The 57,671-nt window shown below is 31.9% G+C and carries 47 protein-coding genes, 4 tRNA genes and 1 pseudogene (2 of these 52 cut by a window edge); 25 read left to right on the top strand and 27 right to left on the bottom strand.

What is annotated here, in order from left to right; genetic code table 11:
• The 5 genes from Q361_RS08910 to groL all read left to right on the top strand — a co-directional run.
• Window positions 1-224: the 3' portion of an LptE family protein gene (locus tag Q361_RS08910; RefSeq protein WP_103726370.1), read on the top strand. The gene continues 289 nt to the left of window position 1, outside the view; 224 of the gene's 513 nt are visible here — the last part of the coding sequence; its start codon lies off the left edge, out of view; its stop codon occupies window positions 222-224.
• A gap of 15 nt (window positions 225-239) precedes the next feature.
• Window positions 240-1,121: a hypothetical protein gene (locus tag Q361_RS08905; RefSeq protein ID WP_103726369.1), complete on the top strand. Its 882-nt coding sequence runs from the start codon at window positions 240-242 to the stop codon at window positions 1,119-1,121.
• 3 nt (window positions 1,122-1,124) lie between these two features.
• The gene (gene secG, locus Q361_RS08900; protein ID WP_103726368.1) at window positions 1,125-1,457 is read left to right on the top strand and encodes a preprotein translocase subunit SecG; all 333 of its coding nucleotides are present in this window, start codon (window positions 1,125-1,127) and stop codon (window positions 1,455-1,457) included.
• Between the two features lie 156 nt (window positions 1,458-1,613).
• Complete coding sequence (locus Q361_RS08895; protein ID WP_103726367.1) at window positions 1,614-1,889, top strand: co-chaperone GroES; 276 nt, start codon at window positions 1,614-1,616, stop codon at window positions 1,887-1,889.
• 82 nt (window positions 1,890-1,971) lie between these two features.
• On the top strand, window positions 1,972-3,603 hold the full coding sequence (gene groL, locus Q361_RS08890; RefSeq protein WP_103726366.1) for a chaperonin GroEL: 1,632 nt from the start codon (window positions 1,972-1,974) through the stop codon (window positions 3,601-3,603).
• A 150-nt stretch (window positions 3,604-3,753) separates the two neighbouring features.
• Here the strand turns inward: groL and Q361_RS08885 are convergent.
• The 15 genes from Q361_RS08885 to mraZ all read right to left on the bottom strand — a co-directional run bounded on the left by Q361_RS08885 (window position 3,754) and on the right by mraZ (window position 20,249).
• A tRNA-Arg gene (locus Q361_RS08885) sits at window positions 3,754-3,827 on the bottom strand.
• 52 nt (window positions 3,828-3,879) lie between these two features.
• Complete coding sequence (locus tag Q361_RS08880) at window positions 3,880-4,329, bottom strand: GatB/YqeY domain-containing protein (protein ID WP_103726365.1); 450 nt, start codon at window positions 4,327-4,329, stop codon at window positions 3,880-3,882.
• A gap of 104 nt (window positions 4,330-4,433) precedes the next feature.
• A complete protein-coding gene (gene ftsZ / locus Q361_RS08875; protein ID WP_103726364.1) occupies window positions 4,434-6,419 on the bottom strand; it encodes a cell division protein FtsZ in 1,986 nt (661 codons plus the stop codon).
• A gap of 27 nt (window positions 6,420-6,446) precedes the next feature.
• Complete coding sequence (gene ftsA, locus Q361_RS08870; RefSeq protein WP_103726363.1) at window positions 6,447-7,850, bottom strand: cell division protein FtsA; 1,404 nt, start codon at window positions 7,848-7,850, stop codon at window positions 6,447-6,449.
• Window positions 7,851-7,892: 42 nt separating this feature from the next.
• Window positions 7,893-8,615 carry a cell division protein FtsQ/DivIB gene (locus Q361_RS08865; RefSeq protein ID WP_103726362.1) on the bottom strand — a complete coding sequence of 241 codons (723 nt, stop codon included), beginning with the start codon at window positions 8,613-8,615 and terminating at the stop codon, window positions 7,893-7,895.
• Between the two features lie 4 nt (window positions 8,616-8,619).
• On the bottom strand, window positions 8,620-9,963 hold the full coding sequence (murC, locus tag Q361_RS08860) for a UDP-N-acetylmuramate--L-alanine ligase (protein ID WP_103726397.1): 1,344 nt from the start codon (window positions 9,961-9,963) through the stop codon (window positions 8,620-8,622).
• Between the two features lie 60 nt (window positions 9,964-10,023).
• Window positions 10,024-11,109: an undecaprenyldiphospho-muramoylpentapeptide beta-N-acetylglucosaminyltransferase gene (murG, locus tag Q361_RS08855; RefSeq protein WP_103726361.1), complete on the bottom strand. Its 1,086-nt coding sequence runs from the start codon at window positions 11,107-11,109 to the stop codon at window positions 10,024-10,026.
• Window position 11,110: 1 nt separating this feature from the next.
• On the bottom strand, window positions 11,111-12,457 hold the full coding sequence (locus tag Q361_RS08850; RefSeq protein ID WP_103726360.1) for an FtsW/RodA/SpoVE family cell cycle protein: 1,347 nt from the start codon (window positions 12,455-12,457) through the stop codon (window positions 11,111-11,113).
• Between the two features lie 38 nt (window positions 12,458-12,495).
• Window positions 12,496-13,830, bottom strand: coding sequence for a UDP-N-acetylmuramoyl-L-alanine--D-glutamate ligase (gene murD, locus Q361_RS08845; protein WP_103726359.1), 1,335 nt, complete (start codon window positions 13,828-13,830; stop codon window positions 12,496-12,498).
• A 1-nt stretch (window position 13,831) separates the two neighbouring features.
• Window positions 13,832-15,058 carry a phospho-N-acetylmuramoyl-pentapeptide-transferase gene (gene mraY, locus Q361_RS08840; protein WP_103726358.1) on the bottom strand — a complete coding sequence of 409 codons (1,227 nt, stop codon included), beginning with the start codon at window positions 15,056-15,058 and terminating at the stop codon, window positions 13,832-13,834.
• Between the two features lie 18 nt (window positions 15,059-15,076).
• On the bottom strand, window positions 15,077-16,540 hold the full coding sequence (locus Q361_RS08835; RefSeq protein WP_169929287.1) for a UDP-N-acetylmuramoyl-L-alanyl-D-glutamate--2,6-diaminopimelate ligase: 1,464 nt from the start codon (window positions 16,538-16,540) through the stop codon (window positions 15,077-15,079).
• Entirely contained in the window at window positions 16,537-18,543 is a 2,007-nt protein-coding gene (locus Q361_RS08830; RefSeq protein WP_103726357.1) for a penicillin-binding transpeptidase domain-containing protein, read from the bottom strand. The genes Q361_RS08835 and Q361_RS08830 overlap by 4 nt, the downstream gene beginning before the upstream one ends.
• Window positions 18,534-18,887, bottom strand: a complete 354-nt coding sequence (locus Q361_RS08825; RefSeq protein ID WP_103726356.1) for an FtsL-like putative cell division protein — start codon at window positions 18,885-18,887, stop codon at window positions 18,534-18,536. Before Q361_RS08825 ends, Q361_RS08830 begins: the two co-directional genes overlap by 10 nt.
• Before the next feature lie 5 nt (window positions 18,888-18,892).
• Window positions 18,893-19,798, bottom strand: a complete 906-nt coding sequence (gene rsmH / locus Q361_RS08820; RefSeq protein ID WP_103726355.1) for a 16S rRNA (cytosine(1402)-N(4))-methyltransferase RsmH — start codon at window positions 19,796-19,798, stop codon at window positions 18,893-18,895.
• On the bottom strand, window positions 19,791-20,249 hold the full coding sequence (gene mraZ, locus Q361_RS08815) for a division/cell wall cluster transcriptional repressor MraZ (protein ID WP_103726395.1): 459 nt from the start codon (window positions 20,247-20,249) through the stop codon (window positions 19,791-19,793). Before mraZ ends, rsmH begins: the two co-directional genes overlap by 8 nt.
• A gap of 294 nt (window positions 20,250-20,543) precedes the next feature.
• Here mraZ and Q361_RS08810 point away from each other — a divergent pair, with 294 nt between their 5' ends.
• Together Q361_RS08810 and yihA are read left to right on the top strand one after the other, a co-directional pair.
• Window positions 20,544-21,308: an alpha/beta fold hydrolase gene (locus tag Q361_RS08810; protein ID WP_103726354.1), complete on the top strand. Its 765-nt coding sequence runs from the start codon at window positions 20,544-20,546 to the stop codon at window positions 21,306-21,308.
• 1 nt (window position 21,309) lies between these two features.
• Window positions 21,310-21,930 (top strand): ribosome biogenesis GTP-binding protein YihA/YsxC, encoded by a 621-nt coding sequence (yihA, locus tag Q361_RS08805; protein WP_103726353.1) that lies wholly within the window; start codon window positions 21,310-21,312, stop codon window positions 21,928-21,930.
• 77 nt (window positions 21,931-22,007) lie between these two features.
• Here the strand turns inward: yihA and Q361_RS08800 are convergent.
• A pseudogene (locus tag Q361_RS08800) lies at window positions 22,008-22,262 on the bottom strand (helix-turn-helix domain-containing protein); the annotation flags it as partial.
• Window positions 22,263-22,740: 478 nt separating this feature from the next.
• Here Q361_RS08800 and Q361_RS08795 point away from each other — a divergent pair.
• Window positions 22,741-23,556 carry a GLPGLI family protein gene (locus tag Q361_RS08795; RefSeq protein ID WP_103726351.1) on the top strand — a complete coding sequence of 272 codons (816 nt, stop codon included), beginning with the start codon at window positions 22,741-22,743 and terminating at the stop codon, window positions 23,554-23,556.
• A gap of 38 nt (window positions 23,557-23,594) precedes the next feature.
• Entirely contained in the window at window positions 23,595-26,228 is a 2,634-nt protein-coding gene (locus tag Q361_RS08790; RefSeq protein WP_103726350.1) for a peptidase associated/transthyretin-like domain-containing protein, read from the top strand.
• A gap of 179 nt (window positions 26,229-26,407) precedes the next feature.
• On the opposite strand, the gene Q361_RS08785 is transcribed toward Q361_RS08790, so the two are convergent.
• Window positions 26,408-26,483: transfer RNA gene (locus Q361_RS08785), tRNA-Gly, on the bottom strand.
• A gap of 152 nt (window positions 26,484-26,635) precedes the next feature.
• Between Q361_RS08785 and Q361_RS08780 the strand changes: the two genes are divergently transcribed.
• The 9 genes from Q361_RS08780 (at window position 26,636) to Q361_RS08740 (ending at window position 38,883) form a co-directional block, all read left to right on the top strand.
• Window positions 26,636-27,070: a GNAT family N-acetyltransferase gene (locus Q361_RS08780; protein ID WP_103726394.1), complete on the top strand. Its 435-nt coding sequence runs from the start codon at window positions 26,636-26,638 to the stop codon at window positions 27,068-27,070.
• Between the two features lie 4 nt (window positions 27,071-27,074).
• The gene (locus tag Q361_RS08775) at window positions 27,075-28,778 is read left to right on the top strand and encodes a L,D-transpeptidase family protein (protein WP_103726349.1); all 1,704 of its coding nucleotides are present in this window, start codon (window positions 27,075-27,077) and stop codon (window positions 28,776-28,778) included.
• A gap of 120 nt (window positions 28,779-28,898) precedes the next feature.
• On the top strand, window positions 28,899-31,310 hold the full coding sequence (locus Q361_RS08770; protein WP_103726348.1) for a DUF5916 domain-containing protein: 2,412 nt from the start codon (window positions 28,899-28,901) through the stop codon (window positions 31,308-31,310).
• Window positions 31,311-31,401: 91 nt separating this feature from the next.
• Complete coding sequence (gene gpmI, locus Q361_RS08765; protein ID WP_103726347.1) at window positions 31,402-32,919, top strand: 2,3-bisphosphoglycerate-independent phosphoglycerate mutase; 1,518 nt, start codon at window positions 31,402-31,404, stop codon at window positions 32,917-32,919.
• Between the two features lie 178 nt (window positions 32,920-33,097).
• Entirely contained in the window at window positions 33,098-33,784 is a 687-nt protein-coding gene (locus Q361_RS08760) for a TerC family protein (RefSeq protein WP_103726346.1), read from the top strand.
• A gap of 18 nt (window positions 33,785-33,802) precedes the next feature.
• Complete coding sequence (locus Q361_RS08755) at window positions 33,803-34,477, top strand: TetR/AcrR family transcriptional regulator (RefSeq protein ID WP_103726345.1); 675 nt, start codon at window positions 33,803-33,805, stop codon at window positions 34,475-34,477.
• Window positions 34,474-36,126: a peptidase domain-containing ABC transporter gene (locus Q361_RS08750; RefSeq protein WP_103726344.1), complete on the top strand. Its 1,653-nt coding sequence runs from the start codon at window positions 34,474-34,476 to the stop codon at window positions 36,124-36,126. Before Q361_RS08755 ends, Q361_RS08750 begins: the two co-directional genes overlap by 4 nt.
• A 4-nt stretch (window positions 36,127-36,130) precedes the next feature.
• Window positions 36,131-37,486: an HlyD family secretion protein gene (locus tag Q361_RS08745; protein WP_103726343.1), complete on the top strand. Its 1,356-nt coding sequence runs from the start codon at window positions 36,131-36,133 to the stop codon at window positions 37,484-37,486.
• Window positions 37,487-37,497: 11 nt separating this feature from the next.
• The gene (locus Q361_RS08740) at window positions 37,498-38,883 is read left to right on the top strand and encodes a TolC family protein (RefSeq protein ID WP_103726342.1); all 1,386 of its coding nucleotides are present in this window, start codon (window positions 37,498-37,500) and stop codon (window positions 38,881-38,883) included.
• Window positions 38,884-38,941: 58 nt separating this feature from the next.
• Here the strand turns inward: Q361_RS08740 and Q361_RS08735 are convergent, their stop codons facing one another.
• Window positions 38,942-40,216 (bottom strand): acetyl-CoA hydrolase/transferase family protein, encoded by a 1,275-nt coding sequence (locus Q361_RS08735; RefSeq protein WP_103726341.1) that lies wholly within the window; start codon window positions 40,214-40,216, stop codon window positions 38,942-38,944.
• Window positions 40,217-40,408: 192 nt separating this feature from the next.
• Here Q361_RS08735 and map point away from each other — a divergent pair, with 192 nt between their 5' ends.
• Both map and Q361_RS08725 read left to right on the top strand, forming a co-directional pair.
• Window positions 40,409-41,227 (top strand): type I methionyl aminopeptidase, encoded by an 819-nt coding sequence (gene map / locus Q361_RS08730; protein WP_103726340.1) that lies wholly within the window; start codon window positions 40,409-40,411, stop codon window positions 41,225-41,227.
• Window positions 41,227-41,997 carry a class I SAM-dependent methyltransferase gene (locus tag Q361_RS08725; RefSeq protein WP_103726339.1) on the top strand — a complete coding sequence of 257 codons (771 nt, stop codon included), beginning with the start codon at window positions 41,227-41,229 and terminating at the stop codon, window positions 41,995-41,997. Before map ends, Q361_RS08725 begins: the two co-directional genes overlap by 1 nt.
• A gap of 295 nt (window positions 41,998-42,292) precedes the next feature.
• On the opposite strand, the gene Q361_RS08720 is transcribed toward Q361_RS08725, so the two are convergent.
• The 3 genes from Q361_RS08720 to sppA all read right to left on the bottom strand — a co-directional run bounded on the left by Q361_RS08720 (window position 42,293) and on the right by sppA (window position 47,633).
• A complete protein-coding gene (locus Q361_RS08720) occupies window positions 42,293-42,976 on the bottom strand; it encodes a porin family protein (RefSeq protein WP_103726338.1) in 684 nt (227 codons plus the stop codon).
• 114 nt (window positions 42,977-43,090) lie between these two features.
• Complete coding sequence (locus tag Q361_RS08715; RefSeq protein WP_103726337.1) at window positions 43,091-45,694, bottom strand: AsmA-like C-terminal region-containing protein; 2,604 nt, start codon at window positions 45,692-45,694, stop codon at window positions 43,091-43,093.
• 184 nt (window positions 45,695-45,878) lie between these two features.
• Window positions 45,879-47,633, bottom strand: a complete 1,755-nt coding sequence (gene sppA / locus Q361_RS08710; protein ID WP_103726336.1) for a signal peptide peptidase SppA — start codon at window positions 47,631-47,633, stop codon at window positions 45,879-45,881.
• A gap of 143 nt (window positions 47,634-47,776) precedes the next feature.
• On the opposite strand from sppA, the gene folK reads away from it, so the two are divergent.
• Entirely contained in the window at window positions 47,777-48,907 is a 1,131-nt protein-coding gene (folK, locus tag Q361_RS08705; protein WP_103726335.1) for a 2-amino-4-hydroxy-6-hydroxymethyldihydropteridine diphosphokinase, read from the top strand.
• A 3-nt stretch (window positions 48,908-48,910) separates the two neighbouring features.
• Here folK and Q361_RS08700 read toward each other — a convergent pair whose 3' ends face one another.
• On the bottom strand, window positions 48,911-49,447 hold the full coding sequence (locus tag Q361_RS08700; RefSeq protein ID WP_103726334.1) for an RNA methyltransferase: 537 nt from the start codon (window positions 49,445-49,447) through the stop codon (window positions 48,911-48,913).
• Window positions 49,448-49,509: 62 nt separating this feature from the next.
• Window positions 49,510-50,010, bottom strand: a complete 501-nt coding sequence (locus Q361_RS08695) for a DUF1573 domain-containing protein (protein WP_103726333.1) — start codon at window positions 50,008-50,010, stop codon at window positions 49,510-49,512.
• A gap of 156 nt (window positions 50,011-50,166) precedes the next feature.
• Here Q361_RS08695 and mutS point away from each other — a divergent pair, with 156 nt between their 5' ends.
• The 4 genes from mutS (at window position 50,167) to Q361_RS08675 (ending at window position 53,504) form a co-directional block, all read left to right on the top strand.
• Entirely contained in the window at window positions 50,167-52,773 is a 2,607-nt protein-coding gene (mutS, locus tag Q361_RS08690) for a DNA mismatch repair protein MutS (protein ID WP_169929286.1), read from the top strand.
• Window positions 52,774-52,897: 124 nt separating this feature from the next.
• Window positions 52,898-52,970: transfer RNA gene (locus Q361_RS08685), tRNA-Gly, on the top strand.
• 27 nt (window positions 52,971-52,997) lie between these two features.
• Window positions 52,998-53,083, top strand: a tRNA-Leu gene (locus tag Q361_RS08680).
• A 67-nt stretch (window positions 53,084-53,150) separates the two neighbouring features.
• Entirely contained in the window at window positions 53,151-53,504 is a 354-nt protein-coding gene (locus Q361_RS08675; protein ID WP_103726332.1) for a DUF1508 domain-containing protein, read from the top strand.
• Between the two features lie 74 nt (window positions 53,505-53,578).
• Here Q361_RS08675 and Q361_RS08670 read toward each other — a convergent pair whose 3' ends face one another.
• The 4 genes from Q361_RS08670 to Q361_RS08655 all read right to left on the bottom strand — a co-directional run.
• On the bottom strand, window positions 53,579-53,851 hold the full coding sequence (locus Q361_RS08670) for a PG1828 family lipoprotein (RefSeq protein WP_103726331.1): 273 nt from the start codon (window positions 53,849-53,851) through the stop codon (window positions 53,579-53,581).
• Between the two features lie 156 nt (window positions 53,852-54,007).
• Window positions 54,008-56,158 (bottom strand): S46 family peptidase, encoded by a 2,151-nt coding sequence (locus tag Q361_RS08665; RefSeq protein WP_103726330.1) that lies wholly within the window; start codon window positions 56,156-56,158, stop codon window positions 54,008-54,010.
• Window positions 56,159-56,160: 2 nt separating this feature from the next.
• A complete protein-coding gene (locus Q361_RS08660) occupies window positions 56,161-56,607 on the bottom strand; it encodes a GNAT family N-acetyltransferase (protein WP_103726329.1) in 447 nt (148 codons plus the stop codon).
• Window positions 56,594-57,671 carry the 3' portion of a 3-deoxy-D-manno-octulosonic acid transferase gene (locus Q361_RS08655; RefSeq protein WP_103726328.1) on the bottom strand. Its footprint extends 164 nt past the window's final position, so 1,078 of the gene's 1,242 nt are visible here — the last part of the coding sequence; the start codon falls outside the window, past its right edge — the gene reads right to left on this strand; the stop codon is at window positions 56,594-56,596. Before Q361_RS08655 ends, Q361_RS08660 begins: the two co-directional genes overlap by 14 nt.

Raw genomic sequence — 57,671 nt, 5'->3', positions numbered from 1 at the left:
CTACTGCTGACCAAAAAGCAGCCCAAACAAGGCTTAGTATTACAGTAAATGTGCGGTTTATAAACCGAAAAAAAGAAAGCGACAATTTTGAAAAAAAATTCAGTTTTTTTTATGATTTTGAAGGAAATCAAATGCCTACAGGCAGTACTTTAAACAATTATATTGACATTATATTTACCAGAATTACGCAAGACATTTTTAATGAATCTTTAGCAAAATGGTAATATAAAACACAAAAAGTGAACGTAACCGATTATACATATATAGTAAATAAGCCCAATGCGGTAAATGAATACAAAGGAATGGCTTTGGATAAAGTTATTGCTAATTTCCCTTATTTTCAATCGGCTCGTGTGTTACGACTTAAACATTTGTATAATCAAGATAGCTTTAAATACAATGATGCCCTTAAAGTAACTGCTGCATATACAACCGATAGAAGTGTTCTTTTTGATTTTATTACTTCCGAAAAATTTGTAAGCGTACAAAATGGGTTATACGAACAAAAGCTTCAAGAATTACTCAATATTTCTGTAACAGATGTAGAAGTAATAAGAGTAACACAACCATTGCCTTCTGCACAAGAAGTAATGACAAGTTCTGTACTAGAAACCATTCAAAACGCCGAAGAAAAAGCAGAACCCAAACACGAAACACCTGAAGTTGAAGAAGCCAAAGAAAAATTGGCGCTAGGAAAACCATTAACATTTACCAAAGATGAAAAACATTCATTTCAAGAATGGTTACAACTTTCACGTTTTAAACCCATTGTAAGAGAGCCAGACGAACAAACAAACTCTGAAACAAAAAAAACACCTGAAATTTCTGAAGAAGAATTAGAAAAACAAAAAAAAGCAGCACTTATAGACCGTTTTATAGAAAATAATCCTCGTATTTCTCCTGTTTCAAAAGATGCTCCAATAGTGGGTTTTGAACCAAAAATAGAAGACAAAACCTACTTAATGACAGAAACTTTGGCAAAAGTTTATCTAGAACAAAGGAAATTTTCAAAGGCAATTCAAGCATATCAAATATTAATTTTGAAATATCCAGAAAAAAGTAGTTTATTTGCATCCCGAATTGAAGAGATAAAAAAATTACAACAAAATAATAACAATTAACAAATGAGTACATTTTCAATCTTTGTAGTATTAATAACAATAGTTTGTTTTTTACTAATTATAGCCGTAATGGTACAAAACCCTAAAGGAGGAGGTTTATCATCTTCTTTTGGAGGTTCACAAATGTTAGGTGGCGTACAAAAAACTACCGACTTTTTAGACAAAAGTACATGGACATTAGCCTTTGTACTAATAGCTTTAATTTTATTATCAAGTCTAAGCTTTACTGGAGTTATGTCCGATAGTACTTCTAAAATAATAGATAAAGAAGCTATTCAAAACGCAAAACCTGCGACTCCAGCAGAAACACCTGCAACAACTCCAGAGAAAAAATAAGCATCAAATAAAACAAAATTAAATCCCGGCACTGTGTCGGGATTTTTTTTATCTCTGTTATTCTAATTCTGAAAAATTGTCAGTTTATATCACTTGGCATAATTTTAGAAAGAAGAGCATTGTAAAATTTATACTTAACTTAAAAAATATTAATCTATGTCATTACACATTAAACCACTTTCAGACCGTGTTATTGTGGAACCTGCACAAGCAGAAACCACAACAGCTTCAGGAATTATTATACCTGATACAGCAAAAGAAAAACCACAAAGAGGCACTATTGTTGCCGTAGGCAATGGTAAAAAAGACCAACCTCTTACTGTAAAAGTTGGCGATTCTGTTTTGTATGGTAAATATGCAGGGACAGAATTAAAATTTGAAGGTAAAGATTATCTCATCATGAGAGAAGACGACATTTTGGCAATAATCTAAATTTTATTTCGGATTTCAAAGTAGAATCTTGAAAAAATAATTTTTAATAAAAACAATTTTAAACATTAAATAAAAATTTAAAATGGCAAAAGATATAAAATTTGATATTGAAGCACGCGACGGATTAAAACGTGGTGTAGACGCATTGGCAAATGCAGTAAAAGTAACCCTTGGACCAAAAGGACGAAATGTAATTATTTCGAAATCATTTGGCGGACCAACTGTAACAAAAGACGGAGTATCGGTAGCAAAAGAAATAGAATTGCAAGATACGCTTGAAAACATGGGAGCTCAAATGGTAAAAGAAGTCGCTTCAAAAACCAACGACTTAGCTGGTGATGGAACTACAACTGCAACGGTTTTAGCACAAGCTATTGTAAAAGAAGGCTTAAAAAATGTGGCTGCAGGAGCAAACCCAATGGATTTAAAAAGAGGTATAGACAAAGCTGTAGAAGCTATTGTTGCCGATTTGGGAAAACAATCTCAAGAAGTAGGAAGTTCTTCAGAAAAAATAAAACAAGTCGCTTCAATTTCTGCTAATAATGACGAGGTAATTGGCGATTTAATAGCGCAAGCTTTTTCAAAAGTAGGAAAAGAAGGAGTAATCACTGTAGAAGAAGCCAAAGGTACTGATACTTATGTAGATGTTGTAGAAGGTATGCAATTTGACAGAGGATATCTTTCGCCGTATTTTGTTACCAATGCAGAGAAAATGAATGTGGAATTAGACAATCCATATATTTTATTATACGACAAAAAAGTATCGTCTTTAAAAGAGTTATTACCTGTTTTAGAACCAGTAGCTCAATCTGGCAAACCTTTATTAATTATTGCTGAAGATGTAGATGGAGAAGCCCTTTCTACCTTGGTAGTAAACAAAATAAGAGGCGCTCTAAAAATTGCTGCGGTAAAAGCACCTGGTTTTGGCGACAGAAGAAAAGCTATGTTGGAAGATATCGCTATTTTAACGGGTGGTACGGTAATATCTGAAGAAAGCGGACATACATTGGAAAATGCTTCGTTAGAAATGCTAGGAACAGCCGAAAAAGTTGCTATTGATAAAGACAATACTACAATTGTAAACGGGGCTGGTAATGCCGATATGATAAAAAATAGAGTAAATCAAATAAAAGCGCAAATGGAATCTACTACGTCTGACTATGACAGAGAGAAATTACAAGAGCGTTTGGCAAAATTAGCAGGTGGTGTTGCAGTATTGTATGTAGGTGCTGCTTCTGAAGTTGAAATGAAAGAGAAAAAAGATCGTGTAGACGATGCGTTACACGCTACTAGAGCCGCTGTAGAAGAAGGTATTGTTGCTGGTGGAGGTGTTGCCTTACTTAGAGCTAAAGCTACTTTATCGAGTATTAAAGCAGACAATGCAGATGAGGCTACAGGTATACAAATAGTATCGCGTGCTGTTGAATCTCCGTTAAGAACGATAGTAGAAAATGCAGGATTGGAAGGTTCTGTAATTGTAGCAAAAGTTGCCGAAGGGAAAGATACTTTTGGTTACAATGCTAAAACTGATGAGTATGTAGATATGCTCGCTGCAGGTATTATAGATCCTAAAAAAGTAACGCGTGTAGCATTAGAAAACGCAGCATCTGTATCGGGAATGATTCTTACTACCGAATGTGCTTTGGTAGATATTAAAGAAGAAGCTCCTGCAGGCGGCGGACATATGCACGGAGGCATGCCTGGCATGATGTAATAGATTAAAATTCTTACTTTTATATAAAACACCACTATAACAATTGTATAGTGGTGTTTTTTTTTATTAATCTAATTCTCAGAATTTTATTAGAATTTTTAGAAAAAAAAGCGTAACTATTGGATATAAAAATAGTTACGCTTTTTTATGTGACCACGGAGGGATTCGAACCCCCAACCCTCAGAGCCGAAATCTGATATTCTATCCAGTTGAACTACGCAGCCAATTTGAACTAAGACAAATAGTGTAAGCCTTAGATTGTTTTTTCTTATAAAATTAACTTAAAAGCTTTTTTACAAGTGTAGAAATGGTTTTGCCGTCTGTTTGTCCAGCCAATTCTTTAGAAGCTATTCCCATAACTTGCCCCATAGAAGCCATACCCGAAAAACCATTTTCTGAAATAATTTTTGCTACAACTGCTTCTACTTCTTCTTCTGTCATTTGAGCAGGCAAAAATTGTTCGATTACGGCTAGTTGAGCCAATTCGGGTTCTGCCAAATCTGTTCTACCTTGCTCTGTATAAATTGCAGCGCTATCTTTGCGTTGTTTTACTAACTTTTGTAATAGTTTTATTTCATCGTCGGCGGTCAAATCTTCTTTGGCACCACTTTCTGTTTGTGCCAACAATATTGCAGATTTTATAGCTCTAAGTGCTTCTAGTGCTACGGTGTCTTTGGCTTTCATGGCTTCTTTTATTTTGTCCATGATTTGTGTTGCTAAACTCATATTTTATGTTTTATTTTTGATCTAAATTGGTTTGCAAAGTTAAAAAAATAACCCAAAAGACAGAGTACTTTTGGGTTAAGAATTTATAGGGATAAACAAATCGTTTAATCTACATTATCATGTAAAAATGAATTATTAGAACGCAATTGTATATCATCATTACTGTCTGTTCCAAGAGATATTCTTGAATTGGAACTAGATGTTTGATTTTCGGTAATATCTACTCCTAATCTTTTATAGGCTGGTTCTTTTTCTAAGTCTTCAATTCTAGAAGAGTTGTTGTGAAATTTATGATTAAATTCTTTTAACTTTCTTCTTCTTTCATCTGCTCTAAGTTTTAACATATCTTCTATAGACATATCTACCGGAGTACTATTTTCAAAAGATTGAATAGGATAACTTGGTGTATGGGTAGAAACTGCAGGACTATCATCAACCTTTAGTGTAAAATTGTACTCTTCTGCAATTGGCTCATCTAGTTTTTCTTCTTGTTTAGAATTTATCAGACTATTTTCAAGCTCCATGTACTCTTCTAACGAATACTTTATTATTCCGTTGTCAGAAACTTCTGTAACAGGCATAAACTCTATAGGCTCATTAACTTTTATATTTTTTGTTTCTGGAGTTAAATCAAACACTATTGTTTCTTCGTCTTTGTGCGATGCTGGAGCATCAAATGAAAAAGAAATTTGTTCTTGTGGCTTTACTTCCTGCGCATCTACTACAAAAATATCATTAATGGTTTCTAATGTAGTTTTTGCACTTGTAACTTCAAATGGTATATTTTGAATAGGTGATACTATTTCAAAAGCCACATCGATATTTCGAATAAAATCGTTCATTGCCACTAACTCATTTTCAGACAAAAAAGTAGCAACAGGTTCTTCCTCTTTTGGTTGTTCTTCTAGTAAATCAAAAACTATTTTTTCATCTGCTTCTGCTACAACAGAAGCCATTTGATTTTGTGGAGTATCGATAGCTACATTGGTAGTTACGGGCTGAAATGTATGTACTGTTTTTTGAGTTAAATCTTGTACAAGTTTTTGCTCATCTTCTAGAGAATGAATTATTTTTTGAGGCTCCGTATTTACAATTTCGCTTTGTTGTTCTGCATTAAAACCAGTAGCAATAATGGTTACAGCAACCGCTTCGCCTAATGTTTCATCTTCGCCAACACCCATAATAATATTAGCATTGTATCCTGCTTCAGCTTGAATATGGTCATTGATTTCTCCTATTTCATCTATAGTAATCTCATGAGTTCCAGAAACGATAAGCAACAATACGTTTTTGGCTCCAGAAATTTTATTATCGTTTAATAATGGTGAGTCTAATGCTGATATAATGGCATCTTTAGCTCTGTTTTCTCCTGTTGCCGTTGCAGACCCCATAATGGCAGTACCGCTGTTTGACAACACAGTTTTGGCATCTTTTAAGTCGATATTTTGAGTGTAATGGTGTGTAATTACCTCTGCTATACCTCTAGATGCGGTAGACAATACTTCATCTGCTTTTGAGAAACCTGCTTTAAAACCAAGATTTCCATAGACTTCTCTTAGCTTATTGTTGTTTATTACGATTAAAGAGTCTACTTGTTTTCTAAGTTTTTCTACTCCTTGCATCGCTTGGTCTGTACGCACCTTACCTTCAAATTGAAAAGGAATGGTAACAATACCTACCGTAAGTATGTCTCGCTCTTTTGCCAATTGCGCAATTACGGGCGCTGCACCTGTACCTGTACCGCCTCCCATACCTGCGGTAATAAATACCATTTTGGTATTGGCATCAAGCATTTTTTCTATAATTTCTATACTTTCTAAAGCAGCTTGCTGACCTATTTCTGGGTTTGCTCCTGCTCCTAATCCTTCTGTTAGATCTACTCCCAATTGAATTTTGTTGGGCACAGGACTATTTTGAAGTGCTTGTGAATCTGTATTACAAACTACAAAATCTACTCCTTTTATACCTTGCTGAAACATGTGATTGATAGCGTTGCTACCGCCACCACCTACACCGACTACTTTTATTACATTTGATTGATTTTTTGGTAAATCAAATGAAATGTTTCCAAATTCTGAGTTGCTCATCATACTATTTTGGTTTTCATTATCACTACTTTATTCTGCATTATCTAAAAAATCTTTGATTTTATCTACATACTTATCAAAGAATGATTTTTTGATTTTGCTTTCGGTAGTTTCTACTTCTTTTTCTTCTTGTTTTCTTGTATATTTTACTTCTTCAATTTGGGGCTCTTCTGTTTGTTTTGGCTCTTCAACCGAAACGTTTTGGGCAGGAATATGATTGTGTTGTGGCTTATAGTTTTGTTTCATTTCAATTTTATAAGCGCTTTGGGTTTTGTTTTCCAAGCTATTCATAACCAATCCAACTGCTGTTGCAAATAATGGGCTTGATATTTCTTCTGCCGAATTACCTGCTAAATGCTCATTAGGATAACCTATACGAGTATCCATACCTGTAATATACTCTACCAATTGTTTAATATGGTTAAGCTGTGCTCCACCTCCTGTAAGTACAATGCCGGCAATGAGTTTTTTTCTCGGTTCTTCGTGACCGTAATTTTTTATTTCTGTAAAAACTTGTTCGATAATTTCTACTACTCGCGCATGAATTATTTTAGACAAATTTTTTAAGGATATTTCTTTTGGTTCTCTACCTCTTAATCCTGGTATAGAAACAATTTCATTGTCTTTATTTTCGCCAGGCCATGCTGACCCAAATTTAACTTTCAACAATTCGGCTTGCTTTTCTATAATAGAACAACCTTCTTTTATATCTTCTGTAATTACATTACCTCCAAAAGGTATTACGGCAGTATGTCTAATTATTCCATCTTTAAAAATAGCCAAATCGGTAGTTCCGCCTCCTATATCTATCAAAGCAACTCCCGCTTCTTTTTCTTCTTGACTTAATACTGCATCTGATGAAGCTAAGGGTTCTAGTGTTAAACCAGAAAGTTCAATACCAGAACTTTGCACACATCTGCCAACATTTCTTATTGATGCTGCCTGCCCTACAACCACATGAAAACTAGCTTCCAGCCTGCCTCCATACATACCAATAGGTTCTTTTATACCTGCTTGCCCGTCTATTTTAAATTCTTGTGGCAACACATGTATTATTTCTTCGCCTGGCAACATTGCCAAACGGTTTACTTGATCTATAAGTGTTTGTATGTCATTACCGCTAATTACTTCTTCTGGATTACTTCTAATGATATAGTCTGTACTTTGAATACTGCGAATATGCTGACCTGCAATACCTACTACTACATCATTTATTTTGTATCCTGAATTTTCTTCTGCTTCCAATATAGCTTGTTGGATAGATTGAATAGTTTGCGTAATATTGTTTACTACGCCTCGAGAAACTCCCAAACTTTTTGCTTTACCTAAACCAAGTATTTGTAATTTACCGTACTCGTTTTTCTTACCAATCATGGCAACAATCTTGGTGGTACCTATATCCAGCCCTACTCCTATGTTCTCTCTATATTCCATACTATCAACTTATTTTGATACTATATCTTTTTTTAATCTTTTTTATTTTGTGCAGACTACTTGTTTTAAAAATCGCAAATCGACTTTTTTATAGTGGTAAAGCACACTGTCTTCTACTGCTTTTTGAAAAAAAGCTTTATAGTTTTTAAATTTTTTTTCTATATAAATTGGCCCCCCAAAAACAATTTCATAATCAAAATTTCTATTTTTAAGAATTAAACTCTGATTTGGGTTTACAACAACTCCTATAATATTTTGCTTAAGAAATTGATCTTTTTCTATACAATTTAGCACTTTGGTTATAGGTTTTGCATACTCTTTTTTAATTTTTCCATACAAAAGAGGAACTCTTGCTGTATAGTTTTGCGAAAGAGGCATTTTGCTACCTGTGCTATCTATGTAAAAAGAACTTTCTTCTGAAAAAACTCTAGCAACAGGTGTTTTTTGATAAACGTTTGCACGCAATACACCATCTACCGTAACATAAACATCTGACTTTGCAATCATTGGGTGTTTGGCTACAGTTTCTTCCAATTTATTCAAATCTAACGCATCTTTTGTAATACTTTTCATAGTATTTAAATTTTCTATCAACAACTTATTAACCGTTTCTGTTTTTATAAAATTGTGGGTAGCTCCCATAAAATCTATTTCTACAGCTTTTATGTTTCTATTGTTGTTTTTTTGATAGGCAAACAAATACAACCCGATAATAATCAAGAACATAACTATAATACGAATAGTATTCCAATTGATTTTTTTCATGTAATTATTTGTTTTCTAATTCCTTTTTTATGCTTGGAACCATTTCACCAATATCTCCTGCTCCTATGGTAACGATAACTTGTGCATCTGTATTCTTTAAATACTCAATTAGATTTTCTTTTTGAATTAGTTTTTTATTCTTATTTTGTATTTTTTCTAACAACCAACTTGAAGTTACTCCTTCTATAGGCAATTCGCGAGCCGGATAAATATCGAGCAAAACAATCTCATCAAAATTACTAAGGCTTTGGGCAAAATCTTGGGCAAAATCTTGAGTTCTACTAAACAAATGCGGCTGAAAAATAGCTAGTACTTTTTTATCGGCATACAATTCTCTAACGGCCTGATGTACTGCATTTATTTCGGTAGGATGATGCGCATAATCGTCTATGTAAACCAATTTTTCAGATTGTAGTTGGTATGAAAATCTTCGTTGAACTCCTTTAAAACTCTCTAATGCTTTGATTATCTTATCGTTTGCTACACCATAAGTTTTAGCCATTGCGAGTGCTGTAAGCGCATTCATTAAATTATGATGCCCTGGCAAAGCAAATTTTACATTGTTTATTATTTCGTGCGGAGTAGTTACATCAAACACATAGGTACTGTTTTCAATTCTGATATTGGAAACTGAAAATGAAGCTGGACTATTTATACTCAAAGTCGTACCTTCTAGCGGTAAACCTTTTGGAACAAACAGTTTTGTTTTATCGTTTACTTTATTTGCAAACTCTTTAAACGAGTTTTGTATAGCATGTGTGTCTCCATAAATATCCAAATGATCGGCATCCATAGAAGTAACACAAGCAATATCTGGATGTAAGTGTAAAAATGATCTATCAAACTCATCGGCTTCAACAACCGAAATGGTTTTTCCTTTTCCTATTAAATTAGAATGATAATTCTCTACAATGCCTCCCAAAAAGGCAGTTACATCCAAACCTGATTCGTATAAAATATGTCCTAAAATACTCGAAGTTGTAGTTTTTCCATGAGTGCCTGCTACCGCAAAACAAAAAGTATCTTTGGTAATAATACCTAATACTTCGGCACGTTTTTTTATGGTAAACTGATGTTCTTTAAAATATTCCCATTCGCCCAATTGCTTAATAGCAGGAGTATATACAACTAAGGTATTCTCTTGGATATATGAACTTGGAATTTGAGTTACATCATCGGTAAAATGAATAGCAATACCCTCTTGCTCCAATTCTTTGGTAAGCATGGTTGGGGTTTTGTCGTAACCCGACACGTTTTTGCCTATGTATTTAAAATAACGAGCTAACGCACTCATACCGATACCTCCAATACCGATAAAATAAACGTTATGTATTTGATTTAGATTCATTTTTATTTGTTTCAAGTTTGATGTTTTATGTTTCAAGTTACGAACCTGAAAAATAAAACTTTAAACTAATTTTAAAATTTCTTCAACAATATCTTTTGTTGCATTGGGCTTGGCTAATGTTTTTATATTTTGGCTTAGTTGGTTTTGCAAATTTTCATGGGTTACTAAGTCTTTGAACGTATTTTGAAATTGTGTATCTAACTCTGATTCTTTCAGCATTAATGCCCCATTTTTATCAACAATTGCTTTGGCATTTTTAGTTTGATGATCTTCGGCTACGTTTGGTGAAGGAATAAATAATGTTGGTTTTGCTACCAAACACAGTTCTGATACAGAAGAAGCTCCAGCTCTAGAAATCACAAAATCGGCAGCCGCGTATATTAAATCCATTCTATCTATAAAAGCTACTACTTGAACGCATTCTTTGTTGTATTTTTTATACTCGTCGTAATACAATTTTCCGCATTGCCAAAAAACTTGAATATTTTGAGATAGAATAAATTCTAATTCTTTCTCTATTAATTGATTGATTCTTCTTGCACCGAGGCTTCCCCCTATAACTAAAAGTGTTTTTTTGTTTGAATTTAATGCAAAATAATGAATCCCCTCTTGTTTTTTTCCATGTATATCAAGTAAATCTTGACGAACAGGATTGCCCGTAAACACTATTTTATCTTTTGGAAAAAAACGCTCCAATTTATCGTAAGCTACACAAATTTTATTGGCTTTTTTACTTAGTATTTTATTGGTAATACCCGGATACGAATTTTGCTCTTGTACCACCGTTGGTATACCTTTACTATTGGCTACTTGTAATAATGGCCCGCTAGCAAAACCACCTGTACCAATAACAACATTTGGTTTAAATTTATTAATGATTTTTCGGGATTTCCAAAGACTGCTTATGAGTTTTAAAGGAAACATCATGTTTTGCAAAGTAAGTTTTCTTTGAATACCTGCTATCCATAAACCTTCAATTTGATAACCCGCCTGAGGCACTTTTTGCATCTCCATTTTATCTTGCGCACCTACAAACAAAATTTCTGCATTAGGAAAACGCTGTTTTATTTCGTTGGCAATGGCTATAGCAGGATAAATATGCCCGCCTGTACCGCCTCCAGATAGTATTACTTTGAGTTTTTCCATTTTATTTTCCTTTTACTGCCTGCATTGGATTATCTTCTTCTTCAATTTTATTTTTTATTGAAGCTTTCATTTGGTTTATTTTATCTTGATTTTCATCCCATTGGTCATCATCATCGGCTTGAAGCTCTCTATCAATGATTCTTTGCAATGCTTCTTCGCGTTTTTGCTTTTCATCAAGTTCTTGGGCTATTTCATCTTCTTTTTTAGTTACACTAAGTATGATACCTACAGCAACGCAAGTCATCCATATAGAACTTCCCCCCGAACTAATAAGTGGTAAAGTTTGCCCAGTAGTTGGCAGTAACTCTACAGCAACACCCATATTGATAAACGCCTGAAAAATAATAGGAAAACCTAGAGCAATAATGAGCAATTTGCCAAAATATGATTTTGCTTTATGCGAATCGACCACAAAACGAAAAAGTAAAAACAAATAAATGCTAATAATAGCCAAAGCTCCTACTAAACCTGTTTCTTCTACAATTATGGCAAATATAAAATCTGAGGAAGATTGCGGTAAAAAGTTTTTTTGCACACTTTTTCCAAAGCCTAAACCGTATATTCCGCCTGTTGCTATGGCTGTTTTTGCTCTTTCTATTTGATAAATATCATCTTCATCTACATTAGTACTACCATAACTTTTTATTCGATTTTCCCAAGTTGTTACCCTTTTGAATACTGCAGGTATGTGTTCTGGATTTATTTTTTCGTATGCTTTTGCTGTACCGTAATACATGAGTCCTAAAACAAATCCTATTCCTAAAACGTACAAGATGTATTTTGAAGAATATTTGCCGATTACAACAAGCATGAGTACCATTAAGAATATTAAAGCACTTGTAGAAAAGTTGTTGGGCAATATAAGTCCGACAGTAATACCAACTGGAACCCAAAGTTGTAAAAATGATTTCTTAAAATTGTGAGTATCGACATCTTTTTTGGCTAAATAGCCCGAAACGTAAATCATTAAAGCTATGAATGCAAATGATGATGGTTGAAATGTTATACCTACAAATGGTATTTTTATCCAGCGGGTTGCAGAGCCACTTTCTACACCAAAAAAATAGGTAAATAGTAGCATAAGCCAAGACACGGGTAAAAAAATGAGTTTATTTATTCCTCTAAAATAATGGTATGGCACTTTGTGGGTTCTATAAATAATAAAAAAGCCCAATAGCATGTGCCCTGCGTGTTTTAAAAGATAGGTTAATGGATTACCAGAACCATGACGCATGTATGCCAAATTGCTACTTGCACTAAACACCGGAAGGAACGAAAATAATGCCAATAGCACTACTGCCGCCCAAACAGCTTTGTCTCCGTGTAATTTGCCAAGTAGTTGTTTCATTTTTTTGTATTAAATACTAGAAAATAGTTTTGTTTGATTTATAAATTTTTAACGGCTTGTTTAAACTGTGTTCCTCTATCTTCGTAATTTTGAAACAAATCAAAGCTTGCACAAGCAGGCGCTAATAGTACTGTATCTCCTTTTTCTGCCAAATGTTTTGCAGTGTGTACAGCATCTTTCATATTGTCTACTTCAACCATAATATCTACTACGTTTCCAAAAGTATCAATGATTTTTTTGTTATCTATTCCCAAACAAATAATCGCTTTTACTTTTTCGTGTACAAGTTCCATTAACTCTGTATAATCATTCCCTTTGTCTACACCGCCAACAATCCATATGGTTGGAGTAGTCATACTATCGAGTGCAAAAAAAGCTGCATTTACATTGGTAGCTTTGCTATCGTTTATATACTGAACGCCTTGTATTTTTAACACTTTTTCCAAACGGTGTTCTGCTCCTTGAAAATTAGACATACTCTCGCGAATGGTTTGTTTGCGCACTTTTAATAAATCGGCAACAGAAACTGCTGCCATAGCGTTTTTATAATTATGCTTTCCTTCGAGTGCTATTTCGGCTGCGTCTAGTACAAATTCTTCGTTGTTGATCTTGAACTCCATAGTATTATTGTTTAAAAATGCTCCGTTTTTAATAGTTTTAGTTATTGAAAAAGATAATTGATTGGCTTTGATTTTATTTTTACTAAACCAATTTTGACTCGCCTGATCATCGGCATCAAAAATGAAATAATCTTCTTCTGTTTGATTCATTGTTATTCTAAATTTTGAATCGATATAATTATCATAATTATAATTGTACCGATCTAAATGGTCTGGACTAATATTGGTAAGTACTGCAATATGTGGTTTATAGTTTACAATTCCGTCGAGCTGAAAACTACTTAACTCTAGTACATAATAGTCAAAATTTTCTTCGGCAACTTGCCATGCAAAACTTTTACCTATATTTCCCGCTAGACCAACATTAAGTCCTGCTTGTTTGAGCAAATGATATGTAAGAAGCGTTGTTGTGGTTTTTCCGTTACTCCCTGTTATACCAATAGTTGTAGCGTTTGTAAAAGGATAAGCAAATTCGATTTCAGAAATAACTTGAACTTCTTTTTCTAGTAATTTTTTAACGATAGGCGCTTTATCTGGTATTCCTGGGCTTTTCATGACTACATCGGCATTCAAAATCAATGCTTCTGTATGCTGTTCGTCTTCCCAAGAAATAGCATAACTGTTAAGAACTTCTTTATATCTATCGGTTATTTTACCATAATCTGACACAAAAACATCATATCCTTGTTTTTGTGCTAGTATGGCTGTACCAACACCGCTTTCGCCTCCACCAAGTACAACTAATCTTTTCATATCATCTCAATTTAAGCGTAACTATAGCTACTATAGACAATAAAATAGTAACAATCCAAAATCGGGTTACAATTTTACTTTCGTGGTATCCTTTCTTTTGATAATGATGATGTAATGGCGACATTAAAAATACTCTTCTGCCTTCGCCAAAACGTTTTTTAGTATATTTGAAATAAGTTACTTGAATAATTACCGAAGCGCTTTCGGCAAAAAATATGGCACAAAACACAGGCAATAAGAGTTCTTTGCGTACACATATAGCAAGTACTGCTATAACTCCACCTATCGTTAAACTTCCTGTATCGCCCATAAACACAGATGCTGGGTAAGAATTATACCAAAGAAAACCTACCAATGCCCCTACAAATGAGGCTATAAAAATCGTAAGCTCACCTGTATGAGGTATATACATCACATTTAAATAACTTGATAAAATAATATTACCCGAAACAAATGCAAAAATACCCAAGGCCAAAACCGAAATTGCCGAAGTACCTGCCGCAAGACCGTCTATTCCATCGGTAAGATTGGCTCCGTTTGAAACCCCAGTAATGATAAAAATTACAATAGGAATAAATACCAACCAAGCCCATTTTTGATAATCGTCTGTAAATGGTTTTAATATTTGTGCGTATTCTAATTCATTATTTTTTACAAAAGGAATCGTGGTAGTTGTAGATTTATACTCTTTGGCTGCAGATGAAACTACACTTTCGGTACGATTGAATGTAATAGGTGCTGTCGATTTTTCTCGAACTGTTACATGCGGATGAAAATACAATACAGAACCTACAATAAGCCCAATGCCTACTTGCCCAAACACTTTAAATTTACCTTTTAATCCTTCTTTATCTTTCTTTTTTATCTTTAAATAATCGTCTATAAAACCAATAGCTCCCATCCAAATTGTAGTAGCTATAAGTAATACTATATAAACATTGTTAAGTTTTGCAAATAACAACACAGGAATAAGCGTTGCCATAATAATGATAATACCACCCATAGTTGGTGTACCCGCTTTTTGTTGTTGTCCTTCTAAACCCAACTCACGAACCGTTTCACCCATTTGTTTGTTTCTCAAAATACCAATTACCTTTTTACCATATATGGTTGATAATAGCAATGATAAAATAAGAGCCATTGCAGAACGAAAGGTTATGTACTGAAACACTCCTGCTCCAGGTATATTGAACGTTTTATCTAAATAATCAAAAATGTAGTATAGCATTGTTGTTGGTTTTTGTTTCTATTTATTCAATAATTGTAAAAACTCCTTTACAATTTTCATGTCATCAAAATCGTGTTTTATTCCGTTTATTTCTTGATACGTTTCATGCCCTTTGCCCGCAATAAGTACAATATCTTTTGCAGAAGCCAATTGACAAGCTACTTTTATGGCTTGCTTTCTATCTTCTATAGATAGTACTTTTTTGAAATTTTGAGGTTCTACACCTGCTTCCATCTCGGCAATAATATCTAGTGGGTTTTCTGTTCTTGGGTTATCTGAAGTAATAATCAATTGATTACTCATTTCAGAAGCTATTTTCGCCATAATAGGTCGCTTGGTCTTATCTCTATCGCCTCCGCAGCCTACTACCGTTATTAATTTTTCATTATTGGTTCTAATATCGTTTATCGTTTTTAAAACATTTTCAAGCGCATCGGGCGTATGCGCATAATCTACAATTGCTGTTATGCCACCTTCGGATATAATGTATTGAAAACGCCCCGAAACACTTTCTAATTCTGATACTAATCGTAATACTTCTAGATTATCCAATCCAAGCTCGGTAGCTATACCGTATATAGCCAACAAATTGTAAGCGTTAAAAGTTCCTATAAGTTTTACCCAAACTTCATTATCATTTATTTTTAACAACAATCCAGATAATTGGCTTTCGAGAATTTGAGCTCTAAAATCGGCATAACTCTTTAAAGCATAGGTTTTTTTTCTCGCTTTTGTATTTTGAAGCATTACTGCTCCGTTTTTATCGTCTACATTGGTAATGGCAAAAGCCGTTTTTGGTAAAAAATCAAAAAAAGATTTTTTAACATCTCTATATTCTGCAAATGTGGCGTGATAGTCTAAATGATCATGAGATAAGTTTGTAAATACACCGCCTGCAAATGTTAAAGCCTCTGTGCGCTTTTGGTGAATTCCGTGCGAACTTACCTCCATAAAACAGTATTCACAACCCATTTCTACCATTTCATTTAAGTAGTAATTTATGGTTAAAGAATCGGGGGTTGTGTGTGTAGCTGGGTAGATTGCAGTATCGACTATGATTTTTACAGTAGACAACAACCCTACTTTGTAACCTGCTTTTTTAAACAATTGATATGATAATGATGCTACTGTGGTTTTACCATTTGTGCCTGTTATACCTATCAACTTTAATTTACTTGAAGGGTTATTGTAAAAATTGGAAGCAATATGCGCTAATGCTTCGTTGGTATCTAGCACTTTTATATAAGTAATTCCTGCTACAAATTCATCTGGAAAAACATCACAAACTATAGCTTTTGCACCCTGACTTATGGCTGTTTGTATAAAATCATGACCGTTTGAAATTGTACCTCGAATAGCTACAAACAAATCATTTTGTTTGATTTTTCTAGAATCAAAAGCTATGGCATTTATTTCCTGCTCGGTAGAACCATGAATGGCTTCCAATGCAACTTTATATAATATGTTTTTTAATGCTATCACGATAGTTCTAATATTATAGTTGTATTTTTTCTAAGTGGTTCACCCGGTTGAATAGACTGTGTTTTTACTTTGCCTACTCCCTTCACTTTTACTTTAATTCCTAAATTGCCTAAAAGTGCTACTGCATCCATACCTGGCATGCCTTTTAAATTGGGCACTGTGTTATTAACCTGCTGCGCTTTGGTATAATATTGATAATACTTTGTTTCTTGTTTTGGTATTTTTTTATCCAGATTTTTTACTTCGTTGGTAGAAGGTGCATCGGTAAATATTTTTTGAGCAATTCTTTTAAAAACAGGGCCCGCAACAGAAGCTCCGTAATAATCGTTGTTGATAACCTTAGGCTTATGTACTACTACAATGCAAGAATACTTGGGTTTTTCGGCAGGAAAATACCCTACAAATGAAGATATATAGTGTTTATCTTGCCCGCCATTTGTACCATAGTTGGCTTGTGCAGTACCTGTTTTGCCTGCCATAGAAAAATCTTTGGAATACATTTTCTTACCTGTTCCATATTTTACTACATTTTGAAGCAAAACTTTGAGTTTTTTTAAGGTATTATCGCTGCATATTTTAGGATTTATAATTTGGGTGTCGTATTTCTTAATGGTTTTATCCCACTCTTTTATTTCCGAAACAAACATAGGTTTTACCATAACACCATTATTGGCTACTGCGTTGTATAGTGTAAGTGTTTGTAAAGGCGTAATAGAAATTCCATAGCCAAACGCCATCCATGGTAAAGACAATCCGTTCCATGTTTTATCAGAAGGATGTTGTACATAAGGTATGCCTTCTCCTCGAAATGGCAAATGCAATCTAGTATTTAATCCTAAATTGTCTATTCTATCTGTAAACTGCTTTGGATTGTTTTTATAATTTTCGTAAACTGCTTGTACTAAAATTGTGTTGGAAGAAACTGCAAAACCTTTCCCTAGCGAAATTTTACCGTAGCCTCCCTCATGAGAATCTCTTACTGATTTTCCGTAATATTTTATTTCTCCTCCATGAGAGTCATACACTTTACTTGTATCTACTTTATTATCATCGAGCAAAGCAATCATATCTACAAGTTTAAACGTAGAACCTGGTTCGTGCGATTCGGCTACTGCATAATTTATCGTTTCATAATAATTACCAGATTCGTCATCTCTACCTAAATTGGAAATTGCTTTTATATGTCCTGTATTTGTTTCCATTACTACAACACAACCATGTTCTGCATCATTATTAATAAGTGCTTCTAGCAATGCGTGGTGTGCTATATCTTGTATATACACATCTATTGTTGAAATTACATCAAAGCCATCTTGAGGATCTACTTCATTTTGGTCACTTATGGGTTTCCACTGTCCTTTGGCAATTTTTTGCTTTAATACACGACCATCTTTTCCGTTTAAATATTTACCATAAGCACCCTCAATACCTACTCGTAGTAATTCTCCTGTTGGGTCTATTCTTTCATAGCCTATAGTTCGTTCTGCTATTTTACCTATAGGATGTTCGCGAACTGTTTTTTGTTCTACAATTATTCCGCCTTTGTAAGCACCTTTATTAAAAAGAGGCATTTTTTTTATGGCTTGATATTGTGTGTAAGACAAGTCGTCTGCAACCAAAAGATAGCGGTTTTTACTATGACGCGCTCTTAGAAACATACTTTGGTAATGTGAACTAGGCTTTCCTAAAAGTTTTGACAAAGAATAAGATAATGAGTCTATTGTTTTATCAAAATCAGACTGTTTAGGTGCCATAGCATCAAAGCGAATAATATATTTTGGGATTGAAGTAGCAAGTAAACTACCATCGGCCGAATAGATGTTTCCTTTATTTGCTGGTAAAACAAAGTCTTTTATGGTTCGTTCTTTGGCAAGTTTTCTATAATAGTCGCCCTCTACCCACTGTATATTAGTGAGTTTTACGGTAACTGCCAATGCCATAAGAAATATTAAAAAGGCAATTAAATAAATACGGTATGCAATATTTTTTGGTTCTACTGCCATATTTTCTTTATCAAACTACTTTCTTCTGGTTTTACTACTTTAATTTTTTTTGGCGGAACTTTTGAAGGAAATATTTCTCTACTTTTCATTTTTTCTGAAATAGAAGATTCCATTTTTAACTTCATCAATTCTGAACGCCGATCTACAAACTCCGATCGAAGCTCTTTTACTTCATTGGTTAAATCGGCTATTTTAAAAACTTTTTGTTCAAATCTATGTGTATTGGCAATCATTAGAATCGCTAAAAAAATTAGAAAAATGATAAATTTCCAATTTTTTACTGCATCTTCATTTACCAAAAAATGAGCTTTTAGCAAATCATATATACCTCCTTTTGCACTCATACCAACTATAGTTTTTCTGCAATTCTCAATTTAGCACTTCTAGCTCTATTATTTATTGCTATTTCTGCATCTGTAGGCACTATCAATTTTCCAATAGGTTTCATCGGTACCGTAAAATTGCCAAACACATCGCGCTCTGGCTCTCCTTCAAACATGCCGTTTTTGATAAATCTTTTTACCAAACGATCTTCAAGAGAGTGGTACGAAATCAAACTCAATCTTCCTTGTGGCTTTAAGACTTCTAATGTTTGAACCAAAAATTCTTTTAGCACTTCTATTTCTTGATTAACCTCTATTCGTATGGCTTGGTATATTTGAGCTAAAACTTTGTTTTTTACTTTTTCGGGCAAAAAACGTTGTAATACCAATTTTAACTCTTCTGATGTTTTTATGTTTTTAGTAGTTCTAGCCTCAACTATTGTTCGCGCTAAAGCTGCCGCATTTTTTAATTCGCCATATTCTAAAAAAACACGTTTTAAATTCGCTTCATCATACTGGTTTACAACCGTATAAGCATCTATGTCGTTTTTTTTACTCATTCGCATATCTAGATCTGCATCAAAACGAGTAGAAAAACCTCTTTGTGGCACATCAAACTGGTGAGAAGAAACTCCAAAATCACCCAAAATACCATCTACTTGCTTTATGCCATGAAAGCGTAAAAAGCGTTTTATATATCTAAAATTTTCCGGAATAAGTGTAAACCTATCGTCTCTTAACTCGTTATTCCAAGCGTCTTCATCTTGATCAAAAGCAAACAATTTTCCTTCTGCACCCAACCTACTCAATATCTCTTTAGAATGTCCACCTCCTCCAAAAGTAACATCTACATAAACCCCATTTGGTTTAATGTTTAAACCATCTACGGTTTCTTTTAGCAAAACCGGATTATGATATTCTAAATTACTCATCGTTACCTCCTCCCATTACTTCTTCGGCTAAATCTGAAAAATCCAATACAGAATCGTCTATTGCTTTTTCGTAGAGCTCTTTATCCCAAATTTCAATGATATTTACCGCAGACGACAACACAACATCTTTATCAATACTCGCAAAAATTGTTAAGTCTTTTGGTACTAAAAGTCTACCCAAATTATCTATCTCAACCACTTTTACTCCTGCGGTAAAACGTCTTATAAAATCATTGTTTTTTTTAACAAACCTATTTAAACCATTAATTTTTTGCATCATCATTTGCCATTCACTCATAGGATACAACTCTAAGCATTGCTGAAATACCGAACGTTTTAAAACAAAGCCTTCTTGCAATGAAGAAGCCAATTGCTTTTTTAACGGAGCTGGTATAAGCAATCTGCCCTTGGCGTCTATTTTACACTCGTATGTACCTATTAATGAGTTCAAAAACAACTTGTTTTATAGTTTACAGAGCAAAAATATAAAATATTTTACCACCTTTTACCACAATATACCACTTTGTTAATAAGTTTTACCACATCAGCCCAATTTTTATTTCAAAATAGATGTTTTTGTTCAAAAAATCCCAAGGCGCACAAGGCTTTGAAAAACAATTCTTTATCTTTTTTTAGCACTACTACACCTTTGATGCTTTTTTAACAAAACAATCGTGTTTTAAATACTTTAGGGTAATTAAATATTATGATTTATATTTGTAACCAGAGTTTGATTGAAATTATGATGGATAAAAACTATATAACAGACGGAAAATACAGCTATTACGAAAAAGGAGAAGGAACACCCATAGTAATATTACATGGGCTTATGGGTGGTTTAAGTAATTTTGATGGTGTTGCACAACATTTTTCTGAAAAAGGATACAAAATTGTAATTCCTGAGTTGCCTATTTACACACAAAGTTTGCTTAAAACTAATGTAAAAGCCTTTGCAAAATTTGTAAAAGACTTTATTACTTACAAAGGTTTTGACAGGGTTATATTACTAGGAAACTCGCTAGGCGGGCATATTGCATTATATCACACTAAAATGTATCCTGAAAAAGTAGCAGGACTTGTCATTACAGGAAGCTCTGGACTTTATGAAAGCGCCATGGGAGATAGTTACCCAAAAAGAGGCGACTATGAATACATAAAAAAGAAAGCCCAAGATGTTTTTTATAACCCAGATGTAGCAACCAAAGAAATTGTAGATGAAGTTTTTGCTGTTGTAAACGATCGTATAAAAGTTATTAAAACCATAACAATTGCCAAGAGTGCTATACGTCACAATATGGCAAAAGATTTACCCAAAATGCACGTAAAAACATGTATTATTTGGGGTAAAAATGACAATGTTACTCCACCAGATGTAGCAGAAGAATTTCATAAATTGATGCCAAACTCTAGTTTATATTGGATAGAAAAATGCGGCCATGCTGCCATGATGGAACACCCAGAAGAGTTTAACCGACTACTTGAAAGTTGGCTCAAAAAAGAAAACCTATAATATGAAAATCAATTCGGCCGAATTTATAATTAGTAATTCTGATGTGCAAAAATGCCCAAAAGAAATACTACCCGAGTATGCCTTTATAGGAAGATCCAATGTAGGCAAATCTTCTTTGATAAATATGCTTACAAACCATAAAAGTTTGGCAAAAACCTCTGCTAAACCAGGTAAAACACAACTTATTAATCATTTTAAAATAAACAACAATTGGTTTTTGGTAGATTTACCAGGGTATGGTTATGCTCGTGTTTCAAAAAGTGCAAAACAAACCTTTCAAAAATTCATTACCGATTACTTTGAAAAAAGGGAACAGCTTGTATGCGCATTTGTTTTAATAGATATTAGACTCGAAGCTCAAAAAATAGATTTAGAATTTATTAATTATCTTGGCGAATATCAAATTCCGTTTTGTATTGTTTTTACAAAAGCCGACAAAATTGGAAAAACAAAAATAGACTCTCATGTAGCAGCCTATCGCAAAAAAGTACTCGCAAGCAATTGGGAAGAAATGCCACCTTATTTTATTACTTCTTCTCTAGAAGCTACTGGTCGCGAACAATTATTAGAATACATAAACCAAGTAAACGAAGAAATGTTTAAAAACAATTTGTTATTATAAATATTTCTTACTCTTCAATATGTTATTTTCATCTTTCAATTCTTTGATAAGAATATCCTTTTGCTTACTCTCATCTATTATATTTTTATTTCATTAATAATATTTTCTGGGAAAAGATTTATAGTTCCGTGATTATAACCTATTACCCCAACATTGCCATCGTTTTTATCAACATTATTGACTTGCTTACTACTTTTTAAAAAATATTCAAAATCTTTATCAAAAACTTTACAAATTGCATCCATAAGTACAAAATCAATTGTCTTTGTATTACCGTTTTCTATATTAGATAACTTAGCCTGAGAAATTTTTAAAATTTCAGCTAATTCTGGCTGAGATAAGTTTTACCCTTCTCTTAATTTTTTTATTTTAAATCCTATTGTCGACATATTATTAGCTTTAAAAATTATTCATTTTTTAATATAAAATATTTAGTTTGTGATAGATAACAAATATACTTTTTTTTAATATTTGTATAACAAAAATATTTATTAACAAATTAAATTATTATTTTTATAATAAAATTAGATTTAATATCGTTCTTATTAGCAGGAACATTTAGTTTTGCAAGTACAGGAAAAGTAGTTAAACCATTAAAAATTAAAAAAAAACAAAGCGGTTGCTTGTTGTTCAGTTGGCGAGTTTACAGTTTGTGGTTTTGCTAATGAACCATTGTGTGACAGAGCAAGAGCAATGTATTGTGCAAAACACAAATGTACAACTCAAGTAGCTTCAATACAATAATACTTACAAGTGTAATTTACAAAGAAGTAATATTAATTTATTACTTCTTTTTTTAATAATTTTATTATGAAGAAAACCATTTATTTTTTGTTATTTATTTTTACTAGTTTTTTATATGCACAAGAATTATATAAAATTGACTACAAATTTACTGATAATACAGGCGGAATAATTAATAGCACATTGCTTACCGATAATAACGAAGCAACTTTTAAAGTTTATGACGAAAGAGATAGAGGAATTGTAGACCATTCAAATGGAGATGTAAGTTTTGTCGAAAATGATAGTCTATCAAAATTTTTTTACTCTAATAAAGAAAAAAGCTATTACAGATTTCCATTGCGATTTGAAGAAATAATTTACTCTGACGAATTGAAAGATAAATTGAAATGGAAAATAAATCCTGATAGCAAGAAAAAAATTGGCAAATACAATTGCACTGAAGCAAAATTATTTTTAAACGGAAGATATTACACAGCATGGTTTACATTTGATGTACCCATTAAGTTTGGTCCATTAAAACTACATGGATTACCTGGACTGGTAGTAGAAGCCTCAGACGAGAAAGGTATTTTTAAAGCACAATTAGTTACTATTTCTAAGCAGAAAAACAGAAAAGAATTTAATAAGTATAAAAATTATTTTCTCAAGAAGAAAGACATTATGAATTATTCTGATTTTGAAAAGAAAATTGTTGAAATTGAAGTTAATAATAAAATAAGATGGATTGCAGAATTTAAAAAAATGGATTTAGAAGATAAAGCAAAGGGTTACGATATAGACCATTCTGTAAATGAAGATATGAGTGACCAAGAAATAATTGATAATCTAATAGAATATCCATCAAATTTAAAAATTGAATTAAAAAAATATCGCTATTAAGTTCAAATTATATAAAAACAAAAACTCTTATTATTTAAATGCAATATTTTTTTAAAAAAAGTAAATTATTATTTTTATTACTATTTATTTATAATTTACATATTGCTCAAAACATTAATGGAACAATAAAAAATACTGATGGAATTGGAATAGAAAACGCAAGTGTTTCTATTTGGAATTCAGAAAAAAAAGAATCTCTTTTTGGCTATACATATTCCGACCAAAAAGGGGTTTTTAGTTTTAAAACAAATCAAGACTTCGTAAAAGTTTTTATTGAGATTAGTTGTATTAATTATGAAACAAAATCACAATTAGTTGCATTATCGAACAACAATGTTGATTTTGTTTTACAAAGAAAAGAATTTATACTCGATGAGGTTAAAATAATCAACGAAAATGCGGTAAAAGTAAAAAACGATTCTGTTTTTTACGACCCCAAAAAATTTCTAAATGGTTCTGAAAGAAAGGTAGAAGATTTGTTAAAAAAATTACCCGGGATAAAAGTAGATGAAATTACAGGACAAATAAAATATAAAGGCAAGAATGTTGAAACAGTAAAACTAGAAGGAGATGATTTGTTTGGTTCTAATTATACTATTGGCACTAAAAACATTTCCGTTGACATGGTTGAGCAAGTTCAAGCCATTGAAAATTATTCACCAAACGAGCTTTTAAAAGGAATAGAAGATTCTGATAGGGTTGTATTAAATTTAAAACTAAAAAAAAATAAAACTGATTTTTCAGGAAGTTCTTCTATTAATAATGGCTATGGCAAAAAATTAATGTTAGCTGATGACGCTACAGTTTTGGGTATTTCAAAAAAAATTAAATCTTTTGGAGTTATTTCATATTATAATTTTGGAATTAATCCCTTTAATAACCAACCAAATTACGATGAAACTTTAAATACACGATTTGGCAACGAAGAAAGCACTACTAAAACTAATATTATTGAAGGAAATATCGACAATAGATTACCAAGTAAAAGAACAACTTACAATAATAATTTCAACATTAACTATAACATAATTACCAAAATAAGTTCAAAAATAAGTCTTAAAAACAATTTGTTTTTTTTTAAAGATGATGTTGAAAGACAAGAAAAAATAGTAACTAATTATTTTACAAATAATAATGCGATTATTGAAAATAGTAGTGAAAACAATATATATAAATCACCTAAATATTATAGATTTGATACTAAAGTAATTTACAATATTTCCAATAATTCATTATTGCAATCTGAAATTAGTTTTAAAAATCAAATTACAAACAGCAATGAAACTACAATTCAGAACAATCTAAATCAATTCAACTCAAATCTAAAAACAATAGATTTTTTTGTAAAAGCCAAATTAGAATACACCATTAGATTAAACAATAAAAACGCATTACAATTTAGCTCAAATTTTTCAAGAAATAAAATTCCGCAAGAGTTACAAATTGTATCCAATAATATTATTTTTGAAGGAATAAACACAAATAATTGCCTTCAAAATAGTAGTTTTAACAAACAAATTTTATCAACTAAACTTTCTTACTTGAATAATAATGGTAAAATTAAAAAATCTGTAACAATAGGAAACACAAACACATACCTCCCATTTCAGTCAAGTTTAATTGCTGACGGAAATAACATAAATTCTTTTTATGAAAATTCAACTTATAGAAAATCGACTTTTTTCTCTGAATATTCTACAATGTTTAATTATAAAAAAATTAAAATTCAACCTTTTTTTAATGTAGCATATATAAATCAACAACTTAAAAATGATGCCTTTAATAAACTCGCACTCAATCAATCAATCTTGATAACGTATCGTATTAATAAAAGATTGTCATTATTTGGGCTAGAAGAATCAGAAGAAAAAACACCAACCGAAGAATATTTATTTACAAATTCGATAGTAATTAACAATCAAACTTTAAAAAACAATATTTCCAATTTAAATTTAATAAAATCAGAAAATTTGACTTTTGGAATTAAGTATGAAAATTTAACAAAGCAATTTTTAACTAAATTAAGCTTTCAATATTTAGGATCTTATAATAATTATATTGCAAACATTAATATTAATCAAAATTTCGTTTCTTATACATATTTTCAAAACCCGAATAATCTTAAGTCAAGACAAATTATTTTTGACGGAGAGAAACAAATTAAGGCTTTAAGACTTTCTTTTAAACACTCTTCAACCTTTTCATTTAATAATTATTATAACTCTATTGATAATTTTCAAATTAGAAATAACTCATCCTTTAATTACAATGGAAATTTATTCATTCTATCATATTTTAACATCCCTATCAATTTTGAAAACTTGGTTAATTACTCCATTAATAAATACAAAACAAATGAAGTAAAATCAGAACGTAGGTTAATTAGCAACAACTTTAAACTTATAATAAAGCCATTTAAACAATGGAATTTAGCAATAAGTCAAGATTATTACATTATTGATTTAAAGTCTAAACAAAATTTTTCATTCATCGATTTCAATTTGCAATACAAATCTCAAAAAGTAAAAGGACTGTTTTTTAGCATATATGGTAGAAATTTAAAAAACACAAGTGTTTATAGTCAAACAAACAATTCAGATTATGCTTTTACGTATTATCAATCTCAATTATTACCTAGATATTTTATGCTTTCTATGGAATTAGAATTCTGATTTTAAGATAAAGATTATTACATAAAATAATTAATAGCTATCTTTAACAATCACATTTAAATCTATAAATGATTGAATAAGTACAATTATTAGAATATAAACCAAGTAAACGAAGAAATGTTTAAAAACAATTTGTTATAGAAACAAAAAAAGCTGTCAAAATTGACAGCTTTTTTATTTGGAGCGGAAGACGAGGCTCGAACTCGCGACAACCAGCTTGGAAGGCTGGAGCTCTACCAACTGAGCTACTTCCGCTTTTGTGAGTGCAAATATAATACAGAAAAAACCAATTACACAAATTTTTTTTGAAAAAAAATCATGTAAAAATCATTCTACAAAAAAAGTTGTTTGTAAATACTTACTATTTAGAAAGATATAATTTTCTTTGTGCCAAATTTTTTAAAACTTTGATTAAAAAAATTACCCATCTACAAACCTATATTGTTCGTCACCCTATATTAAGAGCGGGAAAACCAATAAACACATGTGCTTTTCATGGTGATGAATTAAATACAACTGTGCACTTTGGTTATTATATACAAGAAAATCTTGTAGGAGTAATCTCTGTTTTTAAAAATAGTAGTATCTTTCCTCTCGAAAATCAATATCAAATTCGAGGTATGGCTGTTTTAACTGCGTTGCAAAATCAAGGTATCGGACAAAAACTTGTGAATTTTGCCGAACAGCACATTGCTCAACACAATAGCAAACCTTATATAATTTGGCTTAATGCACGACAAAATGCGGTTTCGTTTTACAAAAAACTAGGATATTATATTCATGGTGATGAATTTGAAATAGAGTCTATAGGAATTCACTCATTAATGTATAAACAAAAATAGTTGTATGAAAAAAATTGTTCTTTTTATTGCACTCTTATTTTTGTTCTCTTGCAGTTCCGGTTCTAAAACCGAGACTTTTTCTATGGCATCTGTTTTAGACTTCAGTGTTTTTGAAGGAAAAATAGCTATTGATTCAAACAAAATAAACCAACTTAAAAACGAAGACTTAAAACTTTTCTACAAAAAGTACGAATACGCCACCGTTTGGCATAATGAAGATTTTAGAGCAAGTGTATTGGCAGAGATTAAAAAAGCCGAAGAAGAGGGGTTAGAATCTACAGACTACAATTACAAATTTCTTTATGAAACCCATCAAAAATATGATGCGCTACCCGACTCTACTCTAATAAATTATGATATAAATTTTACTGAAAATTTTCAAAAATATATTACTCATTTATCAAAAGGAAAAATAAATCCGAATACTTTTTACAAAGATTGTGATCTTGGCAAAAAAGAAATCGATGTAAACAAAATCGCTTTTGAAAGTATTGACAAAAACAATTTTTCTGAAGTTTTGGAAAATTGTAAACCTCAGCACATTATTTATAAAAAATTAAAATGGTGTCTTAAAAAATTAAAAAATATGCCAAACGATAACTTTGGTGTAATTGACCTTTCTGAAAAAATTGTCTTTAATAAAAAAAATAGAAATGTTCCTCTACTAAAGAAAAAACTAATGTATTGGGGCGATATGACAAAAAAAGACACTATTTTATCAACTCTATACGACAAAGACACTCAAGAAGCTGTAAAGAAATTTCAAGAACGCCATGGGCTTAAACCAGATGGTGTAGTGGGCAGAAGTACGCTAGATGCTTTAAATTATTCTAGAGACCAACGCATCGAACAAATTGTAGCAAATTTAGAGCGTTGGCGCTGGTTTCAGCATGATTTTGGAAACAGTTATTTACTTATTAATATTCCAGATTATACCATAGTTGCTGTAAAAGACAACGACACACTTATTGCTCAAAAAGTAGTGGTTGGAAAAGATACTAGAAGAACGCCCATGCTAGAATCTAAAATCACAAATATTAATTTAAATCCAAATTGGACTGTTCCTCCAACTATTTTAAAGGAAGATATTTTCCCTGAAGCAGAAAAAGATCGTGGAGAATTTAAAAAGAGAGGTTTAGTAATACTTGATAAAAAGAACAACGAAGTAAACCCTTGGACTTGGAAAAAAGAAGATGCTAACAAATACAAATACGTTCAAAACCCTGGAGAAAACAATTCTTTAGGATTAATGAAAATAAACTTTTTAAACAAATTTGCTGTTTATCTTCACGATACCAACCACCGCGATTATTTTAAATATACCTATAGAGCATTAAGTTCGGGCTGTGTACGCTTGGAAAAACCACTAGAAATGGCAACTTACTTATTAAACGACAATGAGAAATGGCCTATCGAAAAAATACAAGACACAACCAACATAAAACACTACATAAAACTCCAAAAAGAGAAAGAAAAAGAATACAATAAAAAAGTAGCGAAACTATTAGCAAAAAATCCAACATTGGAAATTCCTGAAAAAAAATGGCCTAAACCCGAACTGAAAACAATTGTTATTAAAATAGATGACGACATTAAAATTCACCAACTCTATTGGACAGCTTGGGAAAAAGATGAAATCTTACAATTTAGAGAAGATATCTATTGTTTAGACCATGACATATTCGCAAAATTGCGGTATAAAAAGTAGGTTTTATTTAATTATCCTTAAAAATCAACAACACGAACTCTTTTTTTTAACCAAAACATTAGATAACCTAAAATTATTTTATATTTTGGCAAAGAATATAGCTCTATATGCCTATTTAAAATGAAACTAAAGACTTATTTACTCTATATATTAGTGCTTTCACAAGGGTATGTGTTTGCTCAAAAAAAAGCATTAAAAACCATAATTTCCAATGAAAAAATCACGATAGATGGTGAGTTTTCTGAACAAATTTGGAAACAAACAGACGTTGCCAAAGACTTCGTGATGCTTGAACCAGACAATGGCAAAGCAGAAGAACCCAATCAAAAAACAGAAGTGCGCATTGTATACAACAACGACGGTATATATATTGCAACTAAACTGTTCGATACTAAACCCAACACCATATTACGCGAAATAACCAATAGAGATGAATTTGGAACTTCAGATCATTTTGGAATTTTTATTAATGGTTATAATGACGGCCAACAAGATTTTCGCTTTTTTGTAAGTGCTGCAGGTGTACAAATGGATTGTATTTATACCGAATCGAACGGAGAAGACTATTCTTGGAATGCCATTTGGGATTCTAAAACCAAATTTACAAACGAAGGTTGGCAAGTAGAAATAAAAATACCTTATGCTGCCATTAGGTTTCCAAAAACAAATCAACAAAAATGGGGTATTAATTTTTATAGAGAAATAATGTCTTTACGCCGCCAATATACTTGGAATCGAATTGACAACAATATATCAAACACCGCTATTCAGGCTGGAACTCTAGAAGGTATAGAAAACATATCCACTCCTACCCGATTATTTCTTATCCCTTATTCATCATTCTATTTAAAAGGAAACAATTCTGCAAAAACTTATGGAGAAACTTTAGGCGGAATGGATGTAAAATATGGTATTAATGATGCCTTTACACTAGACGCTATTCTTATACCCGATTTTGGGCAAACAAAATTTGACAACGTTGTTTTGAATTTGGGCCCATTTGAACAACAGTTTAATGAAAACAGACCTTTTTTTACCGAAGGAACAGAGCTTTTTTCAAAAGGCGACCTTCTCTACAGCCGAAGAATAGGCGGTATGCCCAATTACAAATTGAGTAGTACTGAAGTTTTTCAAGGAACAAATAAAATCAACTTGATTAATGCACTTAAAATTTCTGGACGCACTAAAAACGGATTAGGTATTGGGGTACTTAACGCCGTTTCTGAAAAAACAAATTTAGAAATTTACGACTACAATACAGATACCGTTCGTAACGAAGAAGAGCCTTTGTCAAACTACAGCATTGTTACATTAGACCAAAGATTTAGACAAAATTGTTCTGTTTCTGTAGTTAATTCAAATGTTACTAGAAATGGTAGTTATAGAGATGCAAATGTTTCGGCTTTTTTGTTTGATTTAAACACTAAAAAGAATACCTACAATTTAAGCGGAAACTACAAATACAGTATTATTAAAGATGGTTTTCACCCCGAAAATAACACACTAGGATACAACACTGCTTTACGGTTTGCAGAAACAAGTGGCAAAGTGCGTTTTGCCGCAAGAGGAGAATACGTTTCTACAAATTTTGATCCAAACGACTTGGGTATAAACTTTCAAACGCATTACCATTCATTGGCTACAAATATTTCGTATAGAATATTAAATCCAACAAAAAAAATGAATGGTTTTAATACCAATTTGTACAATTACATAGAGTTTGACAATAGAACAGGAAGGTTACAAAACAATTATCAAAACCTCAACTTTAACATTACCAACAAAAAAAATGATTACTACGGTTTTGGCTTAATGGCTTCATTATTTGATTATTCAGATTTTTACGAACCTCGTTCTGTAGATGACTCAAAGTTTTTATTAACCCCTAGAAGTGTTGGAGCATGGTTTTTTCTTTCAACAAATTATAATAGAAAATTTGCACTCGATTTTAATCCAAGTTTTTCAAAATACAACCAACAAGGCAGGTACGATTTTGATATAAACATATCGCCTCGTTTTAGATTTTCAAATAAATTACTTGTTGTATTATCTTCTCAGTTTTCACACAAAAAAAACAATATTGGCTGGGTAGACTTTGACAATAACAATACTATTATTGCTCGTAGAAACAGAGATACTTTTAACAACTCTATTACAACCAAATATGCTATAAACCCTATAATGTCTGTTAATTTGGCTGTTAGGCACTATTATAGCTATGCTGTAAACAATGAGTACAACAACTTGTTACCCGATGGAAATTTGGAAGTAAACAACCAATACAACTACAACAGTAACTCTAGCTTTAATTCTTGGAATATGGACTTGTCATACAGTTGGTGGTTTGCTCCAGGTAGTCAATTAAGTATACTGTATAGAAACAATGCTACGCTTTACAACCGTGAATTTACCAGAAATTATTCTCTAAACACCAAAGATATTCTTAACAATGAATACCTTAATCACATGCTATCTATTAGTATTCGTTATTTTATAGACTACAATCAAGCCAAGAATTGGTTTTCAAAATAGAAAACGTTTTCGTAGAATTTACTATAAATCTTGCCCTATTTTTACAATTAGGGCATTTCTATTTTTTACCTTTGCTAAAATATTGTTTACAATGAATAAAAAAGTTATCCTCATGATATTAGACGGTTGGGGAAAATCGCCCGACCCAAAAGTTTCTGCTATAGATAATGCAAACACACCCTTTATAGATAGCTTATATACACAATACCCTAATGCTCAATTAAGAACCGATGGTTTAAACGTAGGGCTTCCCGAAGGTCAGATGGGTAATAGCGAAGTAGGCCACATGAACCTAGGCGCTGGTAGAATTGTTTACCAAGACTTGGTGAAAATAAATTTGGCTGTTGAAAACAAAACCATAAATACCGAAAAAACATTACTTGATGCTTTTCAATATGCAAAAGAAAAAAATGTAAATGTTCATTTTCTTGGTCTCTTGTCCGACGGAGGTGTACACTCGCACACGGCTCACTTGCGAGGCTTGCTTGATGCTGCCACTGAGTTTGGTTTACAAAAACTCTTTATTCATGCTTTTACAGACGGACGCGATGTTGATCCAAAATCTGGAATTATGTACATTGAAGACCTTCAAAATTATATTTATAACACACCTGCAAAATTAGCTTCGGTAATTGGACGCTATTATGCTATGGATAGAGATAAGCGTTGGGAACGTGTAAAAAAAGCTTATGATTTGGTCACAAAAGGTATTGGCAAAAAAACTCATGATGCTGCATTGGCCGTATTAGAAAGCTATAAAAATGATGTTACAGACGAGTTTATAGAACCTATTGTCATTACAGACGAAAATCAAAATCCTTTAACTACAATTCAAAATGAAGATGTAGTACTCTTTTTCAACTTTAGAACCGATAGAGGTCGAGAATTAACCGAAGTACTATCGCAAAAAGATTTTTCTGAATTTGGTATGGAAAAACTTAATCTATACTATGTTACCATGACAAATTATGATGATACTTTTACAAATGTTCATGTTGTTTATGACAAAGATAACCTTAATGAAACCTTAGGAGAAGTATTAGAAAAAGCAGGCAAAAAACAAATTCGAATTGCAGAAACAGAAAAATATCCGCATGTAACCTTTTTCTTTTCGGGCGGTAGAGAAATTCCTTTTGAAGGCGAAACACGCATATTAAGAAACTCTCCAAAGGTAGCTACCTACGACTTAAAACCCGAAATGAGTGCCTATGAACTACGCGATGCTTTGGTACCCGAATTGGAAAAAGAAACAGCCGACTTTGTTTGTTTAAATTTTGCCAATGGCGATATGGTAGGCCATACCGGAGTAATGGAGGCTGCTATTAAAGCCTGCGAAGCAGTAGACATTTGTGTAAAAGATGTTGTTACAACTGCTTTACAGCACGGATATACCACTCTTATTATTGCCGATCACGGAAATTGTGAAACCATGATTAATCCAGATGGCACACCAAATACAGCACACACGACCAATCCGGTGCCTTTTATTGTAGTAGATAAAGAAAATATTCCCGTGAAAAATGGTGTACTTGGCGATATTGCTCCTACAATTTTAAAGCTAATGGGTATTCAAAAACCTACGGTAATGACTGGCAATGAATTGATTTAAAAGATATTCACAACTTAACAAGCCTCTTTTTTGAGGCTTTTTTTATAAACATTTCCTAAATAATAGTTAAACTTTTTATAATAATAGTATTGCTATCGAATAAATATTATTTTTACATTAAATTAAAAGTAAGACAATTATATATATTTTTATTACATTATTAAAAAAATTATAAGTTATGGAATTTTTACTACCGCTTACATCACTTATTGTTCTCGAAATAATTCTTGGAATCGACAACATTATTTTTATTTCTATACTTGCAGATAAACTGCCCGAAAACCAACAAAACAAATTACGGTATTGGGGAATTGGTTTGGCTATGATTATGCGATTAGCACTACTCTCTTTATTGTCTTGGATATTAAAACTAGATGAGACTTTATTTACAATTTTTGACACAAATTTTTCAGGGAAATCAATTATTTTAATAGCCGGAGGATTATTCTTATTGTACAAAAGCACTAAAGAAATTTACCACAAAAGTGAACTTGCAGAAGAGCAACCTTTACACACCTCAAAAAAACCAAGTTTTAGAAAACTTTTAATGGAAATTATAATATTAGACTTAGTTTTTTCTATAGACTCTATTATTACTGCTGTAGGTATGGTAAACGAACTATGGATTATGTATACCGCTGTTATTGTTACTGTTGGTATAATGATATTTGCTTCAAAACCTATAAGTAATTTTATATCAAAACATCCATCGTTTAAAATATTAGCCTTGTGCTTTTTAATGATGATAGGTGTTTCGTTAATCGCTGAAGGATTTAGATTTGAAATTCCAAAAGGCTATATTTATTTTTCTATGGCATTTGCCTTTTTTGTAGATGTAGTACAAATAAAAACAGTACCAAAATAAACTTAAAATTACCGCAACATGAATAATGTATTATCCAACATAACGATAAATATAAACGATAAACTCTATTTAAAAAACCCAGAAACGACTCAGCTTGGTAAAAAAATTATCCAACAAAGTATTATTTTAATAGATGAAATAGGATTTGAAGCTTTTACGTTTAAAAAACTTGGAGAAAAAATAGGCTCTAATGAGAGTTCCATTTACCGCTATTTTGACAATAAACATAAGCTATTAATTTATTTATCAGATTATTACTGGGGATGGATAGAATACAAAATGGCTTTTGCTACTCAAAATATAGACAACCCTTTTGAAAAATTAAAAAGAGTAGTAAAAGTTATTACAGAAAGTACGAAAGACGATTTAACTACACATCATATAAATGAAGAACTTTTACACAAAATAATTGTTTCCGAATTTGTAAAAACTATCTTAACAAAAGAAGTCGATGAAGAAAACAAAGAAGGTTATTTTTTGGTGTACAAAAGAATTATTAGCAAAATAATTACATTAATAGAAGAAATCAAACCCGATTATAATTTTGCCAAGAGCTTGGCCTCGTCAATGGTAGAAGGAGCCTTACATCAACACTATTTAAGCCAACATTTAAAAACCATTACAAATTGTAACCAAACAAACTCTGTTTCTGATTTTTATATTGATTTAATATCTAAAATTTTTCAAGAATGACACCTTTAAAAAGATTTATAAACCTATTAAAACTTGATCGTAGAGATATTTCTCAAATTATTTTATATGCTATTTTTTCTGGTATATTAGCATTATCATTACCCCTAGGCATACAGGCCATTATCAATTTTATACAAGCTGGAAACATTAGTGTATCATGGGTTGTGCTGGTTTTTCTAGTTATTTTAGGTGTAGCGTTAGTAGGTATTCTATCTCTTATGCAAATGCGTATTACCGAAAACTTACAACAAAAACTTTTTGTTCGTTCTGCGTTTGAATTTTCTTATAGATTACCTAGCATAAAATTTGAGGAATTGTATAAAAATCATCCTCCCGAAATAGCCAACAAATTTTTTGATACACTAACCATTCAAAAAGGTACTTCAAAGCTTCTTGTAGACTTTTCAGCTTCTCTTTTACAGGTTCTATTTGCATTAGTACTACTTTCATTATATCACCCATTTTTTATCATATTTGGTTTATTATTACTAGGGTTGTTGTATGCAATTTTTGCTTATGCTTACAAACCTGGTCTAGAAACTAGCCTAAAAGAATCAAAATACAAGTACAAAGTAGTAAGTTGGTTGCAAGAAATAGCCAAAAATTACTGGGTTTTTAAAAACCAAAATCACTTTATGTTTGCGCTATCCAAAAACGATGCGCTAGTTTCAGAATATTTGAATTATAGAGAAAAACATTTTAAAATTATCAAATCGCAATATATAAAACTCATCATCTTTAAAATCATAATAACGGCTAGTTTACTCATTATAGGCGGATTATTAGTAATAAACCAGCAAATGAATATAGGACAATTTGTGGCCGCAGAAATTGTGATTTTGATGGTAATTGCGTCTGTAGAAAAAATCATACTGGGGCTCGAAACTTTTTATGATGTATTAACATCTGTAGAAAAAATAGGGCAAGTGACTGATTTGCCTGTAGAAACTGTAACTCCTTCAAATGAAAACTTTTGTTATTCAAACATCAATTTATCTATAGAAAATATATCTTATAAATTCCCCGATTCGGCAAAAAATGCCTTAAAAAACATATCTTTTGCCATAAATCAGGGTGAAAAAATTATTTTGAATGGCGAAAACGGCTCAGGAAAATCAACTTTAATTCGGCTTTTGGCAGGCATCATTTCGCCAAACATTGGTGCTTTTTATATTAATGATGATACTTTTAAAAAAATAGATCTCAATTTATATCGAAAACACATAGGCATTGTACTGCAAAACGAAACTCCTTTTGAAGGAACAATTTTAGAAAACATAACATTTGGAAAACCCTATAGTGACGAAGATTTAAAATGGGTTTTAGACACAGTACAACTTACCGATTTTATAAAAACTTTACCTGAAAATCTCAATACACAAATCATGTCTACCGGATTGCTACTTTCGGCTTCCAATATGCAAAAAATTGTATTGGCAAAAAGCCTAATTAGTAAACCAAAAATATTGTTTTTGGAAGACCCTACAGACAAGTTAGATTCCATTTCGGCACAAAAAATTATCACTACTATTATGAACAATAAAAATCAAACTGTAGTGGTAAGTTCGAAAAATGATTTTTGGAAAAAATATGCACAAAGACAAATTACACTAAATAGCGGTAAAATTAGTAACGATATAAAACTGTAACCCTATGCTTAATGTATCTAACGACAATAAAGTTTCAATTCCAGAAAACAATACATTTAAAAGTATTGCAAAGATAAACACCGAAAAGCACTATAAATATTTTAATAGGATACTAGGTATTACTCTACTATTAGTCGTACTTTTTATGTTTTTACCTTGGACACAAAACATAAAAGGAGCTGGAAACGTAACAGCTCTTAAACCAAACCAACGGCCGCAAACTATACAAACTCTTATATCGGGGCGTATTCAAAAATGGTATGTAAACGAGGGGGATTTTGTAAAACAAGGCGACACAATACTTTTCATTTCAGAAATTAAAGAAGATTATCTCGATCCAAATTTGGTTGACAACACCAAAGACCAACTTGATGCCAAAAGCCTCTCTGTAGATTCTTATTCAGGTAAAGTTGGTGCTCTAGACAATCAAATGAAATCTATAAACAACGAACGAACATTAAAAATAAAACAAGCCGAAAACAAACTACGCCAATCGTTACTTAAAATAAAAAGCGATAGTATGGACTTGATTGCTGCAAAAACCCAACTAAAAATAGCTACAACGCAGTTTAACCGAAGTAATCAATTGCATAAAGAAGGTTTAAAACCCATGACCGATGTTGAAGAAAAAAGATTAAAACTACAAGATATTGAAGCCAAAATAATTACACAAGAAAACAAAGTACTCTCTAGTAAAAACGATTATATAAACGCACAAGTAGAACTCAATAGAATTAATGCCGAATACAGCGAAAAACTAGCCAAAGCCAAAAGTGACCAATACACAGCCCTAAGCAACCAACTTGACACCAAAGCACAAGTAAGCAAGTTGAAAAACCAATATGCCAATTATAAAATACGAAATGGCATGTACTACATAACGGCACCACAATCGGGCTATGTAAATAGAGCCATACAATCGGGTATTGGCGAAAACATAAAAGAAGGAACACCTATAGTAAGCATTATGCCTGCACAATACGAGCTTGCTGTAGAAACATACGTTTCGGCTACCGATTTACCTTTAATACAAAAAGGACAACATGTACGAATTTGGTTTGACGGATGGCCTTCTATAGTATTTTCAGGATGGCCTAACGCATCGTATGGAACTTTTGGAGGTACTGTATATGCCATTGAAAATTTTATGGGTGATAATGGTAAATACCGCATACTTATAGCACCAGACAATAACGATAAAAAATGGCCCAAAGAGATACGATTAGGCTCTGGAGCTCAAACTATCGCCTTACTTAAAAATGTACCTATATGGTACGAATTGTGGCGAAACCTTAATGGATTTCCTCCTGACTATTACAAGAAAAACGAACAAAAAATCGATAAAAAAGACAAGAAATAATACCCTTTATAATGAAGTTTATAAAACATATACTATACTTTATATTATTCTTTTTTGTTTCATATTGTTGGAGCCAAGAGTCAAACAATAAAGAGTTTACATTGCAAGAGTTTTTGGCAATAGTAAAAAAACATCATCCATTAATAAAATCTGCAAACCTAGAAATAAATACTGCCGAAGCAAAATTATTGGTAGCTCGTGGCGCATTTGACCCAAAAATAGAAGTCGATTTTGATAAAAAAGTTTTCAAAGAGAAAGAGTATTTTTCGCTCCTTAATTCAAGTTTTAAAATACCTACTTGGTACGGTATAGAATTAAAAGCCGCTTTAGAGAAAAACGAAGGCTACTATATCAATCCACAAAACTTAGTTCCCGAACAAGGTTTGGCTGCTGTAGGTATAAACATTCCGGTGCTACAAGGGCTTCTTATAAACCAGCGTATGGCAGATTTACGAAAAGCTAAAATTCAAGTAAAATTATCTCAAAACGAACAAAAACTAGAAGCCGTAAACGTTTTGTACAACGCCACAGTTGCTTATTGCAATTGGAAAAAAAATTATGACGAAAATGTACTTTACACAAAATATTACTCCAATGCATTATTGCGATATAATGCCATAAAAAAACTAATTGAACAAGGTGATAAAGCTGCTATAGATAGTATTGAGGCTGAAATATCGGTAGAAAATAGAAAATTGAATTTGGAAGATTCCAATTTAAAACTTACAAAAGCAAAATTAGAATTGAGTAATTTTCTTTGGATAGACAATATACCTCTTGAACTTCAAGACCAATTTATACCCGAAAACAAACTAAACAGTACCATTGAAAGTGTATTAGAAACACAAAAAAACGAAATATCTGTAGAAAACCATCCTAAAATACTTGCTATCAATCAAAAAATAGATATGCTTAGCATAGATAAAAAACTCGCACAAAACCAGTTACTACCCAAGTTAAATATTGGTTATTCGTTATTAAATGATTATGGGAATTTTGGAAATCCAAACTACAAAGATTACAAACTAGGTTTGAATGTGGCTGTACCTTTATTTTTAAGAAAAGAACGAGGTTATGCCAAACTTGCCGAAATTAAATGGAACGAACAAAAACTAAATTTCGACATAGAAAAATTACAGTTGGAAAATAAATTTAAAAGCCAGAAAGCCGAAATCATTTCGTTAAAAACTCAAAATACTATAGCTCAAAATTTAATGAAAAGCAACGAAACGCTCTTGCAAGCCGAAGAACGATTATTTGCAGCAGGCGAAAGTTCACTCTTTCTTATAAATACAAGAGAAAACAATACTATTAGTGCTAGTATTAACAAAATTAATCTAGAAAACAGAATGTTTATTTCTTTTGCCGAATTGTACAAATTGAATGCGCAGCCATAAAAAAACCTAACATATTTTATTTAATGTTAGGCTTTTTACTCAATTTTTACAACAAGGTTTACATAGTGTGTAGTAATTCGTAGTACTCTTTTTCTATTCTTTCTTGGTGTGTAGGATGAGCAATTTTAACTAACTCATTTGCTCTTTGTTTTAAAGTTTTACCATACAAATCGGCAATACCATTTTCGGTAATAACATAATGGATATGTGCTCTTGTGGTTACAACACCAGCTCCTTGTTTAAGAAAAGGAACAATGCGACTTTCACCTTTTTTAGTAATAGAAGGTAAAGCTATAATAGCTTTTCCACCAGGACTTAAAGAAGCTCCTCGTATAAAATCCATTTGACCTCCTACACCAGAGTACATTTTTGGCCCAATAGAATCGGCACAAACTTGCCCTGTCATATCTACTTCTATTGCCGAATTTATAGCTACCATATTTGGGTTTTTTCTAATACGTGCTGTATCATTTACCATAGACGATTCTTTCATTTCAATAAATGGATTATCGTTTACAAAATCATACAACCGTTGCGAACCTATTAAAAAAGTAGCCAAAGCTCTTCCTCGTAAAGTTCCTTTGTAATTACAGTTTATTACATCATCTTCTATCAAATCAATCACACCATCGCTAAACATTTCGGTATGTAAACCCAAATCTTTATGGTTTTTAAGTTTGCTTAAAGCAGCATTAGGTATAGAGCCAATACCCATTTGTAGTGTGCTTCTATCTTCGATAAGAGAAGCTATATAACCTCCTATTTTTTCTTCTTCTAGTGTAAATGGTTCTACTTCATGGCTGTATATTGGTGTATCTACTTCTACTAAATAATCAATTTCTGAAACATGAATAATTCCGTCTCCAAAAGTTCTTGGCATTTTTGAGTTTACTTGTGCCACCACAACTTTTGCATTTTCCATAGCAGCAACTGTAGCTTCTACAGAAACTCCCAAAGAGCAATAACCGTGTTTATCTGGAGGAGAAACATGAATAAAAGCTACATCAAGCGGTAACACATTTTTTCGGAACAACAACGGTAATTCGCTCAAAAAAACAGGAGTGTAAGAACCATTTCCTGCTTTGAGTGTATGGCGCACATTGGCTCCTATAAAAAAAGAATTTACATGAAAACTATCTGAAAAATCAGGGTTAGCATAAGCTGCTTCTCCTTCGGTATGCAAATGGCAAACCTCTACATTTTTTAGTTCCGAAGCTCTTTCTGCCAATGCTTTTGTTAATATAGTAGGGGTTGCGGCAGCGGCTTGTACATAAACCCTATCGCCAGATTTTACTACTTTTACAGCTTCTGCTGCAGTTACATATTTGCTCATAACATTATAAAATTTTATACAAATTTACAGTATTACTCGATAGCAATAAAATGACAAAACTCATATTAAATGTGAATATCTATTTTGGTACAATTCATTGCTTTTTACCAAAAACCCAAAATCAAAAACTACCACTAGCATATCTTAATACTAAACACTTTTCACTACTTTTGCAAACTCAATTTATATGCAATGATTATCCCTAAAACTAGAGAAGAAATAGAAATAATGCGCGAAAGTGCTCTTTTGGTATCAAAAACCTTAGGAGAAATAGCCAAGATTATTAAACCGGGTGTAACTACTTTAGAACTAGACAAAATAGCCGAAGAATTTATTAGAGATCATGGTGGCGAACCTGGATTTTTAGGTTTGTATGGTTTTCCAAATACCTTATGTGTAAGTCCAAATTCGCAAGTAGTACATGGTATTCCTAATGCAAAACCTCTAGAAGAAGGCGATATTATTTCGGTAGATTGTGGTGTGCTTAAAAACGGATTTTATGGCGACCATGCCTATAGCTTTGAAATTGGAGAAGTTTCTCCTGAGGTAAAAAAACTATTAATGGTAACCAAACAAAGTCTTTACATAGGTATTAAAGAATTTAAGGCTGGCAACCGAGTGGAAGATGTAGGTAATGCTATACAAAAACATTGTGAAAGTCACGGTTATGGTGTAGTACGTGAATTGGTAGGTCATGGTGTTGGAAAAAAAATGCACGAAGATCCAGAAATGCCAAATTATGGTAAACGCGGTCGAGGTAAACTTTTTGTTGAAGGTATGGTTGTTGCTATAGAACCTATGATTAATATGGGTACTAAAAACATAAAACAACACAAAGATGGTTGGACAATCACTACTGCCGATGGAAAACCAAGCGCTCATTTTGAACATAATGTAGCGCTTGTAAATGGCAAACCCGAATTGCTTTCTACATTTAAATATATTTACGATGCTTTAGGAATTGTAAGTACTGAAGAAGATGAATTTAGAACAAACCCGACTTTAATTTAATGAAAAAGTTATTTAAGTTTATTTTAAACACAATACCCAGACCTATTCTTATTCGCATGAGTATTGTGGTGCGACCTATTTTAGCATTTTTTTTAAAAGGTACTAAATTTACCGATCCTATTGACGGAAAAAGCTTTAAGATGTTTTTACCTTATGGCTATGGAAATCAAAGGAATAACGTATTATCTCCAAGCACACTATCTTTGGAAAGACATAGGCTATTGTGGCTTTACTTGAAAAACGAGACTGATTTTTTTACTTCAAACACTAAAAAAAAGGTGCTGCATTTTGCTCCTGAACAAGAATTTTACAAACGGTTTAAAAAACAAAACAATATTGATTATGTTACAACCGATTTGCTTTCGCCTTTGGCAGATGTAAAAGCAGATATTTGTAACCTTCCGTTTCAAGATAATGAGTTCGATATTATTTTTTGCAATCATGTTTTGGAACATATTCCAAACGACACCAAAGCGATGCAAGAATTGTATAGAGTTATGAAAACTGGTGGTTGGGGTATATTTCAAATTCCGCAAGATTTGCATAGAGAAATTACATTTACAGATGATAGTATAACCGAACCTAAAGAAAGAGCTAAAATTTTTGGACAATATGATCATGTACGCGTTTATGGTCGTGATTATTTCGACAAATTAAGAAGTATAGGTTTTAAAGTTGAAGAAATAGACTATACGGCTAAACTTTCAACAACAGAAGTCGAAAAATTTTGTTTGGCAAAAGGAGAAATCTTACCTGTATGCCATAAATAAAACTCTAAATTCTAACATTAAACCAAAAAAAACAGACAAAATCAAAGCCTTATCTAGATCTAAATCAATAGATTAAGTTGTTTATTTATTATTACACTACCATAATTTGAATATTAAAAAATCCAGAATATATATTCTGGATTTTTTTATAACTAATGCACCGAAACCTAAATAAATTACTGATTTTCAATACTTATACTCACAAATATAGAGAAAATTTAATTTCAAAAATTACAAATTCTGATAAATCCCAAGCCCCGCAATTTAGCAAAACAGCTGTTGGCAGATATTTTTTTTAATTAAATGAAATCCCAACAATCAAGTTTATTGAATTTGTTTTTACGGTTCCACCATTCCAAACATCTATTTTACTTGTATTAATCAAGCCTAGGTTTTCTCTCATTTCAAGATTAATAGTTTTATTATTACTTAATTCAAAGTTTTTTCCCAATCCAAATGAAAGCCCAAAATCTGTTTTTTTATTATCCTTTGTTGTTTCAAGATCAGATGAATTAAATCCAGCTACATTAAAATTATTTGTGAATTTTGATTTTAATAAGTATCCTATAAATGGTCCGCCATTTACATAAAAACTATTTTTATTTGTGAAACTATATTTTAATAATATAGGTAAAACTAAATAATCATAATTTCTTTTTGTTGTAAAATTATACGCTTGAGCAGGTTCATCAAAGCTTTGTCTAATTTCAATATTATTATCACCTTTTTGACTTTTTCGTTCATAATTAAGCTCTAACTTTAAACTCAACTTTTCTTTGAATTGATATTCAAAATTAAAACCTCCTAAATATGCAAATGCTGGACTTTCAGAATATACTTGATTAAAAGATGCAGGAATATTATAACCTCTAAAATTTGAATAATTAAGACCTGTTTGAAATCCAAATTTAATTTTTGAATTTTGAGAAAATGTAAAAAATGATAATGATAATGTGAAAAATAAAAAGATTTTTTTCATAATATTTAGATTGATAATTTTTTCTGTTTTCGTTTTTTTGGTAAAATATCTGCCGACACAAAATTAGGTACAATTATCGAAACGAAAGTTTAGATAAATCACTTTTAGAATAACTTATTCTTTCTTTTTAAACAAGCCGTTCAACAAATCTTTCGTTTTATTTTTTACTTCTTCTTTTGCCTTTTCTTTAATTTCTTCTTTGGTTGTAGGAATTTTGGTTTTGGTTGTATCGCCTGGTTTTTTGTTTTTGTCTATAAGTTTTTCCAACTCCGATTTGCCTTTGCCTACCAACTTTTCTTTTTGAACTTTAACCAAATTAGTTACTAATGATGTTGTTTGTTGCTTAACATCGGTGGTAACTTTTGGGTTTGAAAAACTGCCTGTTATAAGTCCGTTTATTGGAATACTACCAAGTTTTGAAACTTCTGTTTGTGTTAATTTAGCCAAAGCATTGTTTACTTCTGTACCTAAATATTTAGCAGGCACATCAAGTTTTAAATCATATTTCATAGACTGATCAAAACCATGAGTTCCGCCAATTGTAGCCTTAATATCTTGGTATTTTATATCTATAGGTTTTACTGTTACTCTACCTTTGTCAAAAGATATCGCTGCTTTTAAATCGTTTAAATTAAGTTTCTTTAAATCTACAAAACCCAATTGATCATCTACTTTTGATAGCAATGTAGAATTGCTAGAGTTTACCGTAGTAGAGAGCAACTGCCCAAGTATGTTTCCAGATAATGTATTCAAATCGGGAGTCATTTCGGTAGCATTTAAATTTCCTGCTAACTTTATGGTAGAGTTTAATTTTCCATTTATAATTCCTGCAATTGGGATTATCTTTTTCATCATGTCGAGTTGGCTACACGTTTGTGCAATATCAACTTGGTTTAAGCCTAAATCCATGTCAAAAACAGGTGTTTTTCCTTTGGTAGATACATCTCCGTTCAACGAAATGGCTCCATTAAATATATTTGTTTTTACATTTTGCATCGTTACTTTTTGATCTTTAACAATCAATTTTCCAGAAACATTTTTCAACGTCAAATTATCATACAAAACTGTATTTGCTTTGGCTGTAAGAGAGCAATCTAAAAATGCTGGAATTTTCATGGCTTGCGCCGTTTTTGAATTGGTCTCTTTTGTTGGTTCGGCAGTAGTCATAAAATCGGACACGGCTATTTGATTGGAATTCATATTGAAATTTCCTTGCAAATTTTGGTTTCTAAATATAAAACCGTAAAAATTTTCCAAAACACCACTTACTTGAATATCACTTTTGCCTGTAGTTGCTTTAAAATCTTGAAGGTTTACTCTACTTGGGTTAAACTGAACTAAAGCCGTTTGTATATTCATAGACTTTCCGTTTTCATCAACATATTTAAAGCCCGACAAACTAAGTGTTCCTGCATTATAAATTTTACTGTATTCGCTTTTTTCTACCGAAGCCATATCAAACTTGGTTGTAACATCGGCTTTTAATATACCTTGTAGCGGCTTTTGTAATTTAATTGGATAGGCTTTTGATAAATTACCAAGATTGAGTGTTCCTTTTAAGGCAGCATCAACAAGTGCATTTACAGCTACATTTTTGATGTTGGCTTTGGCCGAAAACACATCTTGATCTATAGCAAAAGAGAGTTTGTCTAGATTTACGTAAGTATCGTTTAAAACCCCTGTTTCATTGATAATTTTTGTATCTATAACAATATTTTTGACTCCTTTTGGTAAATTTGGATATTGAAAAGAGGCGTTGTTTGAAGCCAATTCAATATTAAATTTTGGCACCGATTTATCTGAAAATAATCCTTTTGCAAAACCAGAAACTGTAAAATCTCCTTCTGTTTTTACATCTTTTATATTCGCTCTATAAGATTCGGGTATTAATCCTAAGAAATTTTTAAATGATGATGTTGGGGTTTTGAATTTCAAATCGTATTGTTGCCCTGCTTCTACCATTTGAATAAAACCATCAAATTCTAAAGGTAATTCGTTTATTTTGGCTTTGTTTTCTTTAAACGTGTATTTGCTGTTTTTTAAATCTACTCCCAACACCGCATCTAGCGAAAGAGCTACATTGCGCATGTAGTTTACTTTGTCCATGTCGAGTGTAATTTTGGTCGTCGTTTCTGTATCTAAATCGAGTACATCGTTGGTAAAATCTCCTTTTCCAGTATGGTTTATACTGTCTAAAACCATTCGTATTTTGGAAGCTTCATCTGTAAATTTAAACTTCAAATTTTCTACAGAATATTCGTTTATTTTTAAAGCCAAAGGTTTGCTTTGTGAGGTTGATTGCTCCTTTTGATCTTTTAAAGCTATGTCGTAATTGCCAAGCCCATCTTTATTAAAAATAATATTAACCAAACCATTTTCTGCCGAAAAAGCTTCAATATTCATGGGTTCGTTCTCTTTGTTAAAGAGTTCCATAACCGACATTTTAAGATTTACTTGTTCGGCAGCAATCAAAGTATCGCCTGCAAATGGTGCTTTGTTAATTATGGCTAATTTATTTACAGTAACACTTGCTTTAGGGAAATTTTTAAACAAACTTATATCGGCATCTGTAAAAGCTACATTTGCATCTAGATTATTGTTTATACTTTGCTTTATTTTTTCTTTAATTTGGTCTTTAAAAAAATAAGGAATTGCAAAGGCAGACAATAATACCACAAGGAAAAATACTCCTGTTATTTTTAAAATTTTCTTAAGCATAATAATTTTATTTATAAATAATTGATAAGCAAAAACTTTGCCTAAAATAGTTATTACAAAATTAACATTTAAAACAATGCTTTTTTTACAATGTTTTCATAATTTTTTGTAGAATTTGATGTACAAAAAAACCTGCTCAAAAAAAGCAGGTTTTTACGCAACAATTTAAATTAGCAAATGGTATTTAATTAATAATCAATTGATATTCCATACGTGCTTGAACTCCTTTTTGCATAGATAATTGTTTTATTTTTTGTAGTATAAAATAATTATCTTCTCCTATTTCTTGTTTTATTAGATTCTCTTTGCTTTGTGCTAATCCAAAAGCAGCCAATACATCTTCAAAACTTTTTTCATATTCTGGATAATCTACTGTTCTATATGCTTTAATCTTTGCGAGTTTTGCGGCTTCTTGCAACGCATCTTGCAAACCACCAATTTTGTCTACCAAACCTATTTTTATGGCTTCTTCTCCACTCCAAACTCTACCTTGTGCTATTGCATCTACTTGTTCTACAGTCATTTTTCTGCCTGCAGCAACTCTTGTTAAAAATGTTTGGTACACATTTTCTATACCTTCGGTAGTAAACTGCTTAAAATTATCGTCTAAAGGTTTAAATGGACTATAGCTCGAAGCATTGTTATGCGTTTTTACCTGATCGACATGAATACCTATTCTACTCGTGGCTTCACTAAAGTTTGGAAGCATACCAAATACGCCTATAGAACCTGTAATTGTTGTAGATTCTGCAAAAATAGTATTGGCATTACAAGAGATATAATATCCCCCAGAAGCGGCATAATTACCCATTGAAACCACAACTGGTTTTATTTTTTTTGTTAATTCTATTTCTCGCCAAATAAGTTCTGATGTAAGGGCACTTCCTCCCGGACTATCTACTCTAAGCACTATAGCCTTAACATTTTTGTCTTCTCGCGCTTCTTTTAAGGCTTTGTGCATGGCGCCTTCGCCAATTACATTAACATCACCTTCTCCGCCCATAATTTCTCCTTGCGCATATACGATTGCTATTTTATCTTTTGTGCTTAAATCGGTATTTTGCGTGGCAACAGACTTAGAATACTCTTCTATTTTTATGGTTTCATAGTCTTTGTCTTCGGCTACTTTTATTAGTTTTTTAATATCGTTATGGTAAACATCTTCATAAGCAATTTTATCAATCAAATGGTTTTGAAGTGCTAACTGAGGTGTTCGACCATTAAGGTTGTTTGCAATGTTATTTAGGGTTTCAACAGGTATTTTTCTGCTTTTAGAAATATCAGTAACTACAGCATTCCATATAGCATGCAACAATTCTGAAGTTTGTATTTTATTGGCATCACTCATTTTATTTTCCAAAAATGGTTCTACAGCACTTTTGTATTTTCCATGTCTAATAACTTCCATTTTTAGACCTGTTTTTTCCTGAAAATCTTTAAAAAACATATATTCTGCAGAAAATCCTTTAAAATCCAATTGCCCAACTGGATTTATATAAAGTTTATTTGCTACCGAGTTAAGATAATACGATTTTTGTGTATATATATTACTATATGAGTATACAAACTTTCCAGATTTTTTAAAATCTTCCAAAGCATTTCTTAACGCTTTGGTTTGAGCTATTCCTAACGAAGTATTGTTATTCAGTATAGAAATACCTTTGACGTTATTGTCTGTTTTTGCATATTTTAAAGCTTTTATAATATCAAATAACCCGTTGTGAGGATTGGCAAAATAATTAAACTCTTTGTAATTGGTTTTTCCTGCGTAATCAAATTGTACTTTGGCTAAATCTAGCTCGATAACCGAGTTTTCTTTAACTTTTACTTCATCAGAACTTCCTGCAATAGCACTAATAAACAAAAGTGCAAAAAAGCAAATCATAAAAAACAAAAACAAACCAACTATAGTTGCTAATACATTTTTTAAAAAATTCATATGCTATAATATTATTGTAAAAGTATTTGTCGTGTTTTTTATAAAATGTTACATAAATAAGAGTTGCTATTCTTTAAAAATAGTTATCAACACACACCAAAAAATCTATTTTTTCTTAAATACTTTTAGTTACTTTGTCGGCTATGAATGTGCAGCATCAAATAATAATATCGTTGGGTAGCAATCTTGGAGATAGAAAAGATTATATTCAAAAATGTATTGATACTATACATCAACAAGTTGGCACCGTTATTAAAGTTTCTTCGCTATACGAATCAGAATCTTGGGGGTTTCAAAGTAATTCTTTTTATAATGCAGTTGCTGTATTACATTCTGAAAAAAAGCCTCAAAAAATTTTAAAATCATTTCAAAAAATAGAAAAACAACTTGGCAGAATACCAAAAACGCATCAAGAGTATGAGGCTCGTACCATAGATATTGATATTTTGGCTATAGACGATTTGATTTTTAATGAAGAACAACTTACTGTTCCGCACCATGCTTTAGACAAAAGAAATTTTGTGCTTCAACCGCTACAAGAGCTACTCCCTTTTTGGAAACACCCAAAAACACAGGCAACAATTTCTGAATTAATAGTACATTGCACTGATAATGGTTTTTGCAAAAGAGTAGACAGCCTCATTGCGCCTTTACACAATTTTAATCTAGAACAATACAATTACATTGCTATAGAAGGAAATATTGGTGCCGGAAAAACTACATTGGCTCACAAAATGGCTCAAGATTTTAATGCAAAAACGGTATTAGAACGATTTGCCGATAACCCGTTTTTACCAAAATTTTACAAAGACCAAAATAGGTATGCTTTTCCACTAGAAATGTCGTTTTTGGCCGATAGATACCAACAAATTACAGATGATTTAGCACAATTTGACTTATTTAAAGACTTTATAGTAGCCGATTATCATATTTTTAAATCGTTGATTTTTGCCAAAGTTACATTGGCAGACGATGAATACCGACTATATAAAACCTTATTTGATATTATTTACAAAGAAATACCTAAACCCGATTTGTATATTTATTTATACCAAAACACCGAACGCTTATTACAAAACATTAAAAAACGAGGACGAAGTTACGAGCAAGAAATTCCGGCTACATATTTAGAAAAAATAAATAATGGTTATCTAGATTATATCAAAACTCAAAAAGATTTGAATGTTTTGGTTTTAGATGTATCTGATTTAGATTTTGTAAAAAATCAATCTGATTATTTATTTCTTTTAGAAAAAATAAAAACTATGCTGTAAGGCTTATTTTTTATACTGCATTTTCTTAAAAATATCCCATATTACAATACCTGTACTTACAGATATATTTAGTGAATGTTTGGTACCCAATTGTGGTATTTCAATACTTCCATCACATAGTTTTATAGCTTCTTGCGAAACACCAAAAACCTCATTACCAAACACTAAAGCGTATTTATCAGTATCTAAAGGCTCAAAATTTTGCAACAATATAGATTGTTCTACTTGCTCTACAGCATAAACTTTGTAACCGTTGTTTTTTAAAGAAGTAATGACTTCTAATACATTTTTTTGATACTCCCAAGCTACGGTTTCGGTAGCACCTAAAGCTGTTTTATGTATTTCTTTATGTGGAGGCGTAGCTGTAATACCACACAAATAAATTTTCTCTAAAAGAAAAGCATCACTCGTTCTAAATACAGAACCAATATTGTGCAAACTTCTTATATCATCAAGAATAATAGTTAGAGGCGTTTTCTCTGAAATTTTAAAATCCTCTATTGATTTTCGTTCTAATTCGTTATTACTTAACTTTCTCATGGCACAAAAATAAAAAAGCTACCTTTTACAGTAGCTTTTTAAACAAAATATTTTAAATTTTCTTAGTTATGAGCAGGCTCTGCAACTGGAGTAGCTGGTGCTGGTGCTGGATCTGCAGGAAGTACGTTTCCTTTTATAGTAAGAACTTTAGTATCACCTTGTACAGCATTAGACTTAATAGTTACATTTTTAGTAAATGCACCTTGTCTTGTAGTATCATACTTAACACCTATTACACTTTTTTCTCCAGGAGCGATAGGATCTTTAGGAAAAGAAGGCACTGTACAACCACAAGAACCTGTAGCACTTGTAATGATAAGTGGTTGGTTTCCATTGTTTACAAAAACAAATTCTCTTTTACCATCTGCACTATGAGGAATTGTTCCATAATCGATAGTTTCATTTTCAAACAACATTCCTGCTCCTTCTACTTTTGGAACTTTTGGAGTTTCAACTTTGGCTACAACTGCTTTTTTAGCTTTTTTACCTTTTGCTTTTGTTTGAGCTTGAGCAGCAGATAATCCAAATACTGCTAAAACTACTAATAGTACTATTTTTTTCATGATTTAAATAATTTTTTAATGTTAATGAAGCAAATTTAGATAAAAATTAAAATTCTACATCACAACGTATGGTAAAAAAAGTTTAAATGAATTGTTAATGCAAAAATTTCAGTAGAAATAATTACTTTCGTAGTTAAATTTTTAAACAAAATTATTTTGGCTGCCAAAGAAAAATCTGCGAAAGAAACTCCTTTAATGAAGCAATACAACGAGATAAAAAGCAAATATCCCGATGCTTGTTTATTGTTTCGAGTAGGCGATTTTTACGAAACATTTGGAGAAGATGCAATACGCGCTTCAAAAATTTTAGGAATTGTATTAACCAAAAGAGGAGCTGGCAGTGAAACAGAAACGGCATTGGCTGGATTTCCTCATCATTCTTTAAACACCTATTTACCTAAGTTGGTAAAAGCAGGACTTCGAGTTGCTATTTGCGACCAACTCGAAGATCCAAAAATGACAAAAACAATTGTAAAACGAGGTGTTACAGAACTCGTAACACCTGGTGTTGCTCTAAATGATGAGGTATTACATTCTAAAACCAATAATTTTTTGGCCTCCATATCGTTTGGTAAAAAAAGCATTGGAATTAGTTTTCTTGATGTGTCTACAGGAGAATTTCTTACTTCTCAAGGTGGCGAGGAGTATATAGATAAATTGCTACAGAATTTTTTACCGAGTGAAATTCTAATCCAAAAAACCGATAAAAACCGATTTAAAGAGATTTTTGGAGAACAACATAATACTTTTTATTTAGACGATTGGGTTTTCAAAGAAGATTATGCCACACAATCGCTTACCAACCATTTTAAAACCAATTCTTTAAAAGGTTTTGGTATTGACGATTTACTAGACGGAATTATAGCTTCGGGAGTAATTTTATACTATTTATCAGAAACACAGCATAACAAACTACAACACATATCAAACATACAACGCATTGCAGAAGAAGAATATGTATGGATGGATCGATTTACAATTCGAAACCTAGAACTCTACCACTCTACTGCTTACAATGCTGTAACGCTACTCGATATTATTGATAAGACTTTATCTCCTATGGGAGGCAGACTTTTAAAACGTTGGCTTGCTTTGCCCTTAAAAGACACTGTAAAAATTAAAAAACGACACGATGTTGTTGCCTATTTGGTAAACAATGATAGTGTGCTACAAATTATTCAAACCCAAATTAAACAAATATCCGATTTAGAACGATTAATATCTAAAGTAGCTACAGGAAAAATAACACCAAAAGAAGTTTTATATTTAAAAGAATCTTTAGACGCCATTATCCCAATAAAAAACACTGCTTTGTCAAGTAATATGGAAGCCGTAAAAATGATGGGCGACAGTTTACATGCTTGTGAATTATTACGAGAAAAAATAGGAAACACCCTTACCCAAGAGCCTCCTGTGGCGGTATCCAAAGGTAATGTAATCGCTTATGGCATACATGAAGAATTGGACTCTTTGAGAAACATTTCTACTTCGGGCAAAAATTATTTGGAAGATTTAGAACAACGAGAGAGCATACGAACAGGTATTCCATCGCTAAAAGTTTCTTTTAACAATGTTTTTGGCTACTATATAGAAGTACGAAATACCCACAAAGACAAAGTTCCAACCGAATGGATACGAAAACAAACCCTTGTTAATGCCGAACGCTATATTACAGAGGAACTAAAAGAGTATGAAAGTAAAATATTAGGTGCCGAAGAAAAAATTTATCAAATAGAATCATCTCTTTTTGAAGAACTTATAAGTTGGATTGCTACCTATATAAAAGTCGTACAGCATAATGCCTCTTTAATTGCTCAATTAGATTGTTTGGCATCTTTTGCTCAATTGGCAAAAGATAATAACTATACCAATCCAAAAATAGACAACTCGTTTGAACTACATATTAAAAACGGAAGGCACCCTGTAATAGAAAAACAATTACCAATAGGAGTTCCATACATTGCCAATGATGTGTTTTTAGACAGAGAAAGCCAACAAATTATAATGATTACAGGGCCAAATATGTCGGGAAAATCTGCTATTTTACGCCAAACGGCTCTCATTGTACTACTAGCTCAAATAGGTAGTTTTGTACCTGCCGATGAAGTACAAATGGGTGTAATAGATAAAATATTTACAAGAGTTGGCGCTAGTGATAATATTTCTATGGGAGAATCTACTTTTATGGTAGAAATGAATGAAACTGCTTCTATTTTGAATAACATTTCAGAAAGAAGTTTAATTCTTTTAGACGAAATTGGTCGAGGAACCAGCACTTACGATGGTATTTCTATAGCTTGGGCGATTGCCGAATTTTTGCATGAAAACCCTGCACGACCAAAAACACTTTTTGCCACACACTACCACGAACTCAATGATATGACCGAGCAATTTGATAGAATAAAAAACTACAATGTTTCTGTAAAAGAATTAAAAGACAATGTACTATTTTTAAGAAAACTCGTAGAAGGAGGAAGCGCCCATAGCTTTGGTATTCATGTTGCAAAAATGGCTGGAATGCCCCAGCTTGTTGTTCAAAGAGCGCAAAAGCTTTTAAAAAAGTTAGAAAAAAACCATGCTGGACATGAATCAGCATCATTAAAAGAAATGAAAGATGAAATGCAATTGAGTTTTTTCAATTTAGACGATCCTTTGCTTGAAGAAATAAAAGAAGAAATAGCCCACCTAGACATCAATACACTCACTCCTGTAGAAGCTTTGATGAAATTAAATGAACTAAAACGAATGATTTTGAAAAAATAGTTATTTGTATATCAGCCAATTAATTAATATAGCAGTTTTTTTTATCTTTTTTACTTGCAAATAATAAAAAATGTGTTACATTTGCATCCGCAATACAGCAGTATTGAGATGTTCATAAACAGACGCGAAAATAGCTCAGTTGGTAGAGCGCAACCTTGCCAAGGTTGAGGTCGCGGGTTCGAACCCCGTTTTTCGCTCTAGAAAATAAAGGTTATTTAACCAATGCTCGAGTGGTGGAATTGGTAGACACGCTGGACTTAAAATCCAGTGAGCAGTAATGTTCGTGCGGGTTCAAGTCCCGCCTTGAGTACAAAAGCTTCAAACTATGTTTGGAGCTTTTTTATTTTATATCAATTTTATATCAACTTCTAAGAACAATGGGGACTTTTGTAATAAGTAAAAAACAAAACGGATTTTATAAATATGAATTTACCTCTAGAAAAGGAAAAACTATATTTACAAGCAAAGCTAGAGAACTTCGGTTTGAATGCGAAGAAGAAATTGAACTACTAAGAAAAGAGTGTGAAAAACTTGTTTTTACAAATTTTAAATCTACAAATGGTAAATTCTTTTTTAAAATACTTTTAAACGAAAATGAAATAGCGATAAGTAGAAAATACACTACTTTGTTACTACTTCAAAAAGCAGTTACCGAACTACAACAAACTATAGCCAAATCAGAAATACTAGATTTTTCTACAAACCATTTAGCCGATTTGTTTAACGATTAAAGCGATTTATTATAAATAAAAAAGTTCTGCAATTTGCAGAACTCTTTATTTTTTAATTAAAACGTTGGTTCTAATTATTTTTTAGCAGCTTCTTTAACTTCTTTAGCAGCTCCTTCAACTTTTTCAGCAGCACCAGCAGCAGCATCTTTCACAGCCTCACCAGCTTTAGTAGCAGCAGAATCTACAGTAGTAGCAGCAGAATCAACTTCAGCAGCAGTTTCAGTAGCAGCAGAATCTACAGCAGTAGCAGCAGAATCAGCAGCAGCTTCAGTGCTTTCAGCAGCGTTTTTACATGATACAACAGTTAAAGCAGCTATAACAGCTAAACTTAAAAATACTTTTTTCATCTTACTTAATTATAAAAGGTTAATTATTAATTCGGAGCAAAGATATAAATTTTTTTATTCAGAAAAACAAATATTTTAACTTTTTTTAAAATTTTCTCTTTGAATTCCGATTTATATTTAGCAAATACCGTGCCAAAACACAAATTTTAAACAAAATTATTTTTTTAGGGCTGGTTTGATGATTTTCAACTCATTAATAATATTTTTTGCTCCTGCAAACTTATCTATAATAAATAATACGTAACGAGAATCAACCATAATGTTTCTACAAATCTCTGGAGAATAATAAATATCACTCATTGTTCCTTCCCAAACTCTATCAAAATTTAAGCCAATTAAGTTTCCATTAGCATCTAGTGCTGGACTTCCTGAATTTCCTCCAGTGGTATGGTTGGTTGCAATAAATGCTACGGGCATTTTTCCATTAGCATTAGCATACATACCATAGTCTTTTGCGGTATACAAATCGATAAGTTTTTGAGGAACATCAAACTCATAATCACCTGGGATGTATTTTTCCATAACACCATCTAGCGTGGTAAAAGGCTCATAATATACGGCATCATTTGGTTTATATCCTTTTACTTTACCATAAGTTACACGCAAAGTACTATTGGCATCTGGGAAAATTCGAGCAGCTTTTGGGCTTAATTCTATAATTGCTTTCATGTAGGTTCGTTGGGTGGCTGCATTTTTTACACTAAGTTCATCTAACTTTGGAACCACATTTTTAATATATGTATCTGTTAATGATTTTACTAATTGATACCCTTTATCGGTATTAATTTTAGAAATTACAGTTTGCGTATCACCTTCTAGTAAAGCTCTAAACTTATCTAAAGCCGTAAGCGATGATTGGGTATAAATATCGTTTGCCAATTGTTGAGCATTTAAAGTTTCTAAACCATTTGGTAAAAATTGTTTTGGCATTTTATTTACATATATAGTTATAAGTTGCTCAAAAACATTTTTATCTACTTCATTATTGTAATCTTTATAGAAAGCATCTATCCCTTTGGATAAAGTATTTTTCCTATCTGTAAAAGATTGTTCTCCTTTGTTTGCCAAGATTTGTTCTAATTGATACAGCTTGTAACCTGTTTGTAGTGACTCGGTGTTTCTTAAAACCACCTCGCTAAACAAATCTCGAGCCAAAGCATACTCTTTAATTTCTGCATAATTTTTTTGAAAATCGGTCAATAGGTTTCCGTATTCTGCTTGTTTGCCTACTTTGTTTATTTTTTCGGTTAGTTCTTTTTCAAATTTTTGCTTTGCCGCAATGGCATTCGATTTTTTAAGTCCTTTGGTTTCACCAATCCATTTTTTCCAATAATTGGCAATGCTTGCGTATTTTGAAGCATACTGAATTTTAATTGCTTGATCTTTTCTCATAAATCGATCTTGTACTTTTAGGGCTGCATCACGAACTTCTATTTTAACTGGATTTAGAGTATTTACAATTTGCTCAACAGCATACGAAGGCAAGTATTCTTGTGTTCTCCCGGGGTAGCCCATTACCATAGTAAAATCATTCTCTTTGATACCTTTTATAGAAATCGGGAAAAAATGTTTGGGTTTGTAAGGTACATTTTCTGTTGAATAACCCGCAGGACGGTTGTTTTTGTCTGCATATATTCTAAATAATGAAAAATCACCTGTATGACGAGGCCATACCCAATTATCTGTATCTGAACCAAACTTACCAATAGAACTCGGTGGCGCTCCTACTAAACGAACATCTTTAAACGTTTCGGTTACAAACAACACATATTGATTACCGTCATAAAACGTTTTTATCAAATTTTCTTGCCATGTTTCTTTGGGTAAGGTTTTTGTTAATTCGGCAATGTTTTGCTGTATTTTCTTTTGCTTTTCGGCTTCTGGAGTAGAACTTGTAGTTCCTTCCAATACTTTTGTAGTAACATCTTCAATACGCACTACAAAAGTTACAACAACACCTGGATTTGGTAGTTCTTCTTCCATTTTGTAGGCCCAAAAACCATCGCGAAGATAATCGTGTTCTACTGTAGAATGACTTTGAATATTATCGTAACCACAGTGATGATTGGTTAATATAAGTCCTTTATCTGAAATTACTTCGGCGGTACAACCACCATCAAATTGTGGAACGGCATCTTTTAAACTCGATTTATTTACCGAATAAATTTGTTCTGCGGTAAGTTTCATACCTAGGTTTTTCATTTCGGCTTCTCGATCGCCTTTTAACAAATTGGGCAACCACATACCGCCTTGTTGCCCATGAACTTGAATAATAAAAAATAATACTACTAATTTAATCAATCTCATATTTAGTAAAGTTTGTGTTTTAATATATTTCTGTTATGTTCTTCAAAATGATTGGCAAGATACAACTTTTGCGCATTTTTGTTGTGTGGCTCTACTTCAAGATACATCATTTTATCTCCTTTATTTCTACAAAATTCTTGTGCAAATACCACTGTTTTATTTCCCAATCCTTTGCCTCTATGGGTAGATTTGAGGTACAATTCATCTATAAATGTTACTATTCCTTGATATTCAAAACTAAAAATATAGGTCAAAATAAAATAACCAACCATTTGATCATCATTGTAAACAACAAATGCTTTTCCTAGTTTTTCATCAGAAATAAAATAGTGAAATAGTTTTCGGGATTTTTCTAAATCTATTGGGTAATTATCTATAGCATAGAATTCTTGCATCATACCGAGAACAATATCTATTTCTGTAAATTCTAATGGTTTAAATTCTGTCATTTTTTACATAATTTACAATAGTTGCAGTAGCTCCTTTATTCATTTGAACAAAAGTTTCACAAATATGTCCTTTTTCATGGCGTTCATCAACATTGTGCAACAAAAGAGTAACAGCTTGATCGAGTTCGTTTTGAGTAGCAATAGAAATACATCCGCCTAAGTTTACCAAGGCTGTAGCTTCTGCAAAATGATTGTAATTTGGCCCAATAATTATTGGAACTCCAAAAGTTGCTGGTTCCAAAATATTATGAACACCTGGACTTCCAAAACCGCCTCCTACATAAGCAATATCAGCATAACTGTATATTTTGGTAAGAATACCTATTGTATCTACAATAAAAACTTGGTAAGTAGAAAGATCTTTACCTTCTCTTTCAGAAAACAAAATGCAAGACTTCGAAAGTTGTTCTTTTAGACTCAAAATTTGTTCTGATTTGATAGCATGAGGAGCAATAATAAATTTAACATCATTTGTAGAATTATCGATATACTGAACCCACAAACTCTCATCTTTTGCCCAAGAGCTACCTATTACAATTGTTGTTTTATCATTTTTAAAATGATTTATAAAATCTAACGTATTATCTCTTTGTAATATAGCCACTACTCTATCAAATCGGGTATCTCCTGCAACGGTTACATTAAAAAACCCTACGTTTTGAATTAAATGTTTAGAACTTTCATTTTGTACAAAAAAATGGTCGAATGCTGTTAATGCCTTTCTATAAAATCCACCATACCATTTAAAAAAAACTTGATTCTTTCTAAAAATTCCAGATAGTAAAAATGTAGAAATATTCTGCTTTTTAAGTTCATTTAAATAGTTGGGCCAAAACTCGTATTTGATGAAAAATACTTTTTCTGGATGAATACTTTGTATAAATTTTTGAGCATTATTTTTTGTATCTAAAGGCAAATAAACTGTTAAATAGGCAATCGTATTGTTTTTGCGAACTTCATACCCCGATGGCGAAAAAAATGTGAGCACCAATTTATGGTTCGGGTACGCTTCTTTCATCGCCTCCATAACAGGCAAACCTTGTTCGTACTCTCCTAGTGAAGCT

It is taken from the genome of Flavobacterium croceum DSM 17960 (assembly GCF_002917885.1).
GTDB classification, from domain to species: Bacteria; Bacteroidota; Bacteroidia; order Flavobacteriales; family Flavobacteriaceae; genus Flavobacterium; species Flavobacterium croceum.
Note: the sequence above shows the minus strand (reverse complement) of the source record. Positions and strands in the feature narration are given on the sequence as shown.

What these genes read in the sequence shown, in the direction of transcription:
- rsmH (WP_103726355.1), bottom strand. Translation starts at nt 19,798, where the DNA reads ATGAGTAATTTAGAATATCATAATCCGGTTTTGCTAAAAGAAACCGTA.
- Q361_RS08700 (WP_103726334.1), bottom strand. Translation starts at nt 49,447, where the DNA reads ATGAGAAAGTTAAGTAATAACGAATTAGAACGAAAATCAATAGAGGAT.
- folK (WP_103726335.1), top strand. Translation starts at nt 47,777, where the DNA reads ATGAATGTGCAGCATCAAATAATAATATCGTTGGGTAGCAATCTTGGA.
- Q361_RS08880 (WP_103726365.1), bottom strand. Translation starts at nt 4,329, where the DNA reads ATGAGTTTAGCAACACAAATCATGGACAAAATAAAAGAAGCCATGAAA.
- yihA (WP_103726353.1), top strand. Translation starts at nt 21,310, where the DNA reads ATGAAAATCAATTCGGCCGAATTTATAATTAGTAATTCTGATGTGCAA.
- Q361_RS08665 (WP_103726330.1), bottom strand. Translation starts at nt 56,158, where the DNA reads ATGAGATTGATTAAATTAGTAGTATTATTTTTTATTATTCAAGTTCAT.
- Q361_RS08750 (WP_103726344.1), top strand. Translation starts at nt 34,474, where the DNA reads ATGACACCTTTAAAAAGATTTATAAACCTATTAAAACTTGATCGTAGA.
- Q361_RS08660 (WP_103726329.1), bottom strand. Translation starts at nt 56,607, where the DNA reads ATGACAGAATTTAAACCATTAGAATTTACAGAAATAGATATTGTTCTC.
- gpmI (WP_103726347.1), top strand. Translation starts at nt 31,402, where the DNA reads ATGAATAAAAAAGTTATCCTCATGATATTAGACGGTTGGGGAAAATCG.
- groL (WP_103726366.1), top strand. Translation starts at nt 1,972, where the DNA reads ATGGCAAAAGATATAAAATTTGATATTGAAGCACGCGACGGATTAAAA.
- Q361_RS08755 (WP_103726345.1), top strand. Translation starts at nt 33,803, where the DNA reads ATGAATAATGTATTATCCAACATAACGATAAATATAAACGATAAACTC.
- Q361_RS08790 (WP_103726350.1), top strand. Translation starts at nt 23,595, where the DNA reads ATGCAATATTTTTTTAAAAAAAGTAAATTATTATTTTTATTACTATTT.
- sppA (WP_103726336.1), bottom strand. Translation starts at nt 47,633, where the DNA reads ATGAATTTTTTAAAAAATGTATTAGCAACTATAGTTGGTTTGTTTTTG.
- map (WP_103726340.1), top strand. Translation starts at nt 40,409, where the DNA reads ATGATTATCCCTAAAACTAGAGAAGAAATAGAAATAATGCGCGAAAGT.
- Q361_RS08775 (WP_103726349.1), top strand. Translation starts at nt 27,075, where the DNA reads ATGAAAAAAATTGTTCTTTTTATTGCACTCTTATTTTTGTTCTCTTGC.
- Q361_RS08895 (WP_103726367.1), top strand. Translation starts at nt 1,614, where the DNA reads ATGTCATTACACATTAAACCACTTTCAGACCGTGTTATTGTGGAACCT.
- Q361_RS08695 (WP_103726333.1), bottom strand. Translation starts at nt 50,010, where the DNA reads ATGAAAAAAATAGTACTATTAGTAGTTTTAGCAGTATTTGGATTATCT.
- Q361_RS08740 (WP_103726342.1), top strand. Translation starts at nt 37,498, where the DNA reads ATGAAGTTTATAAAACATATACTATACTTTATATTATTCTTTTTTGTT.
- murD (WP_103726359.1), bottom strand. Translation starts at nt 13,830, where the DNA reads ATGAAAAGATTAGTTGTACTTGGTGGAGGCGAAAGCGGTGTTGGTACA.
- ftsA (WP_103726363.1), bottom strand. Translation starts at nt 7,850, where the DNA reads ATGGAATATAGAGAGAACATAGGAGTAGGGCTGGATATAGGTACCACC.
- Q361_RS08760 (WP_103726346.1), top strand. Translation starts at nt 33,098, where the DNA reads ATGGAATTTTTACTACCGCTTACATCACTTATTGTTCTCGAAATAATT.
- secG (WP_103726368.1), top strand. Translation starts at nt 1,125, where the DNA reads ATGAGTACATTTTCAATCTTTGTAGTATTAATAACAATAGTTTGTTTT.
- Q361_RS08715 (WP_103726337.1), bottom strand. Translation starts at nt 45,694, where the DNA reads ATGCTTAAGAAAATTTTAAAAATAACAGGAGTATTTTTCCTTGTGGTA.
- Q361_RS08745 (WP_103726343.1), top strand. Translation starts at nt 36,131, where the DNA reads ATGCTTAATGTATCTAACGACAATAAAGTTTCAATTCCAGAAAACAAT.
- Q361_RS08865 (WP_103726362.1), bottom strand. Translation starts at nt 8,615, where the DNA reads ATGAAAAAAATCAATTGGAATACTATTCGTATTATAGTTATGTTCTTG.
- murC (WP_103726397.1), bottom strand. Translation starts at nt 9,963, where the DNA reads ATGAATCTAAATCAAATACATAACGTTTATTTTATCGGTATTGGAGGT.
- Q361_RS08825 (WP_103726356.1), bottom strand. Translation starts at nt 18,887, where the DNA reads ATGAGTGCAAAAGGAGGTATATATGATTTGCTAAAAGCTCATTTTTTG.
- Q361_RS08670 (WP_103726331.1), bottom strand. Translation starts at nt 53,851, where the DNA reads ATGAAAAAAGTATTTTTAAGTTTAGCTGTTATAGCTGCTTTAACTGTT.
- Q361_RS08850 (WP_103726360.1), bottom strand. Translation starts at nt 12,457, where the DNA reads ATGAAACAACTACTTGGCAAATTACACGGAGACAAAGCTGTTTGGGCG.
- mraY (WP_103726358.1), bottom strand. Translation starts at nt 15,058, where the DNA reads ATGCTATACTACATTTTTGATTATTTAGATAAAACGTTCAATATACCT.
- Q361_RS08735 (WP_103726341.1), bottom strand. Translation starts at nt 40,216, where the DNA reads ATGAGCAAATATGTAACTGCAGCAGAAGCTGTAAAAGTAGTAAAATCT.
- Q361_RS08675 (WP_103726332.1), top strand. Translation starts at nt 53,151, where the DNA reads ATGGGGACTTTTGTAATAAGTAAAAAACAAAACGGATTTTATAAATAT.
- murG (WP_103726361.1), bottom strand. Translation starts at nt 11,109, where the DNA reads ATGGAAAAACTCAAAGTAATACTATCTGGAGGCGGTACAGGCGGGCAT.
- Q361_RS08725 (WP_103726339.1), top strand. Translation starts at nt 41,227, where the DNA reads ATGAAAAAGTTATTTAAGTTTATTTTAAACACAATACCCAGACCTATT.
- Q361_RS08795 (WP_103726351.1), top strand. Translation starts at nt 22,741, where the DNA reads ATGAAGAAAACCATTTATTTTTTGTTATTTATTTTTACTAGTTTTTTA.
- ftsZ (WP_103726364.1), bottom strand. Translation starts at nt 6,419, where the DNA reads ATGATGAGCAACTCAGAATTTGGAAACATTTCATTTGATTTACCAAAA.
- Q361_RS08720 (WP_103726338.1), bottom strand. Translation starts at nt 42,976, where the DNA reads ATGAAAAAAATCTTTTTATTTTTCACATTATCATTATCATTTTTTACA.
- Q361_RS08830 (WP_103726357.1), bottom strand. Translation starts at nt 18,543, where the DNA reads ATGGCAGTAGAACCAAAAAATATTGCATACCGTATTTATTTAATTGCC.
- Q361_RS08770 (WP_103726348.1), top strand. Translation starts at nt 28,899, where the DNA reads ATGAAACTAAAGACTTATTTACTCTATATATTAGTGCTTTCACAAGGG.
- Q361_RS08810 (WP_103726354.1), top strand. Translation starts at nt 20,544, where the DNA reads ATGGATAAAAACTATATAACAGACGGAAAATACAGCTATTACGAAAAA.